We start from the raw sequence: 55,562 nt of genomic DNA on the forward strand, positions 1-55,562 counted from the left end.
GCGGACGGTCCACGGCCACGTTCACGAACGGGCTGGGGCAGACGGTCCGCAGCGTGGTCAAGAACACCGGTGGCACGGTGATGGTGCGCAACGGGGACGTCATCCCCTCGGGCACCTCGCTCGCCTCCAACACCGTGCGCCTGACGATGCAGGCGGACGGCAACCTGGTCCTGACCGCGCTGGCCACCGGGAAGACCATCTGGTCGAGCGGCACCGCGGGCAACCCCGGGGCCTACGCCAAGTACGGCAGTGACGGCAACCTGGGCGTCTACACGACCTCCAACGTCCAGAAGTGGACGACGGGCCTGTCGGCCTCGATCGGCTCGACCTTCCGGGTGCGGGCCGACTCCACCGTGGTCGTCGTCGCGAGCGACGACAGCACGATCCTGTGGAAGCAGGGCACCGCGGGAGCAGTCCCGGCGGCCCACGCCACGACGAACTACACGTACACGCCGGGCGGTCAGCTCGCCACGGTCAAGGACAACGCGGGCAACACCTGGTCCAACACGTACAACTTCCTGGGCCAGCAGGTCTCCCAGACCGACCCCAACACCGGCACCGCGACGTTCGACAAGTACGACCTCGCCGGCAACCCGCTCCAGACCACCGACGCGCGCGGGCAGGTGCAGTCGTACACCTACGACTGGAACAACCGGCGCACGGCCGAGTACTCCGGACCCTGGCAGGCCACGCCCGACCCGGCCAAGCTGCAGGCGTCCTGGGCGTTCGACACCCTGGCCAAGGGCTACCCGACCTCCTCGACCCGGTACGTCGGCGGTGCGTCCGGCAAGGCGTACACCAAGGCGGTCACCGGCTACAACACTGCCTACCAGGTGCTGGGCAACACCCTGACCATCCCGGCGACGGAGGGCTTCGCGGCCGCGGGGCAGTCCACCGCGCCCGCCAGCGGCACCGTCACCTACACGACCACCACCGACTACACGCCCACCACGGGCAAGGTGTCCACCGCGCACTTCCAGGCCGACGGCAACCTGCCGGCCGAGGACGTGGACTACGGCTACAGCCAGCAGGGCAACCTGTCCGCCTTCGGCGGTTACATCAGCGCGGCGAACACCCCGGCCTACCTGTCCGCGACCGTCCACGACGCCTTCGGACGCGTGCAGCAGAGCAACTACGGCGCCAGCGGCAAGCAGGCGGCCCTGTTCTCCCAGTACGACGCCACGACCGGCCGGGTACTGCAGACCAGCAGCATGCTGCAGACCTCCGCGACCGCGCTGGACGTCGTCAACTACCGCTACAACCAGGTCGGCGAGGTCACCGCGATCGACGACCTGCAGGACAACACCACGCACGACACGCAGTGCTTCACCTACGACTCCTTCCAGCGTCTGACGGCGGCCTGGACGGACACCGCGGGCATCACCTCGCCGACCGCGGCCCCGGTGGGCGGGGTCGGCGGCTGTACCACCGCCAAGGTCAAGACCACCAGCTCCGGCCAGGTCAAGACCACCACGGTCGGCGGTCCGGCGGCGTACTGGCAGACGTACACCTTCGACCAGCTCGGTGACCGCACGGGCATGGTCAACCACGACGCGGGCGGCAACGCGCTCGCCGACACCACCCAGTCGATCGCCTACACGGGCGCCGACGGGACCGTCGCGGCCAGCCTGCCCAACCAGGCGGGCGCCACGGTCAACGACAACCCGGGCACCGGCACCGCCAGCTGGACGAACGGCTACACCGACCCGGCGTACGGCAACAAGAACAGCGGCAACACCATCACCCGCAAGGTGAGCACCACCGGCCCGCTCACCACCGGCTTCACCCTCTCCGGAGGTGGGAAGCTCTGCATCGAGGACGCCGGCGGCGCCGTCACCCCCGGCACCAAGGTCCAGGTCAACACCTGCTCGGGCACCAGCACCGCGCAGAAGTGGACCATCGGCACGGACGGCACCGTCAAGGTGCTCGGCATGTGCCTGGACACGGTCGCCAACGCGACCACCGCGGGCACGCTCGTGGTGATCGACACCTGCAGTGCGGACGCCACCCAGAAGTGGAAGGTGACCACCACCGGCGCCCTGGTCAGCAACGCCAACAGCGCGGTCTGCCTGACCGACCCGGCCGCCAGCGCCACCACGGGAACCCAGCTCACGCTGGCCACCTGCGGCAGCGCCGGCCAGGTGTGGACCGCCGCCACGACCGGCGCGGTCCCGGCCGGCCAGACCCAGACACTCACCTACGACACCGAGGGCCACACGGCCACGGTCACCACCGGGACCGGCACCACCAGCACCACCAGCAAGTACCTGTACGACGCCGACGGCGGGCTGCTCATCCAGACCGGCGCGACCGGCGGCACCGACAAGACGCGCGTCCTGTACCTGTTCGGCGGCACCGAGCAGATCACCCTGAACGTGGCGGCCAAGACCTGGACCGGTCTGCGCCACTACACGGGGCCGGACGGCACGGACATCACGCGCAGCAGCTCCGGCAGCGTGACCTATCAGGTTCCCAACGCCCAGGGGACGTCCACGACCGCCATCGACGCGGGCAGCCTGCTCGCGACCCGGCGGTACTACGACCCGTACGGCAACGCGCGGGGCCCCAAGCCCACGTCGTGGGCGGCTCCGGACGAGAACCGCGGGTTCCTGAACCAACCGCTGGACACCTCCAGCGGTCTGAACCTGCTCGGCGCCCGCAACTACGACGGCATGAGCGGCCGTTTCCTCAGCCCGGACCCGGTCTTCCAGGCCGGCGACCCCAACCAGATGGGCGGCTACACCTACGCGGCGGACAACCCGGCCAGCGGCAGTGACGCCTCCGGCCTGGACAACTGGTACAACGACCCGACCATGAACAAGTGCGTGATCGACTGTGGTCCGACGACCACGACGACCACGACCGTCACGACGACGACCACCACCTCCTCGGGCGGTGGCGACGACGACGATGACGACTGCGACGGGTTCTGGGGCTGCGCGGGCCACTACCTGAAGAAGGCCGCACCGATCATCGAAAAGGTCGTGCTGGTCGTCGTCGTGGTCGTCGTCGTGGTCGTCCTCTGGACCGGCTGCACGGGAGCCCCGATCCTCGCGCCGGGCTGTGTGCTGGCAACGGCCGAGGCAGCGGGCATCGTCGGCGGAATGTTCGGCGCCGACTGCGCGGCCATGGGCTGTGCGGGGGCAGGCGGTTTCCATCCGGAGATGGAGGGCGAACGACCGCCCGCCGCCAAGTCCTCGGGTGAGGCGACCACCTCCACGCCCAAGGGCGCGGCGGAGACCGGCGGCGCCACGAAGAACGCCGTCGAGGACGTCGCCGGCGCCAACGCCGCGGCCCCGAAGGAGAGCAGCACTCCTCAGGAGGCGGCCGAAGCCACCTCGTCCGCGGCGACCGCCCCGGACGCGCCGAGCACGGGCACGCCGAGCACCAAGGACAGCGGCGGCTCCCCGGCCGCGGCGAAGGGCCCGTCGAACGGCCCGTCGAAGGGCGGCCTCGCCCAGAAGCGGGGCGACGCCTACGAGGAGTTCCTCTGGGATCACCTGGACGGCGAGAAGCTCGGAATGCAAAAGCTGGACAGCGGCAACCCCCGCGACTTCGACGGTCGGTTCACCGCGCCGGGCGCGGACCGCGAGACCTGGTACGAGGCGAAGTCCGGCGGCTACTTCAACCCGGAAGGGAAGCACTACGCGAGCAACGTCACCAAGTTCCAGGGCAAGGGCGGTGAGCAGAAGAAGATTGCCGAGGGCCACGGCCGCAACTTCCTGGTGATCGTGGAGTCGGAGCCCCCCGCGGCGGTCATCAAGTGGATGGTCAAGAGGGGCATCGACTGGGTCGTCATCCCGTGGCCGGCAGGGGAGAACTGGACCCCTGGCGGCTCCTGACCCGCACTGACAGCCCGCAGGGGCGGTGACCGGAACCCCGGTCACCGCCCCTGCGGCGTACCGGGGGACGGACGCGTCCGGCCCGGCGGGAAGCCGGTTGGCGCGGATCCCCCGCGCAGGCGAGAATCCGTCCTCATGGGAGCAGACATACACGGGTTCATCGAGTGCCGCTGCACGTACGGCCGCCTCGATGAGGAGGACACGCACTGGCAGCCCGCCATCGATCTGGCCCTGCTGTACGGCGGATGGAGCTACGACGCCTTCGGCTGCCTGTTCGGCGTCCGCAACCGCGCCGGCTTCCGGCCCCTCGCCCAGGAGCGGGGGCTCCCGTCCGACGTGAGCGCCGAGGTCCGGAGCTACTACGAGGACGATCCGGACCTCTACCACAGCGCGTCCTGGATCGGGTGGGAGGAGTTGGCCGCCGTCGACTGGGACGAGCCGGCAACCGTCGAGCGCATGACCCGCCGGCAGGCGGTACGGGACGACGCCGAGTGGGACCCGGTCTGGGCGACGATGAAGGCCCTCGCCGACGCGCACGGCCCCCAGCACGTCCGACTCGTCGTCTGGTTCGACAACTAGGTCGGTCGGGGCCGTACGCCGAAGGGGCGGTGACCGGGTTACCGGTCACCGCCCCTCCGGTGCGTTCAGGAGACGGTCAGCACTCGATGACGTTGACCGCGAGGCCGCCGCGGGCGGTCTCCTTGTACTTGATCTTCATGTCGGCGCCGGTCTCCTTCATGGTCTTGATGACCTTGTCGAGGGAGACCTTGTGGCTGCCGTCGCCGCGCATGGCCATCCGGGCCGCCGTGACGGCCTTGACGGCCGCCATGCCGTTGCGCTCGATGCACGGGATCTGGACCAGGCCGCCGACCGGGTCGCAGGTCAGGCCGAGGTTGTGCTCCATGCCGATCTCGGCCGCGTTCTCCACCTGCTCCGGGGTGCCGCCCAGGACCTCGGCCAGCGCGCCGGCCGCCATCGAGCAGGCCGAGCCGACCTCGCCCTGGCAGCCGACCTCGGCGCCGGAGATGGAGGCGTTCTCCTTGAACAGCATGCCGATCGCGCCGGCCGCGAGGAGGAAGCGGACCACGCCGTCCTCGTCCGCGCCCGGGACGAAGTTCACGTAGTAGTGCAGGACCGCGGGCAGGACGCCGGCGGCGCCGTTCGTGGGGGCGGTCACGACCCGGCCGCCCGCCGCGTTCTCCTCGTTGACCGCCATCGCGTAGATCGTGGTCCACTCGCTGCGGTGCAGCAGCGGGTCGCCCTCGGTGCGCAGCTGGCGCGCGGTGGACGCGGCCCGGCGCTTGACGCGCAGGCCGCCCGGCAGGATGCCCTCGCGGGACATGCCGCGGGCCACGCAGGCCTGCATGACGCGCCAGATCTCCAGCAGGCCCTCGCGGATCTCCTCCTCGGTCCGCCAGGCCTTCTCGTTCTCCAGCATCAGGGAGGAGATCGACAGGCCGGTCTCGCGGGTCAGGCGGAGCATCTCGTCACCGCTGCGGAAGGGGTACTTCAGCACGGTGTCGTCGAGCTTGATCCGGTCCTCGCCGACCGCGTCCTCGTCCACGACGAAGCCGCCGCCGACGGAGTAGTAGGTCTTCTCCAGGAGCGGTGCGCCGGCCTCGTCGTACGCGAAGAGGGTCATGCCGTTGGCGTGGTACGGCAGCGACCGGCGGCGGTGCAGGATCAGCTGGTTCGGCTCGTCGAAGGCGATCTCGTGCACGTTCCCTATCTCCGCGCCCAGCAGGCGCAGCCGGCCGGTCTGGCGGATCCGCTCGACCTCGTCGTCGGCCTTCTCGACGTCGACCGTGCGCGGGGAGTAGCCCTCCAGGCCCAGGAGCACGGCCTTCGGCGTGCCGTGGCCGTGGCCGGTGGCGCCGAGGGAGCCGAAGAGCTCGGCGCGCACGGACGCGGTCTGCGCGAGGACGCCGTCCTTCTTCAGGCGGTTCACGAACATCCTGGCCGCCCGCATCGGGCCGACCGTGTGGGAGGAGGACGGACCGATGCCGATGGAGAAGAGGTCGAACACGGAGATGGCCACGGGTCGGACTCCTTTGTCTGCTCGTGGAGGGCAGGAGATGGGGATGTGTGCGGATTTTGTCCGACAGACGAGCCTAACCCGCCGAGGTGAACGTCTCGGCCGCCGGAACGGTCGCGGACGGGGCCGTCAGGCGTCGGGTGTGGTGCAGGTCACGCGGCCGGCGGGGCCGGTGGACCGGAGGCGGGTCCCGATGGTCACGGGAGGTGCCGCGGTGTTCACGGGAGGTGTCGTGGTGTTGGGGGGAGGTTTCACATGTTCGCGGGTTCACGGGCTCAGGGGAGGGGGCTCGGCGCCACGGGGCGCGTGACCCCGGCGGTCACCCGAGAGGATCCCGAGGGTCACCGGAGAGGACCTCGGCGATCACCGGAGAGCGTCCCGGCGAGCACCGGGAGGCCCCGGCCGGTCACCGCCCGTAGGGCCCCCGCGGTCATGGGAAGGGCCCGGCCGTGTGGGTCACGGCCGGGCCCGACTCGTCCACCGATCTGCTTACAGCGAGGGGTACAGCGGGTGCTTCGCGGCCAGGGCCGAGACCCGGGCCTTGAGGGCGTCCCCGTCGAACTCCGGCTTCAGCGCCTCGGCGATGATGTCGGCGACCTCGGAGAAGTCCTCGGCCTGGAAGCCGCGGGTGGCCAGCGCCGGCGTACCGATGCGCAGGCCCGAGGTGACCATCGGCGGGCGCGGGTCGTTCGGGATCGCGTTCCGGTTGACCGTGATGCCGACCTCGTGGAGGCGGTCCTCGGCCTGCTGGCCGTCGAGCTCCGAGTTGCGCAGGTCGACGAGGACCAGGTGCACGTCGGTGCCGCCGGTGAGCACGTCCACGCCCACCTTCTTGACGTCGTCCTGGACCAGGCGCTCGGCGATGATCTTCGCGCCGGCCAGGGTGCGCTCCTGGCGCTCCTTGAACTCGGGCGAGGCGGCGACCTTGAAGGACACGGCCTTCGCCGCGATCACGTGCTCCAGCGGACCACCCTGCTGGCCCGGGAAGACCGCGGAGTTGATCTTCTTGGCCAGCTCCTGCGTCGACAGGATCACGCCACCGCGCGGACCGCCGAGGGTCTTGTGCGTGGTGGTGGTGACGACGTGGGCGTGCGGCACCGGGTTCGGGTGCAGACCCGCGGCGACCAGGCCCGCGAAGTGGGCCATGTCGACCATCAGGTACGCGCCGACCTCGTCCGCGATCCGGCGGAACGCGGCGAAGTCCAGCTGGCGCGGGTACGCCGACCAGCCGGCCACGATCAGCTGCGGCTTCGACTCCTTGGCCAGGCGCTCGACCTCGGCCATGTCGACCTGGCCGTCCTCGCCGACGTGGTACGGGACCACGTTGTAGAGCTTGCCGGAGAAGTTGATCTTCATGCCGTGGGTCAGGTGACCGCCGTGGGCCAGGTTCAGGCCCATGATCGTGTCACCCGGCTTGAGCAGCGCGAACATCGCGGCGGCGTTGGCCTGCGCGCCGGAGTGCGGCTGCACGTTCGCGGCCTCGGCACCGAACAGCGCCTTGATGCGGTCGATCGCGATCTGCTCGACCACGTCGACGTGCTCGCAGCCGCCGTAGTAGCGGCGGCCCGGGTAGCCCTCGGCGTACTTGTTGGTGAGGACGGAGCCCTGGGCCTCCATGACCGCGACCGGAGCGAAGTTCTCCGAGGCGATCATCTCGAGGGTGGACTGCTGGCGGTGGAGCTCGGCGTCGACGGCGGCGGCGACGTCCGGGTCCAGCTCGTGGAGCGGGGTGTTCAGAAGCGACATCGTGGATCCCTCGCGTGTGGGGTCAGCCGGCGTTGAAGGCGGTGTACTCGTCGGCGGAGAGCAGGTCGGCGGGCTCCTCGGCGACGCGGACCTTGAACAGCCAGCCACCCTCGAACGGGGCGGTGTTGACCAGGGCCGGGTCGTCGACGACGTCCTGGTTGGCCTCGACGACCTCACCGGTGACGGGGGAGTACAGGTCGCTGACGGACTTCGTGGACTCGAGCTCGCCGCAGGTCTCGCCCGCGGTCACCGTGTCGCCGACCTCGGGGAGCTGGGCGTAGACGACGTCACCGAGCGCGTTGGCCGCGAACTCCGTGATGCCGACCGTCGCGACGCCGTCCACGGCGGCCGACAGCCACTCGTGCTCCTTGCTGTAACGCAGCTGCTGGGGGTTGCTCATGACCTGATTCTCCTGGATGCGGGGTACTGCTGATGAACGGATGTCTTGGAGTCTGAGACGAGCGGTGACGAGGATCCCGGGGCGGGAACCGTCACTTCTGCCGCTTGTAGAACGGCAGCGCCACGACCTCGTACGCCTCATGCGTACCGCGAATGTCCACGCCGACGCCGGAGGTGCCGGGCTCCGCGTGCGCCGCGTCGACGTACGCCATCGCGATCGGCTTGCCCAGCGTCGGGGACGGGGCGCCCGAGGTGACCTCGCCGATGACCTCGCCGGCGGCGACGACCGGGAAGCCGGCGCGCGGGACGCGGCGGCCCTCGGCGATCAGGCCGACCAGCTTGCGCGGCGGGTTGGTGGCGGCGCGCTCGGCGGCGGCCTCGAGGGCGGCGCGGCCCACGAAGTCGCCCTCCTTCTCGAACTTCACGACCCGGCCGAGGCCCGCGTCGAACGGGGTCAGCGACGTCGTCAGCTCGTGCCCGTACAGCGGCATGCCCGCCTCCAGGCGCAGCGTGTCGCGGCAGGACAGGCCGGCCGGCACCAGGCCCGCGGCCTCGCCGGCCTTGGTCAGGGCCTCCCACAGCTCGACGGCGTGCTCGGGCTTCACGAAGAGCTCGAAGCCGTCCTCGCCGGTGTAGCCGGTGCGGGCGATCAGGGCCGGGACACCGGCGACGGTGCCGGGCAGGCCCGCGTAGTACTTCAGGTTGTCCAGATCGGCGTCCGTCAGGGACTTCACGATGCCGGGGGAGGTCGGGCCCTGCACGGCGATCAGCGCGTACGCGTCGCGGTCGTCGCGGACCTCGGCGTCGAAGCCGGCGGCGCGCTCGGTGAGGGCGTCGAGGACGACCTGGGCGTTGGAGGCGTTGGCGACGACCATGTACTCCGTCTCGCCGAGGCGGTAGACGATCAGGTCGTCGAGGATGCCGCCGTCCTCCTGGCAGATCATCGTGTAGCGGGCGCGGCCGACGCCGACGGTGGAGATGTTGCCGACCAGGGCGTAGTCGAGGACCTTCACGGCCTCGGGGCCGAGGACGGTGATCTCACCCATGTGGGAGAGGTCGAACAGGCCGGCCTTGGTGCGCACCGCGTTGTGCTCGTCGCGCTCGCTGGCGTACCGCAGCGGCATGTCCCAGCCCGCGAAGTCGGTCATCGTGGCACCGAGGGAGCGGTGCACGGCGTCGAGGGCGGTCAGACGGGGGGTGTTCGTCATAGGGGTGGCTCCCAGGGCAGGCCCGCGTGAGTGACTGAAGGACGATCCTCCAGCAGCTGAAGGACATTCCTCCCCATCTGTCATCGGAACCTGAGAGGTTCGTCACGACCGCACGCGCGTACGAACGGCTACGCGCCGGGTTGCGGAGGTGACTTGCACCTTGGGTGGAGCCGGCGGTGGTGGACCGTCGTGCCCGCTTTTCAGATGTGCCTCGCCCGCGCGGTAACTGGGCCTGAGAGATTCAAGGGAGGGTCTTGCTCCTTCGGCGTCCGGTACGCCGCCCTCGACCGAGGGCGTGCCCGGAACTCTCCCGCGCGGATTCAAGCGGCCGGTATGCAGTTTGCGCGCACATCATTGCACGCGTTTGCGACGAACGGGGGGTCGGGCCCGAAAGCGGTCGGAGGGCGGGACGAAACGACCGGGGATACCGGAACCACGGAGGGGGGCATTACCGTCTCTTTACACTCGACGGGCATGTGACCTGCGTGACCCGACTGGGGGAGGCGAGCACTGTGCGGATCTTCGGAGCGGTGACTGGAACCGCGGGGCCGGCACCGACCGGGCCCGGCGGCCTGCCCGTCCCCGTGCCCCTCGGGGGTGCCCAGGACCTCGTGCCCGGCGGGGGCGCGGTCCCGACCCAGCCGCGCCGCCGGCGCCGCGGGGCTCCGGACGGGCCGGGGGCCCCGGACGCCCGGCCGGCCCGCCTGCGGCTCGCCACCACCGTCCGGGCGGTGGACCCCGCCCTACGGCAGGGCGCCCCGTGGGTGACCGACCTGCGGGGGCGGGAGGACGAGTCGCCCGGCCCGGAGCGGCTGGAGTTCGCGGCCGGCGACCTGGTGGTGGTCTCCGGGCTCCCCGGCGGCGGCAAGTCCACCCTGATCAAGAGGACCGCCCCCGGCCGGGTCGTCGACTCGCAGGACGCCCGGGAGCGCTGGCAGCGCCGGATGCCCGCCCGGCTGCCGTACGCGGGCTACCGCCCGCTGGTCCGCATCGCGCACTACGCGGGGCTGTGGCGGGTGCTGCGCTCCGGCGAGAGCGTGGTCGTCCACGACTGCGGATCGCAGCCGTGGGTGCGCCGGAGCCTGGCACGGGCCGCCCGGCGCCGCGGCCGCTCCCTGCACCTGGTCCTGCTCGACGCGAGCCCCGAGGAGGCGCTGTCCGGGCAGCTGGCACGCGGCCGCGGCGTCACGGGCTACGCCTTCACCCGGCACCGCCGCACGGTCGCCCGCCTCCTGTCCGCCGCGGAGCAGGGCACCCCGCCGCCCGGCTGCGCCTCCGTCACCCTCCTGGACCGCCGGGCCGCCACCCGCCTCACCTCCCTGTCCTTCACGGCGCCCGCCCCCCGACCCGGGCCCGCCGGATAGTCCGGAGACCCACCCCCACGGCCCACCGGTCAGCCGAAGCCCCGGGCCCACGAAGTCGAGAGAGCGCCGTCCCGTGGTGTGTGGGGGAGGCGCTTGAGCCGGTCGGGCAGGCTGGTCCGGAGGCAGGCCCGGGCCAGGGGTGGCCGAAGGCCAGGGCGAAGCCCCGAAGCCCCAGGGGTGGGCCTGCCGCAGGGCCTGCAGGCCGTACCGGGTCAAGCACCGAGGGGACCCACACACCACGGGACGGCCCCGAAGCCACGCCACCCCCACCTCCACCCCCTTCCCAACGCCCTCACCCCCCACCCCCCACCCGGGGTGTGGCGTAGGCGCTGTCCGCCCCCGGCGGTAGGGTCGGCGGCAGCGCACGCGCGGGGGAGAGGAACCGGCAGGGTGGACATGTACGGCACGCAGGGCTACGAGACCGCCGGTGACGGCTGGCCCGCGAACGAGCTCGAGGAGACCCTCGCCGCCTCCCTCGGCAACCCCGCGGCCGGCGGCCGCATCCTCGAGGTGCTCGGCCGCAGCCAGGTCTGGATCCCGCTCCCCGAGGGCGGCGGACCCGACAGCCCGGGCCTCGACCTGCCCACGCTGGAGCTCGACGGCGCCCCGTACGTGCCGGTGTACACCTCGCAGGCGCAGTTCGCCCGCGGCGCCGGCGACCGGATGGCGTGCGCCGTCGCCCCGGCCGTGGAGTTCGCCCGCGGCCTCCCCCCGCAGCTCGGCATCGCCGTCAACCCCGACGCCGCGATCGGCGTGCCCCTGCCGCCCACCGCGGTGGCCGAACTGTGCCGGACCGGCCGCACCGCCCTCGACGGCCCCGCCACGGGCGGCCGGGTCCGGCTCTTCGAGCCGGACTGGCAGGAGGACCCGGTCGACTTCCTGACCGTCGCGGCGGACGAGTTCCGGGCCACCGGCGTGGTCGCCTCGGCCCGCCGCTGCCTGGCCAGCATCGAGGGCGGCGAGCCGGTGATGTTCGTCGGCGTGCAGTTCCTGAACTGGGAACTCGCCGACAGCAACGCGCCCATGGAGGCCCTCGGACGGGCCCTGGCCCGGGTCAGTCCGCCCTGGCCGGTGAACCTGCTGCTGCTCGACGTGGCGCAGGACCCGGTCGGCGACTTCATGCTGCAGCGCGTGCGGCCGTTCTACGTGCCCTAGTCGGCCGTAAGCTGGTTTCATTTCCCGGCCGCACGCGCGCGGCCGGATTCGCGTGACGAACGGGCGGACGAAGAGGGGTATCCGGGTGAGTGCGTCAGGCACGGCCGCGGCGGGTCAGGTCGAGCACATGCTGCGCCAGGTGACGCCCGGGCGCTACGACAGCTACGAGACGCTGCTGCTGGCCCTCGCCGAGGGCCGGCTCTGGATGCTGCTCTGGCACGGGCAGCCCGGTTCTCCGGACGCCCAGTACGGCGCCATGGAGGTGGACGGCGTCCACTACGTGCCCTGCGTGACCTCCCCGGAGGAGCTCGCGGCGAGCGGGTGGAACCGGGCCTACGAGGTCGTGTCCGGCTGGGAGGTGGCCCGCACCCTCTATCCGGACCGATGGGGCATCTGGCTCAATCCGCACGCTCCGGGCGGCGGCCTCGGCATCCCGTGGGCCGACCTGCGCCGGATCGCGACGGGGCTGGACCGGATGCCGGCCGGACCGCTGCGGATCTCCGAACCCGCCATCGAGCTGCCGCAGTTCTACGCGCTGCTCACCCAGCACGCGCACCGCACCACCGCGGTCCGCTCGCTGCGCCGGGCCTGGGTGCAGCCCGCGCTCGGGACGCCGTACCTGGCCATCGGGCTGGAGCTGTACGACTCGTCGGCCCCGGCCGTCGAGTCGGTGCGCGCGATGATGCGGCACGCGGTCCCGGCCGTACCGGACGGACTGCCCGTCTCGACGGTCGCGCTCGCCGACGAGCACGACCCGGTCGCGATGTGGCTGCGCGCCCAGGCGCGACCTTTCTACGACCGCGAGGCGCACGCCCCGGCGTACTGACCCGCGTACTGACCCGCGCGCCGGCCCGAGTTCCGCGTACAGGCGCTCACGAGCGCCCCCACCCCGCGCCCGCGCCCCACCCAGTCCCCGAGCGCCCCCGCCCCGCGCTCCCGCGCCCCCACCCCTCGTCCGAAATCCGAGACGACCGTCCCATCGGCCGCACCGACCCGCTTCGGTGCGGCCTTTGTCGTATGTCCGACCTGCCCCGATGCATCCGCCCAAGAACTGCTCATCAAGAGGTAGTTGGGCCCGATGTCCGATCCGCGTGGTACGGGTGGTGTTGAACCGCTGAGCCGCGCGCCCGGTCCGGATAACGGAAGACATCAAGCCACATCACGGTTGCGCATCACATCCCTGCCGGGTCTGGCGGGTGATCGCGGCGCCGTTGAAGACTCCCCCCCACGAAGAGCTGACCGGCCCCCCGGCCACCGACTCTTCACGTGCACGTCAGCCACTTGTTTCCGGCCAACCACGCGCACCCGCACCGCATCGCACAGCACTGCCGAGCACCACCGCCCCGGCCGCCACGTCGGCCACAGGGCAAAGCACCGCACGCACAGCAACGCAAATCCGAGCACTCGCTCCACCAGCGACACCGCGACACCGATGTGAACCAAGCCGCTACAGCGGCGGGCATGGGCCGGCCACCCGTCGGCCGAGAGGGGTCCCCTAAAACGATGACGGCACCACTGCACGACACAGCCGCGGACGAGATAGCCGCCGTCGCCGCCGAAGTCCCTGCCAAGGCCATCGAGGGTCGTTCGCCCGGCAAGATCGCGTGGATGCGCCTCAAGCGCGACAAGATCGCGCTCACCGGCGGGTTCATCGTGATCGCCCTGATCCTGGTCGCCATCTTCGCCCCGCAGATCGTGAGTCTGCTGGGCCACCCGCCGAACGAGTTCCACGAGGACCTCATCGATCCCGACCTGAGCATCCCCAAGGGGGACTGGGGCGGCATCAGTTCGGACTACCTGCTCGGCGTCGAGCCCATCAACGGCCGGGACGTCTTCAGCCGGATCGTGTACGGCTCCCGCATCTCGCTCCTGGTGGCCTTCCTCGCGGCCTTCGTCTCCGTGGTCATCGGCTCGATCCTGGGCGCCCTGGCCGGCTTCCTCGGCGGTTGGGTGGACGCGGTCATCAGCCGCGTGATGGACCTGCTGCTGGCCTTCCCGCAGCTGCTGTTCACCATCGCCCTGGTCTCCGTGGTCCCCAACGAGCTGTGGGGCCTGAGCGGCACCGGCGTGCGCATGGGCGTCCTGATCGTGGTCATCGGCTTCTTCGGCTGGCCGTACATCGGCCGCATCGTGCGCGGCCAGACCATCTCGCTGCGCGAGCGCGAGTACGTCGAGGCCGCCCGCTCCCTGGGTGCGGGCCGCGGCTACATCCTCTTCAAGGAGATGCTGCCGAACCTGGTGGCCCCGATCCTCGTCTACACGACGCTGATCATCCCCACGAACATCCTCACCGAGGCCGCCCTCAGCTTCCTGGGCGCCGGCGTCAAGCCCCCCACCGCTTCCTGGGGAAAGATGCTCTCCGACGCCATCAGCACGTACCAGGCGGACCCCATGTACATGGTGGTCCCCGGTCTCGCGATCTTCCTTACCGTCCTTGCGTTCAACCTCTTCGGGGACGGGCTGCGTGACGCACTCGACCCCAAGGGCAGCTGAACCGTTTCACCTGATTCACCTGAATCCATTCCTGGAGGTTGGAACACCGTGATCCGCAGAAAGCAGGCAGTCGCGATCGCCGCCGTGGCGGCCGCCCTGTCCCTCACCGCCACCGCGTGCGGCGGCGGCAAGGACGGCGACAACGGCAAGGACAACGCGGGTGCCGCGTTCAACGCCGCGACCAAGGGCATGGTCAACGTGTCCGACAAGAAGGGCGGCGAGCTCAAGCTCTGGTCGCCCCAGGACGTCGACTACCTCGACCCGGCGCGCGCCTACTACGGCTTCGTCTGGAACATGCAGCGCATGTACATCCGCCAGCTGCTCGCGTACGACAGCAAGCCGGGCGCCGCGGGCACCAAGCTCGTCCCGGACCTCGCCGAGGCCCTGCCGGTCCTGAGCAACGGCGGCAAGACCTACACGCTGAAGCTCAAGGACGGCGTGAAGTTCGAGGACGGCACGCCGATCACCTCGAAGGACATCAAGTACGGCATCGAGCGCGTCTTCGCCCAGGACGTCCTGTCCGGCGGCCCGACGTACCTGATCGACATCCTCGACCAGGGCCAGAAGTACACGGGTCCCTACAAGGACAAGGACCCCAACAAGATGGGTCTGAAGTCCGTCCAGACCCCGGACGACAAGACCATCGTCTTCAACCTGGCGAAGCCCAACTCGGACTTCTCCTACCTGCTGGCGATGCCGTCCTCCTCCCCGGTCCCGGCCGCCAAGGACACCGGCGCCAAGTACACCAACCAGCCGGTCGCCACCGGCCCGTACAAGGTGACCTCCTTCACCGCGGGCAAGGGCGCCACCTTCGAGCGCAACCCGAACTGGGACCCGAAGACCGACACGATCCGCAAGGGTCTGCCGGACAAGGTCTCCTTCACGGTGACCACCAACCCGGAGGACATGGACCAGCGCCTGCTCAACGGTGACATCGACCTCGCGGTCGACGGCACCGGCGTGCAGACCGCGGCCCGCATCAAGATCCTCCAGGACCCGAAGCTGAAGAAGAACGCGGACAACCCGTTCACGGGCTACATCCGCTACTTCGCCTTCCCGCAGACGGTCAAGCCGTTCGACAACATCGAGTGCCGCAAGGCCGTCATCTACGCGGCCGACCCGACCTCGCTGCAGACCGGCCGCGGCGGCCCGACCTCGGGCGACCTCGGCGCGAACATGCTGCCGCCCGGCATCCCCGGCGCCGACAAGTCGTACGACCCGTACGGCCTGACCGGCGGCAAGCCGCAGGAGGCGAAGGCCAAGGAGGCCCTGGCCAAGTGCGGCCAGCCGAACGGCTTCAAGACCACGATCGCGGTCCGCAACAACCGCGCCGCCGAGGTCAAGACCGCCGAGTCCCTGCAGGCCGCGCTGAAGAAGGTCGGCATCGACGCCGCCATCGACCAGTACGACGGCAAGCTCTCCTCCTCCACGATCGGCTCGCCCGAGAACGTGAAGAAGAAGGGCTACGGCATCATCGTCATGGGCTGGGGCGCCGACTACAACTCCGGCTCGGGCTTCCTGCAGCCGCTGGTCGACGGCTCGTTCATCCTGCCGAACGGCAACAACAACTACACGATGATCAACGACACGGAGATCAACGGCCTGTTCGACAAGGCCGCTGACGCCGCGACCCCCGAGGCCGCCGCTCCGTTCTACACGGACATCAACAAGAAGGTCATGGAGAAGGCGCTCTACCTGCCGATCAACTTCGACAAGGCCTTCGTGTACCACAACCCCCGCCTGACGAACGTCTACTTCAACGACTCGATGGGCAAGATCGACCTCGCCACCGTGGGCGTCGAAAAGTAACAGCAGCAGGACATGTGCCTTCACCCCACATGCGCTAGTTCGAAGGGCAGGTGAAGGCCGCAGGCGGCGGCTGCCGTCCCCACAAGGGGCGGCAGCCGCCCGCCCAGGCGGCCGACTGCAGTGCTCGTCTACCTCATCCGGCGGCTGTTCAACGTCGTCGCAACGCTGCTGGTGGTCTCCGCGGTCACCTTCGGCATCTTCTTCGCGGTGCCGAAACTCACCGGCAGCGACCCGGCGCTCATGTACGCCGGTCGGGAGACCAACGAAACCGCTCTTCAGGGCATCCGCGTGAAGATGGGCTTCGACAAGTCCATCCCCGAGCAGTACGGACTGTTCCTCAAGGGCATCGTCGCCGGCCGTGACTACAACCAGGGCACGGACGTCACGCACTGCCCGGCCCCCTGCTTCGGCTACTCCTTCAAGGCGGAGCAGCCGGTCTGGGAGATGATGCTCGACCGCATCCCGGTCACGCTCTCCCTCGCCAGCGGCGCCGTGGTCCTCTGGGTCTTCGGCGGCGTCTTCACCGGCGTCGTCTCGGCGCTACGAAGAGGCACCATCTGGGATCGGGCGACGATGATCACGGCCCTGGCCGGCGTCTCGCTCCCGATCTACTTCACCGGCCTGCTGGCCACCTCGGTGTTCGTCTACTCCCTGGAGTGGCTGGACGCCAGCAACTACGCACCACTGGCGGAGGATCCGGCGGCCTGGTTCAACAGCATGATCCTCCCGTGGGTGACGCTGGCGTTCCTCTTCGCCGCGACCTACGCCCGGATCACCCGCGCGACCATGCTGGAGGTCCTCGGCGAGGACTACATCCGCACGGCCCGCGCGAAGGGCCTCAAGGAGAACGTGGTCATCGGCAAGCACGCCCTGCGTTCCACCCTGACGCCCGTCATCACCCTCGTCGGCCTCGACCTCGGCGGCCTCCTCGGCGGCGCCGTGCTCACCGAGACGACGTTCAACTTCCAGGGCCTCGGCACCGCCGCGGTCGGCGCCATCGGCGCCGGTGACCTGCCCGTCATCATGGGCGTCACCCTCATCGCGGCCTTCTTCGTCGTCATGGCGAACCTGATCGTGGACATCCTGTACTCCGTCGTCGACCCGCGCGTGAGGCTGACGTGACCGAGACCAACCAGCACGACGAAGGCGCCCCCGCCGTGGGGACCGCCACCGGTCCGGTCGGGATCCCCGAGCAGTCCGGCCCGCGGCCCGAGGCCTTCCTCTCGGTGCGCAACCTCAAGGTGCACTTCCCGACCGACGACGGCCTGGTCAAGTCCGTCGACGGCGTCAGCTTCGACCTGGAGCGCGGCAAGACCCTCGGCATCGTGGGCGAGTCCGGCTCCGGCAAGTCGGTCAGCTCGCTGGCGATCATGGGCCTGCACCGCACCGGCCACAGCCGCAACCGCCCGAAGATCGAGGGCGAGATCTGGCTGGACGGCCAGGAGCTGATCCGCGCCGACGCCGACGACGTCCGCCGGCTGCGCGGCCAGAAGATGGCCATGGTCTTCCAGGACCCGCTGTCGGCGATGCACCCGTACTACTCGGTCGGCCACCAGATCGTCGAGGCGTATCGCACCCACAACTCCGTCGACAAGAAGACCGCGCGCAAGCGCGCGATCGAGATGCTCGACCGGGTCGGCATCCCCGAGCCGGGCAAGCGCGTGGACGCGTACCCGCACGAGTTCTCCGGCGGCATGCGCCAGCGCGCCATGATCGCCATGGGTCTGGTCAACAACCCCGAGCTGCTCATCGCGGACGAGCCGACCACCGCCCTCGACGTGACCGTCCAGGCGCAGATCCTCGACCTGATCCGGGACCTGCAGAAGGAGTTCGGCTCCGCGGTCATCATGATCACGCACGACCTCGGCGTGGTCGCCGAGATGGCCGACGACATCCTCGTGATGTACGGCGGCCGGTGCGTCGAGCGCGGCTCGGCCGAGAAGGTCTTCTACGAGCCCAGGCACCCGTACACCTGGGGCCTGCTCGGCTCCATGCCGCGCGTGGACCGGGAGCAGACCGAGCGCCTCATCCCGGTCAAGGGCTCGCCGCCGAGCCTGATCAACCTCCCGAGCGGCTGCGCCTTCAACCCGCGCTGCCCGTACGCCGACATCCCCAAGGACGGGATCACCCGCACCGTGCGGCCCGAACTGACGGATGGCGGGGGCAAGCACTGGTCCGCCTGCCACATGTCGCAGGAGGAGCGGACCCGGATCTGGACCGAAGAGATTGCGCCGAAGCTGTGACCGACATGAAGAAGACGGACGCGGCCGACGTCGAGAAGAAGGACGCCGCGGCCAAGAAGGGGCCCCTCGTCCCCGCGCAGGCCACCGGCTCCCCCGAGCCGCTCCTGCGGGTCTCCGGCCTGACCAAGCACTTCCCCATCAACAAGGGGCTGCTGCGCCGCCAGGTCGGTGCGGTCAAGGCCGTCGACGGCATCGACTTCGAGGTCTACCCCGGTGAGACCCTCGGCGTGGTCGGCGAGTCCGGCTGCGGCAAGTCGACCATGGGCCGGCTGATCACCCGGCTGCTGGAGCCCACCGGCGGCAAGGTCGAGTTCGAGGGCAAGGACATCACGCACCTCGGCGTCTCGGCCATGCGCCCGATGCGCCGCGACGTGCAGATGATCTTCCAGGACCCGTACGGCTCGCTGAACCCGCGCCACACGGTCGGCACCATCATCAGCGCCCCCTTCAAGCTGCAGGGCGTCGAGCCCGAGGGCGGCCTGAAGGCCGAGGTCCAGCGGCTGCTGTCGCTGGTGGGCCTCAACCCCGAGCACTACAACCGCTACCCGCACGAGTTCTCCGGCGGCCAGCGCCAGCGCATCGGCATCGCCCGCGCGCTCGCGCTCAAGCCGAAGCTCGTGGTGGCGGACGAGCCGGTCTCGGCGCTCGACGTGTCGATCCAGGCCCAGGTGGTCAACCTGCTGGACGACCTCCAGGACGAGCTCGGGCTCACGTACGTGATCATCGCGCACGACCTGTCGGTCATCCGGCACGTCTCGGACCGCATCGCCGTGATGTACCTCGGCAAGATCGTCGAGCTGGCGGACCGCACGTCGCTCTACGACTCCCCGATGCACCCGTACACCAAGGCCCTGCTGTCGGCCGTACCGGTGCCGGACCCGAAGCGGCGCGGTCAGAACTCCGGGCGCATCCTGCTCAAGGGCGACGTGCCCTCGCCGATCTCGCCGCCGAGCGGCTGCCGCTTCCACACGCGGTGCTGGAAGGCGACGCAGATCTGCAAGACCGCGGAGCCGCCGCTGCTGGCGCTCAAGACCGGTCACCAGGTCGCGTGCCACCACCCCGAGAACGCGCCGGACCAGGCGCCGGGGGACGCGGCCCTGCCCGAGGGCGGTCCGGCGGACGCGTCGGGGTCGCCGGTCGAGAAGACCGACGGCTGAGGTCGTAGCGGCCGAGAAGGCCGACGACCGAGGTCGAGAAGTACCCGTCGCGGGCGGGTCGGGGTTCTCCCCGGCCCGCCCGTGACCGTTTGCGACCGATTCTGACTGCACAATGTTTCGGTGCTGCACAACCTGTTCACCCCGACCGCCCTCCACTCCCTCGACCTGGTCGGCATCTTCGTCTTCGCCCTCGCGGGCGCGCTCCTCGCGGTGCGCAAGAACTTCGACGTCTTCGGCATCGCGATGCTGGCCGAGGTCACCGCCCTGGGCGGCGGGCTGTTCCGCGACCTGATCATCGGAGCGGTGCCCCCGGCCGCGTTCACGGACTTCGGCTACTTCGTCACGCCGCTCGTCGCCGCCGCGATCGTGTTCTTCCTGCACCCCGAGGTGGCCCGGATCAACCGGTCGATCAACGTGCTCGACGCGGCGGGCCTCGGCCTGTTCTGCGTCACCGGGACGACCAAGGCGTACGAGTACGGACTCGGCCTCACCCAGTCCGCCGCGCTCGGCCTCGCGACGGCCGTCGGCGGCGGTGTGCTGCGCGACGTGCTCGCCAACGAGGTGCCCTCACTGCTGCGCGACCGCGAGATGTACGCCGTACCGGCCATCGTGGGTGCCGCGCTGACCGCGGTGTTCCTGTCCTTCGACGTGCTCAACGGCGTGACCAGCTCGATCGCCGTGATCACCGCCTTCGGCTTCCGGCTGGTCGCCATGCGCTACCACTGGCTCGCGCCGCGCGCCTGGAACCGCCGCTCGGCGGTGGCGGAGGACTCGGAGCCGTAAGGCCTCCCGGAGCCGTCCGTAAGGCCCCCCGGGGCGGGACCGGGGCATCCGTCGCGGGCGGACGTAGGGCGGCCGCCCGATGCCCGGGATCCACCTCACCTCCCACGCTGGCCCCGTGACCAAAGGCATCGGAACGACGAGGACGGTCCTGCGGGACCGCAACGCCCGGCTCTACCTCTCCGGCACGCTGGTGTCCGACTTCGGCACCGCCGCCCTGTGGCTGGCGGCGGGCATCTGGGTGAAGACGCTGACCGGCTCGGACGCCCTCGCGGCGCTCACGTCCTTCGCCCTCTGGGCGCCGGTCCTGGCCGGCCCGGCGCTGGGCGCCCTGGCCGACCGGCTGCCCCGGCGGCCCCTGCTGGTCGCGGTCGGCCTCGTGATGGCGGCGCTGCTGCCGCTCCTGCTGCTGGTCGATTCGGAGCGGGAGGTGTGGCTCGTCTTCGCCGTCCTCCTGGTCTACGGGGCCGCGGGCACGGTCCACGACGCGGCGGAGGCGGCCCTGGTCGCCCGGACCGTGGACCCCGGGCTGCGCGGGCACTTCAACGGGCTGCGCATGACGGCCGCGGAGGCCATGAAGCTCGTCGCCCCGCTGGCCGGCGCCGGGCTGTGCGCCCGCTTCGGCGGCGGGGCCGTGGCCCTGCTCGACGCGGCGACGTTCGCCGTCGCGGCCCTGATGTTCGCACTCCTGAGGCTGCCCGCCGCCGCGGAGGGGCCGCGCGTCCCCGGCCGGCGGGAGGCGGACGGCCGTCGCGGACCGGGCGGGTTCACCGCCGGCGCCCGCGTCCTGTGGGACTCGCCGGTCCTGAGGCCGTTGGTGCTCGCCGGTTCGGCCGTCATGCTGCTCGCCGGGCTGAACGGCGCCGCGATCTACGCCGTCGCCGACCGGCTCCTGGGGCGGGCGCCCGCGTACGTGGGCGTGCTGTACGCCGTCCAGGGCGCCGGCTCGGTGGCCGCCGGGCTCGCCGCCGGACCGCTGCTGCGGCGACTGCCGGAGCGGGCCTGCGCCGCGTCGGGCGCCGCCCTGTTCGCGCTGGGCGCGGGGGTCCGGGCCCTGCCGTACGACGCGGCGGCCCTGTGCGGCAGCGCCGCCGTCGGCCTCGGGCTGCCGCTGGTGCTGACCGCCGCCCTGACCGCGGTGCAGCGGGAGACGCCGGACGCCGTACTCGGGCGTACCGCGGCGACCGCGAACACGCTGCTCTTCGCTCCCAACGCGGTGGCACTCGCCCTCGGGGCCGGGCTGGCCGCGGTGGCCGACGTGCGGCTGGTGCTCGTCGGGGTGGCCGGGGCGGGGCTGGTGGTGGCGGGGGCCCTGGCGCGGGGGTCGTCGCGGGGCGGGGCCGAGCGCCCGGGGCGGCCGGAACCGGCGACGGAAGAAAAAGCTACCGCTTAGTAGCTACCGGAGGTAAACTTCCGGCCATGGCACAGGCAGCGCAGGCAACCATCGGCGACAGCGAGTTCGACCGGGACACCAGGGTCACCCCGCGCGCGGACGAGCCGGGCGTCTTCGACGCCGAGCTCTCCGCCGGGTGGACGATCATCAGCGCCGTGAACGGCGGCTACCTGCTGGCCCTGGTCGGCCGGGCCCTCTCCGAGGCGCTCCCGCACCGGGACCCCCTCACCGTCTCGGCCCACTACCTCACCTCCTCGGTGCCGGGCCCCGCGGTGATCCGCACCCAGCTGGTCCGCTCCGGCAACACGCTCTCCACGGGGCAGGCGTCCCTCTTCCAGTACGACGCCGACGGCGCCGAGGTCGAGCGCATCCGTGTCCTGGCCTCGTACGGCGACCTCGACGCGCTCCCCGACGACGTCCGCACCACGGCGGTGCCGCCCGCCATGCCCGACTACTACGACTGCTTCGCCGCGGACGCCGGCCCGGCCCCCATCCCCGGCAGCTCGGCGATCGTCGACCGGCTCGCGCTGCGCCTCGACCCGGCCACCGCCGGCTGGGCGCTCGGCGCGCCGTCCGGCAAGGGCGAGATGCGGGCCTGGTTCGGCCTGGCCGACGGCCGCGACGCCGACCCGCTCTCGCTGCTGCTGGCGGTGGACGCGCTGCCGCCGACCGCGTTCGACCTCGGGCTGATCGGCTGGGCGCCGACGGTCGAGCTCACCACCCACGTCCGCTGCCGGCCGGCCCCCGGCCCGGTCCGGGTCGCCATCACCACGCGGAACCTGGCGGGCGGCTTCCTCGAGGAGGACGCCGAGGTCTGGGACTCCGCCGGCCGCCTGGTCGCCCAGTCCCGCCAGCTCGCCCGCGCCCCCCGCACGTCCTGACCCCGGTTTGCCGACGGATGCCACTCCCGGCACCGGCCGCCATGTGCACGTTCTGACTTTGGCGTGCCGGCGGGCGTCCCGGCCCGCCGAAGGCCGCCCGCCGCGCACGAAGGCACCCGCCCCGTGGTGTGTGGGGGAGGTGCTTGAGGCGGTAGGGCAGGCTGGTCCGGAGGCGGGCCCGGGCCTGGGGTGGCCGGAGGCCAGGGGCGGAGCCCCCTTGCCCCAGGGGTGGGCCTGCCGCAGGGCCTGCAGGCCCTGCCGGGTCAAGCACCGAGGGGACCCACACACCACGGGGCGCCCCCACGAAGCGCAGTCCTGGGAAGCGGTCAACAGCGCGGGTAGGGGACGGGCCCCGCAGGGCAACGGTCCGCACCCACCCGGCGGCGACGGCGGACCCCACAGGAAGCCCCGGGTGGACCCGTGCCGGAGCCCCCAACGCCCCCGCCTCCAACGGGCGCCGGCGCGATCCCGTCGGCCCTCCCCCTAGAATCGGGGAACCATGGCCTACCTCGACCACGCCGCGACCACACCGATGCTCCCCGAGGCCGCCGCGGCGATGGCCGCGCAGTTCGGGGTCACCGGCAACGCCTCCTCCCTGCACGCGGCCGGCCGCCGGGCCCGCCGTACCGTCGAGGAGGCCCGCGAAGCGCTCGCCGAGGCCCTCGGTGCCCGCCCCAGCGAGGTGGTCTTCACCTCCGGCGGCACCGAGTCCGACAACCTCGCCGTCAAGGGCCTGTACTGGGCCCGCCGCGACGCCGACCCGGCCCGCACCCGGGTCCTGACCAGCCCGGTCGAGCACCACGCCGTCCTCGACGCCGTCCACTGGCTCGGCGAGCACGAGGGTGCCCGCGTCGAGTACCTCCCGGTCGACCGGTACGGCCGCGTGCACCCCGACGTGCTGCGCGAGGCCGTCGAGCGCAACCCCGACGACGTGGCGCTGGCCACCGTCATGTGGGCGAACAACGAGATCGGCACGGTCATGCCGGTCGCGGAACTGGCGGCCGTGGCACGGGAGTTCGGCATCCCGATGCACTCCGACGCGGTGCAGGCGGTGGGCCAGCTCGACGTCTCGTTCGCCGACTCCGGCCTGGCCGCCATGACCGTCAGCGGCCACAAGATCGGCGGTCCGTACGGAATCGGCGCGCTGCTGCTGGGCCGCGACCAGAGCCCCGTACCCGTCCTGCACGGCGGCGGCCAGGAGCGGCACGTCCGCTCCGGCACCCTCGACGTGCCCGCCGTCGCCGCCTTCGCGGTGGCCGGCCGGCTCGCCGCCGAGCGCCGCGAGCGGTTCGCGGCCGAGATCGGCGCGCTGCGCGACGAGTTGATCGGCGCCGTGCTGGCCGCGGTCCCGGACGCCGTCCTCGGCGGCGACCCGGTCGAGCGGCTGCCGGCCAACGCCCACTTCAGCTTCCCCGGCTGCGAGGGCGACTCCCTGCTGCTCCTGCTCGACGCCCAGGGCATCGAGTGTTCCACCGGCTCCGCCTGCACCGCGGGCGTGGCCCAGCCCAGCCACGTCCTGCTGGCCACCGGCACCCCGCCGGACCTGGCCCGCGGCACCCTGCGGTTCTCCCTGGGCCACACCTCCACCAAGGACGACGTGGCCGCCCTCGCCGCCGCCCTGGGCCCGGCCGTCGACCGCGCCCGCACCGCCGGCCTGATGTAGTACCCGGCCGTCCCCCGGATCCCGATCGGACCCACCGGCCCCCGGGACCCACCGGCCCCCGGGACCCACCGCCCCCCGGACGCCCTGAACCGGGGGGCGGGCAGCCCGTCAGACGGGCTGGGTGGCGAACACGAAGAGGGCCCCGTCCTTGCGGACGACGGCGTACCCGTCCGTCGTGAACTGCGGCATCTCCTGGATTCCGGAGGTCAGCAGCTTCTTGTCGCGGGCGTCCAGCGCGGCTCCGGTGCCGTCCAGGTACGCGTAGAGGACGCCGTTGCCCGGCAGGGCGTTCGGCATGATGCTCACCTCGTCCGCGGCCTGGCGCCACAGCTCCTTGCCGGTCTCGGTGTCCCAGGCGACCGCGCCCTTGCCGTACTGCACCACAGCGGTCTTGCCGTCCGGGGAGACGGCGAGGCCGTCGTCGTCGACGGTGCCGTTGGTGTCGATGCCCGGCCCCTCGGCGAGCCGGCGGCCGCTCTTGAGGTCGATCAGCGTCATGACCGCGTTGGAATCGCCGTACGAGGACCATTCGAGGAGGGCCTTGTCGCCCCGGTACGGCATCAGCCGCGCGCTGGTCGCCTTGTCCGGCGTGACCAGCTTGGCGATGGCGGCCGGCGGGGTCATGCCCTTGGTGGTCCACGCCTTGTTGCCGGTGCGGATGTCCTTGGCGGTCAGCCAGTCGGCGTAGGGCTGGAAGGAGATGTCCTTCTCCGAGGAGTAGCCGAGCCCGGGGCCGACCGCGTCCTTGAGGTCGACGGTGGAGGCGTCGGTCTTCACGGGCTCCCCGCCGCCGATCGGGATGAAGGTGGCGCCGGAGCCGCTGGTGTCCACGAGGTGGCCGTTCCGCAGCGGGGTGGACATGTGGGCGTCCCCGTCGAAGGTCGAGCTCCCCAGCTTCTCGCCGGACGGCGCGTACATGGTCAACACGGTTTGGGTGGAGGCCTTCTTCAGGCCTCCCGCCGGGGTGTCGACGCGGTTGCGGACCAGCAGGGCCGGCGAACCGTCCCGCCACTCACCCACCTGTACGAGGGCCGTCGCCGTGGAGGACGTGGACCCGCTGCTCTCCGCGGGGAGCGGGAACTCGAACTTCTTGCGCAACTGCCCGCTCTTCGCGTCGAGGAGCCGGGCGGTGAAGGTGCTCGTGCCCGCCTGCCCGTTGCGGTAGCCGGTGACGACGACGGCGTCCCCGACCGTGCAGACGCCGCGGTCCGACGTGTCCTCCTCGGACGCCTTGCTCGCGCAGGCGGCCGACTCCTCGCCCGCCAGGCTCCAGGCCGGCCGCGCGGCCAGCCCGGGCACCGGCTTGCCCTGGTAGGCCGGGCCCTTCGGCGCGGCCTCCGCGGCCTTCCCCTTCTGCCCGCCGCCGGCCTTGGCATCGGTGTCCGCCCCTGCGGAGCACCCGGTCACGAGACCCGCGGAGAGCACCAGACCGAGTGCCACCGTCGTCCGTATGTAGTTCAACTTCCTTGCCCGTCTACTTTCTTGAGTGGTCGCGCCGGACGGACCACCCTACTTCGATCATGAACTGCCCCCGCCCGGCACGCCGGCACATCGGCACATCGGCACGCCGGCGCGACGGGCGCTCGGCCCGTCCGCGGCTTCAGGAGGGGGGTGGGGACTCAGCCCGCGTGCGGCTTCAGCGCGGCCCGGACCAGCTCGATGTAACGGTCCCAGTCCCAGTGCGGGCCCGGGTCGGTGTGATCGGCGCCGGGGACCTCGCTGTGGCCGATGATGTGGCTGCGGTCGGCCGGGAAGCCGTACCGGCGGCAGACGTCCGCGGCCAGTCGCGCCGAGGACGCGTACATGGCGTCGGTGAAGTCCCGGGGGCGGTCCACGAAGCCGACGTGCTCTATGCCGACGCTGCGCTCGTTCATCGAGCGGTTGTCGGCGTGGAAGGCCACGTCCAGCTCGCGCACCATCTGCTCGATGTGCCCGTCCTTGTCGACGATGTAGTGCGCCGAGGCCTTGTGGAAGGGGTTGCGGAAGGCGTCCACCGAGCCCTTGAAGCCGCCCTGCGTGACGTGCACGACGATCCGGTCGATCCGGTAGTCGGCCGGCCGGTCGGCCATCCGCCAGTTCGCCGGGGAGGCCGCGGTCCACCGCGCGCCCTTGTGGTCGAGCTCACCCTCCTTGCGGGGCTTGGAGACGCCGGGCAGCAGCCAGTAGCCGCGCTCTATGTTGTCCCGCTCGGCCACGCCCACGCCCACGAGCACGCCCAGCCCCGTGATCAGCAGCGCCCGTCGCGCCGGTCCCTTTTTCTTGCCCGCCACACGCATCACCCCCGCCGGGTAAGAACGCCTGTGCCCCGTGCACGGTTCCCCCCGTACTCTGGTGGGTGCTATGACTCAGAATCCGCAGCCGCGCCGTCCCCTCCGCGTACTCGCCGCCATGTCCGGCGGCGTGGACTCCGCCGTCGCCGCCGCCCGCGCCGTCGAAGCGGGCCACGACGTCACCGGCGTCCACCTCGCGCTCTCCGCGAACCCGCAGTCCTTCCGCACCGGTGCCCGCGGCTGCTGCACGATCGAGGACTCCCGCGACGCCCGCCGGGCCGCGGACGTGATCGGCATCCCGTTCTACTGCTGGGACCTGGCAGAGCGGTTCCGCGAGGACGTGGTCGAGGACTTCGTCGCCGAGTACGAGGCCGGCCGGACCCCGAACCCGTGCCTGCGCTGCAACGAGAAGATCAAGTTCGCCGCGCTGCTCGACAAGGCCCTCGCCCTCGGCTTCGACGCCGTCTGCACCGGCCACTACGCCACGGTCGTGGAGAACCCGGACGGCACGCGCGAGCTGCACCGCGCCTCCGACATGGCCAAGGACCAGTCGTACGTCCTCGGCGTCCTCGACGAGCGGCAGCTGGCCCACGCCCTGTTCCCCCTCGGTGACACGATCACCACCAAGGAGGAGATCCGGGCCGAGGCGGAGGCCCGCGGCCTGGCGGTCGCGAAGAAGCCCGACAGCCACGACATCTGCTTCATCGCCGACGGCGACACCCAGGGCTTCCTCGCGAAGCGGCTCGGCACGGCCGAGGGCGACATCGTCGACGAGGCGGGCACGAAGCTCGGCTCCCACGACGGCGCGTACGGCTTCACGATCGGCCAGCGCAAGGGCCTGCGCATCGGCCACCCGGCGCCCGACGGCAAGCCGCGCTACGTCCTCGACATCTCGCCCGTGACCAACACCGTCACGGTCGGCCCCGCCGAGGCCCTCGACGTCGGCGCCCTGACCGCGATCAAGCCCCGCTGGTGCGGTGCGACCCCGGCGGCCCCGGGCACGTACACCGCCCAGCTGCGCGCCCACGGCGGCGAGACCGAGGTGTACGCCGAGGTCGTCGACGGCGAGCTGCGCGTCCGCTTCACCGAGCCGGTCCGCGGCGTCGCCCCCGGCCAGGCCATCGTCCTGTACGACGGCACCCGCGTCGTCGGCTCCGCCACCATCGCCGCGACGACCCGCGCGACGGCCGCGGCGGTCTGAGACCGGCCGTGGACGCCTCCGCCGAACACCGCGAGGCACTCGCCAAGGCGCGCGAGATCGTCGACGACCACGAGCGCCGGTTCGGGCCGCTGCCCGAGGACGCCCTGGAAGAGGCGCGGCGCGTGTGGAGAGGCACGGGGGCCGCTCCGTCGGACTGAACCGGACCCGATGGGTCCGGCCTCCCGGTGATCGCCTACAGTCCCTCCGCACCGCCCGTGCGGGCGGGTGTGGAGCACTTGGGGAGGGAACATGCGCATGCGCCGGGAATGGGCTGCGCTCGCCGTCGCGGTGGCGACGGCGGCGGGTTCGGTGCTGGTCGGGGCGGGCTCCGCGGTGGCGGTGGTGCCGACCGCCGCGAAGGCCGCGACCGCGGCCGCCGCGCCGGTCACGCACAAGAGCGACTTCAACGGCGACGGGTACGAGGACTTCGTCACCAGCGCCCCGGCCGCGACCATCGGCGGCAAGGCGGGCGCGGGCTACGTGGCCGTCGTACCGGGCGGCCCGAACGGCCTGGTCACGGCCCAGCGCAAGGTGATCAGCCAGGCGACGGCCGGCGTCCCCGGCGACCCGGGCACGGCCGACAACTTCGGGTACGCGCTGGCGACGGGGGACTTCAACGGCGACGGGTACGACGACCTCGCGGTCGGCACCCCGTACGACCGCGTCGGCGCCACGCCGTCGTCCGGCGACCCGGGCTCGGTGACGGTGCTCTACGGCAGCGCCGCCGGGCTGGTGAAGGCGGCCCGGACCATGGGGACCTCGAAGCACCTCGGCATCGGTCTCACGGCGGCGGACATGGACGGCAACGGCCGGCCGGAGGTCGTCGCCAGTGAGCACCGGGTCCCCGGCTATGGCGGCCTGAACCGGTACACGGTGCCCAAGGGCGGCACCGCGCTGACCAAGACCGCCGACTCCACGTCGTGGGGGGAGTACGGCCTGGCGGCCGGCGACGTCGACGGTGACGGCAAGGACGACGTGGCGGCCCAGTTCGTGGCCCTGGGCGACGTGCCGGTGCTGAGCGTGTTCCACGGCGGCAAGCTCGACGACGACGTGGCCTGGGAGCCGCAGGAGTGGGGTGGCGCCGACACCGCCATGGGCGACCTCGACCGGGACGGCAAGGCCGAGGTGGTGGTGGGCCGCCCGTACAGCACGCGCCGCGCGGAGGGCGGTGACGTGGCCGTCTGGAAGGGCCGGTCGACCGGCCTGACCGATCTCGCCACGCGGATCATCACCCAGGCCACCGCCGGGGTCCCGGACATCGCGGAGGAGGGCGACAGGTTCGGTGACTCGGTCGCCCTCGGCGACGTGAACGGCGACGGCCACCTCGACCTGGCCGTCGGCGTCCCGGGCGAGAACTCCGGGGACGTCCTGGACACGGGCTCCGTGACCGTGCTGCGTGGCAGCGCGACGGGCATCGTCACGGCCACCGACGGGGTCGTGCTGACGCAGAACTCCGCGGGTGTTCCGGGCAGCTCCGAGCTCCAGGACAAGTTCGGCTGGACCGTGGGCCTGCGGGACTACACCAAGGACGGCAAGGCAGAGCTGGCCGTCTCCGCGACGGGTGAGAACAACACGGACACGCAACAATGGCCGTACTTCGGCGACGGTGCCGTGACCGTGCTGCGGGGCTCCGTCACCGGCACCACCGCCACCGGCGCCCAGTCCCTCACGGCCGCGACCTTCGGCGTCAGCCCCGCCGGGCAGCCCTTCGGCTGGGCCTTCGCCCGCTGAGGCCGGCCCCGTAGGAGCCGGGAACGCCGACGGCCCGCCGGAGCGCAGATCGCTCCGGCGGGCCGCCGGCGTCACATCAGAGGTCGATCACCCCGCGTAGTACGCCCGCAGGATCGTCACCTCGTGCCGGTTGCCCTGCTTGTCCACGGCCGTGGCGCGGAAGGACACCGCCCCGCCCTTGCCGGGGTTCGCCACGCTCACCGCGCCGTTCCTCACGGGCAGCTTCTGCCAGCTGCGGCCGTCGTCGTACGAGTACCAGACGGTCAGCGAGCCCAGGTTCCGGCCCGCGGCCGAGCCCTGCACGGTGACCGGGACCGTGACCGTCCGCCCGGCCGGCGAGGTGCCGTCCAGGGCCACCCGCGGCGTGAAGCGGACCACCGAGGCCGGCAGCTGCGTCGCGTCGGCGGTCTTCGCCGAGCGGAAGGTCCAGCTGGCCACGACCTTGGTGGAGGTCCGCGACACCGCCGGGTCACGCTCGACGGTGCTGGTCAGCTTGTACGCGGCGTCGCCCGCGGGCACCTTGAACGGGTCGCCCAGCGGCTCGTCCTTGCGCCCGATCTCGGCGCCGTCGCGGTAGAGCACCGTCCGGGCCCTGGTGAGGAGGGACCCGCCCGCGTGGCCGGCGCCGTCGGCGAGGATCGGCAGGTACCCGCTCAGGGTGTTGCCCTTGCGGGAGATGCCCAGGTCGGGGCCGAGCGCGGGGCCGAAGACGCCGGTGTTGAACGTCTCGCGGTAGGAGTGCCCGGCCTTGTACTCGACGGTCTGACCGGAGTAGGTCGCCTCCATGATCGGGAAGCCCTGCTCGTCGCGGCCGCCGTACTGCTCGGCGTTGATCTGCCAGGCCGCCTCCCGGGCCGCCAGGTGCAGGGTGACCGTGGTGGGCAGCTTGCGGGTGAACGTCGTCCCGCTGCTGCCGCCGCCCCCGGGGATCATGCCGAAGGCGGTCAGGCCGCTCTCCTTGCCCGGGTTGTCCACGCCGACCGTGACCTTGACCGTGGCCAGGTCCTTGTCCTTGAAGCGCCGGACGTAGCCGGTGGCCAGGCGCTCCGTCTTGCCCCCGAGCGCGGCGTGGTACTCCTCCTGGGAGCCGTACGACCAGTGCGTGTCGAACTGCTGTACCAGGGAGCCGTCGGTGATCGCGGGCCCGGCGTGGGCGGTGTAGAACCCGTCGTACGAGTTCAGCCACCAGCCGAAGCCGGTGCCGCCGTCCCGGTCGGTGACCGTGTACGACGGGGCGGCGAACTCGGTGGTCGCGGTGCGCGCCGGGACGGTGATCACCACCGGCTTCGCGGTGCGGGCGTCGAGGGTGACCGCGGTGTCCTTGGTGACGTCCAGCCGCGGCCGGGCGACGGCGCTGACGCCCTTGGTGGCGTCCTTAGGGTCGTTCGCGATGCCGGAGTCGAGGACGTACCGGCCCTTGGGCACGCGCAGCGAGGCCGTGCCGGAGGCGTCGAACGGGCTGAGCCAGGTGCCGCTGCCGAGCCCGCTGATGCCGGCCAGGCTGCTGAAGTAGTCGGTGGCCGGCTTGCCGTCGCGGCCGACGAACTTCAGCGTCAGGTCGTACGACTCGACCTCGCGCTCCACCGCGGCCGCGGTACGTACGCTCTGGCCGCCGCCGGTGGCGGTCACGTACGCCGAGTAGGCCCCGTCCCGCGTGCCCCCGAGCCGGGTGTCGGCGGTCAGGCCCACGGCCGCCGTGCCGTGCGCCGGGACGGTGACCCGCTTCGCGCCGAGGGTGAAGAAGCCGGCCGGGGCGGGCTTGCCGTCGGGGCGGGCGGTGGCCACGGACAGCGCGAGGGTGACGGGCGCGCCGGTGAGGTTGCGGTACGTGACCTTCTTCGTGACCGGCTTGTCGTCGGTGTGCGGCCACTCCTGCTTGGCGAAGCCGACGGACACCGGCTCGGCGACGACCTTCTGGTGCAGCGCCTTGTCGACGGCGATGCGGCCGCTGCCCTGCTCGAAGGCGGTGTAGGCGCCCGGCTTGGTGGAGGCGGTCAGCACGCCCTTGAGGTCGGCGCCCTTCCACGTCGGGTGCTGCTGCTTGAGCAGCGCCGCGGCGCCCGCGACGTGCGGGGTGGCCATCGAAGTGCCGGAGATCGTCAGGTAGCCCTTCGGCTCCTGGCCGACCTCCTTCTCGATGACGCTGCCGGGCGCGGCGGCCGCGGTGATGTCCACGCCGGGGGCGGTGACGTCCGGCTTGATGGCGCCGTCGCCCACGCGCGGGCCGCGGCTGGAGAAGTCCGCCAGCTTGTCGTGGTCGTCCACCGCGCCGACGGTGAGGGCGGCCTCGGCGCTGCCGGGCGAGCCGACGGAGCCGGGGGCGCCGGCGTTGCCGGCCGCGATCGCGAAGAGGACGCCCTTCTCCTTGCTCAGCCGGTTGACGGTGGCTTCCATCGGGTCGATGCCCGGCTGGTCGGCGCCGCCGAGGCTGAGGTTGATGACGTCGGCGCCCTGGGCGACGGCCCACTCCATGCCGGCGATGATGCCGGAGTCGTCGCCGGAGCCGCCGTCGTCGAGGACCTTGCCGTTCAGCAGGGTCGCGCCGGGGGCCACGCCCCTGAACTTCCCGCCCGAGGCGGCGCCGGTGCCGGCCGCGATGGAGGCGACGTGGGTGCCGTGGCCGAAGTGGTCGGTGACGTCCGCGGCGAGGCTGAAGTTCCGCTGCGCGACGACCTTGCCCTTGAGGTCGGGGTGGGTGGCGTCGACGCCGGTGTCGAGGACGGCGATCTTGACGCCCTTGCCGTCGTACCCGGCCGCCCAGGCCTTGTCCGCGCCGATCTGCCGGGTCGACCTGTCGAGGCTCGCGGTGCGGATGCCGTCGAGCCACACGCGGGCGATGCCGGCGGCGGTGGTGCGGGAGGCGCTGCCCGACTGCGCGCGGGTGAGGGCGTTCCACACGGCGGTGGAGCCGCGCTGCGCGGTGGTGACGGCCTCGGCGTTGAGGGCGCCGAGGGTGCGGCGGACCGTGCTGCCCTTGGTCCGGTGCAGCTCGGTCTTCGCGTCGCCGCCGGCGCCCTCGTACTGGACGATCAGCTGCAGCCCGCCGTGCCGGGCGCGCCGGTACTCGGGGCGGGCGAGCTCGGTGATGTCGAAGAGCCGGGCGTCCAGCTTGCCGGCGTCGATCAGGCGCTGGGCGTCGTACGGGACCACGCGGACGTGTCCGTCCACGCGCTGCACGGACACCGGGACGCCCTCGCGGCCCTTGGCACGCTCGATGCCGTACGGGCGGCCCTTGGCGTCCACGAGGACGCGGTCGCCGGTGATCAGCGCGATGCGGGTGGTGCCCTTGGTGGTGCCGGCCTTCGCGGCCGCGGCGCCGGCCGAGGTGGCCGGTGCGGCGGGTGCGGCGACGGCGGGGCTGGTCAGGCCCGCGGCCAGCGCCACGGTGGCGGCTGCGGCGACGGTCGCCGCACCCGCCCTCTTGAGTCGACTCTGCACGTGTCATCCCCCCTGGATGAAGGGTCGTCGGCACGGGGGGACAGGTCGGCCCCCGGCAGAGGCAGTATCTGCACGGGAGTTCGACCAGCTCAACAGAGTGGCTCAATATGGCAGTTGTGGCGGTTGCGACACGGCCGGATCGGAACGGTCCGTCACGCGGCGGTCGCGGGACGGTCATGGGGCGGTCATACGGGGCGCGGCGGTACGGGGCGCGGTCGTACGGCGCGCGGTTCGTACGGCGCGGTCACAGGGCGGCGGGCTCGCGGGCCTGGAACGTGCGGCGGTAGGCGATCGGCGAGATGCCGAAGGCGGCGCGCATGTGCTGGCGCAGCGAGTTGCCCGACCCGAACCCGGCCCGGTGCGCGACCAGATCGACCGGAAGATCGCTGGTCTCCAGGAGTCCGCGGGCCAGTTCGAGCCGCTGCGCGGTCAGCCACTGCACCGGCGTCATCCCGACCTCGTCCCGGAACCGCCGGGTGAACGTCCGTACGCTCATCCCCGCGTGGTCCGCCAACTCCGCCAGCGTCAGCGGCTGTTCCAGCCGGTCCAGCGCCCAGGCCCGGGCCTCCGAGGTGGTCGCGAGGGTCGGCTCGGGCACGGGCCGCTCGATGTACTGCGCCTGGCCGCCGTCGCGCCACGGCGGCACCACGCACAGCCGGGCCGTCAGGTTGGCCACCGCGCTGCCGTGGTCGCGGCGCACGAGGTGCAGGCAGAGGTCCACGCCGGCGGCCACCCCGGCGGAGGTGAGCAGGTCCCCGTCGTCGACGAAGAGCACGTCCTCGTCGAGCTTCACGCGCGGGAAGGCCCGCCGGAAGTCCAGGGCGTCCACCCAGTGGGTGGTCGCGGGCCGGCCGTCCAGCAGCCCGGCGGCGGCCAGCACGTGCGAGCCGGTGCAGATGGACACCAGGCGGGTGCCGGGCCGGATCCGGGCCAGGGCCTCGTGGAGGTGCGCGGGCAGCGGGGCGCCCTGGAGCAGCTCGTCCATGCCGTGGGTGGGCGGGACGATCACGGTGTCGGCCCACTCCAGCGCCTCGGGGCCGGCCGCGCCCGAGATCAGGAACCCGGAGTCGCTGGCCACCGGCTGCCCGTCCGCAGTGCAGACCACGACCTCGTACAGCCGCCGCCGGTCCTCCCCGAAGGCCATGCCGAAGACGCGGGCCGGCATGCCGAGCTCGAAGGCGGGAACGCCGGGCAGGGCCAGCACGGCGACCTTGTGCGCGGCGGGCGGCGTGGGCGGGAGGTCGTCGGCGTGGACGAGCTCCGCGGGCAGGACCGGGTCCCCGGGCTCCCAGTGCGGGCCGCGGGCGGCGCCTGTGGCGGGGGACGCGGGGGTGGCTGGCGTGGCGGAGGTGGTGGGGGTGCCCGGGCGTGCCGCCCCGGCGGCCTTGGCCGCGTCGGCCGCCGCGGCCGCGGCGCCGGGGGCGGAGGGGTGCGGATGCGGGTCAGTGGCCATGGCCAGATTCTGTCACATCATGGCCATCCGGCCAGGACCACGCGAGGCCCCCCGACCCCACAGTGGACACGTCGCACCAGTTCAGCGGCCCGGACGGGCCACGAAGGAGAGAATCGACATGCGTGCTGTGGTCATCAGCGAGTTCGGCGGTCCCGAGGTCCTGAAGGTGTCCGAGGTCGCCAAGCCGGAGCCCGGACTCAACGAGATCCTGGTCCGCGTCCACGCCGCCGGCGTCAACCCGGTCGACTGGAAGACCCGCGCCGCGGACGCCCTGATCGCCTGGGGCGAGACCCGGATCAGCGGCTGGGACGTCTCCGGCACCGTCGAGGCGGTCGGCCCCGGCGTGACCCTGTTCGCCCCGGGCGACGAGGTCTTCGGCATGCCGCGCTTCCCGCTGCCGGCCGGCGGGTACGCCGAGTACGTCGCCGCCCCCGCCCGCCACTTCGCCCGCAAGCCGGCCGAGCTGTCCCACGCGGAGGCCGCGGCCGTGCCGCTGGCCGCCCTGACCGCCTGGCAGGCCCTGACGGACACCGCGGGCGTCGAGCCCGGCCAGCGCGTGCTCGTCCACGCGGCCGCCGGCGGCGTCGGCCACTTCGCCGTCCAGATCGCCAAGGCCCTGGGCGCCCACGTCATCGGCACCGCGAGCGCCGCCAAGCACGACTTCGTGCGCTCCCTGGGCGCCGACGAGGTCATCGACTACCGCACGACCGCCTTCGAGGAGGTCGTCTCCGACGTCGACGTCGCCATCGACACCGTCGGCAACGGCTACGGCGCCCGCTCCCTGAAGGTCCTCAAGCCCGGCGGCACCCTGATCACCCTCAACGGCCCGGACGAGATCCCGGCCGACGCCGAGGCCTTCCGTACGGGCTGGACCCTGGTCGAGCCGGACTTCCACGGCATGAACGCGATCGCCGCCCTGGCCGCCGAGGGCAAGCTCAAGCCCGCCCTCGACACGGTCCTGCCCCTGGAGGAGGCGGCCAAGGCCCACGAGATCGTCGAGCAGGGCCGCACGACCGGCAAGGTCGTCCTGTCCGTCGCCTGACCTCCCGCTTCACGCGGCGAGCGCCGTGACGGGCGCGGGCGGCGGCCACTCCGGCCCGCCGCCCGCCCGCAGCTCGAACCACACGGTCTTCCCGCCGACCCCGAACAGCCGCTCGTCGAGGGCGCAGCCGCCCCAGTGGTCGGCGACCAGCTCCAGCAGGGCCGTCCCGCGCCCGTGCTCCGTCTCCCCGTCCGGCGGCTCCGCCGCCGGCATCGGGAACACCGGGCTGGTGTCGGACACGCTCACCCGCAGCACGGGATGCGCCCACCGCAGCCGCATCGACGCGGGCCCGGCGGTGTGCCGCACGGAGTTCGTGGCCAACTCGGAGGCCAACAGCTCGGCCCGGTCGGCCAGTTCGTCCAGTCCGTGCGCGGCGAGCACGGCGAGCAGGGCCGTCCGCGCCACCCAGGGTGCGCGCGGGTCCTGGGGGAAGTGCAGCTCGTACTCCCACGGTTCGGTGTAGGGGATGGGGAGCGGGTGGGGGGTGTTTCGGTCTTCCGGATTCACGCAGGCACCTCCATGTGCGGCGTGAGGGGCCCCTGTTCGCGGTGGCATGCCGACGGTCGCCGGTGCACTTCCGCTGTGGGGCGGTGGCTTCGTTTCGAAGGTAGCGCCAGATCTCACACGTGTGCCATCGCTTCACTCTAACTAGTTAGATGTTTGGGTCCAGTGGACGGGCCTGCCCCGGGATGGGCAGACTGTGCGCGAGGGGAGAGCCCATGGCACCGAAGCAATCACCGACGGTCCGTCAGCGTCGGTTGGGCACACAGCTGCGCCGCCTCCGCGAGGCCGTGGGCATGAACGCGGTGGAGGCCGGAGGCCTGCTGGGAGCTGACCGGACCCAGATCTCGAACATCGAAGCGGGTCGCTTCGGAATCAGCGCGGAACGCGTGCGACGCTTTGCGGCCATCTACGAGTGCGAGGACACGGCACTCGTCGATGCCTTGGTCGCCATGACGGGCGGGCGAAAGGGCAGGTGGTGGGAGGAGTACCGGGGCAAGATTCCGCCCGGCTTCCTGGACGTGTCCGAGCTCGAACACGACGCGCTGCGCCTGCACACGGTGCAGACGGCACATCTGCCCGGCCTGTTCCAGATCGAGGAGCACGCGCGGGCCATCTTCGACCTCATCGTGCCGGCGCTCCCGCGTCTGGAGGTCGAATTGCGCGTTGCTCACCGGATGGCCCGGCAGTCGGTCGTCATGGGGCCGAACCCGCGGCCGTACTTCGGCGTCATCCACGAGGCGGCGCTGCGGATGGAGATCGGCGGTCGCGACGTGGCGCGTCGCCAGTTGCAGGCACTGCTGGCCGCCACAGAGCGGGACAACGTCACGCTGCGGGTCATCCCGTTCTCGGCGGGAGGATTTCCGATGGCGGGCGACACCATCCTCTACGCGGAAGCGGCCCACCTTCAGCTGGACACGGTTCATTTGGACTCTCCTGCTGGCGCCGTGTTCGTCGATTCCCCGACCCAACTGGCCAACTTCCGCAGGCGCATGGCTATGGTCGAGAAGGTCGCCCTGCCCGAGGCCGCGTCGACCGATTTCATCCGATCGATCGTCCGAGAGCCCTGAGCCATGCCCGAGCCCGTCTGGATCAAGTCCTCCTACTCCGAGGAGGGCGGCAACAACTGCGTCGAGGTCGCTCCCCTCGGCCCCCGAATAGGCGTCCGGGACAGCAAGCGCCCGGAGCCCGTCGTCAGCCTCGCCCCCGCCGCCTTCACCGCGTTCCTCGGCCACCTGCGGGCCCGCCCCTGACCTGCGGGCCTCCCGGTGATGCGAGCATTGCCGGTATGGCTACTCACCTCATCACCGGTGCCGGTTCCGGGATCGGCGCGGCCGTGGCGCGCCGGCTGCACGAGCGCGGCGACGACCTCGTGCTGCTCGCCCGCGACGCCGCCCGCGGCAAGGAGCTCACCGCCCGCTACCCCGGCTCCCGCGCCCTCGTCGGCGACCTCGCCGACCCCGACCGGCTCTCCTGGGCCTTCTCGCACCAGGCCCTGCCCGACCGGCTCGACTCCCTGCTGCACGTCGCCGGGATCGTCGACCTCGGCCCGGTCGGCGAGCTGCGCCCCAAGACCTGGCACCAGCAGCTCAACGTGAACCTGATCGCCCCGGCCGAGATCACCCGGCTGCTCCTGCCGGTCCTGCGGGCCTCCCGGGGCCAGGTGGTCTTCGTGAACTCCGGCGCCGGTCTCAACGCGCACGCGGACTGGAGCGCGTACGCCGCCTCCAAGCACGGCCTGAAGGCCCTCGCCGACTCGCTGCGCGCCGAGGAGAAGCCCAACGGCATCCGCGTCACCACCGTCTACCCGGGCCGCACCGCCACCCCCATGCAGGCCAAGGTCCGCTCCCAGGAGGGCAAGGACTACGACCCGGCGGACTGGATCGACCCCGAGTCGGTGGCGACCACGATCCTGATGGCCGTCGACCTGCCGCGCGACGCCGAGGTCAACGACCTCTCCGTGCGGCCCGGCCGATGAGCGGGTACGGCGGCGGGGCCACCGGGGTCGGCTCGCTGCCCGGCGGGGACGCCCGGGAGGCCGCCAAGACGGTCACCGGCAGCTTCGAGGAGCTGCCGTACCTGGCCGAGCTGCCCGGCCGCGGGCCCGGCGCGGACATGATCGGCCGCTCGCTCGGGATGCTGGTCGACATGTACGCGCACGTCGAGCCCAGCGGCTGGCGGATCAGCGACCGGCCCGGCCGGGACACCAAGCGGGCCCGGTCCTGGCTCGGCGAGGACCTCGACGCGCTGGAGGAGTTCACCCAGGGCTACCAGGGGAAGCTGAAGGTCCAGGCCGTCGGCCCCTGGACCCTGGCCGCCGCGCTGGAGCTGCGCACCGGCGAGGCCATGGTGCAGGACGCCGGCGCCTGCCGCGACCTGGCCGGCTCCCTGGCCGAGGGGCTGCGCGAGCACCTGGCGGACGTGCGCAAACGCATCCCGGGCGCGGAGGTCGTGCTCCAGCTCGACGAGCCCTCGCTGACCGCCGTCCTGCAGGGCCGGGTGCGCAGCGCGAGCGGCTACCGCACGTACCGGGCCGTGGACCGGCAGGTGGTCGAGGGCGCGCTGCGCGACCTCGTCGCGGTCCACGACGGGGACGTGATCGTGCACTCCTGCGCGCCCGACGTGCCCTTCGCGCTGCTGCGGCGGGCCGGGGTCGCGGGAGTGTCGTTCGATTTCTCGCTGCTCACCGAGCGCGAGGACGACGCGATCGGCGAGACCGTCGAGGACGGCGTGAAACTGTTCGCCGGAGTGGTGCCCACCACCGACGTCCCGTTGTCAGACCCTGCCGGTAGCGTCATGGGTGTCAGGAAGCTTTGGCGCAGGCTGGGGCTGTCCCCGGGCATCCTCGCGGAGTCCGTGGTGGTCACTCCCGCGTGCGGGCTGGCGGGCGCTTCGCCCGCTTATGCCAGGGCGGCCATGGCGCATTGCGTCAGGGCGGCGAGGTCCCTCGCCGACAACCCTGAGTGATCGATACGGGAGGACCAGGGGCATGGCAGCCGAACAGCAGGAGAGCACGGTACCGGCGCAGGTGCGCGAGCAGCACCAGCTGCTGGCCGAGCAGGTCGAGGAGCACCGCTTCCGGTACTACGTGAAGGACCAGCCGGTCGTCAGCGACGCCGAGTTCGACAAGCTGCTGCGGTCCCTGGAGGCGCTCGAGGAGCAGTACCCGGAGCTGCGCACCCCCGACTCGCCCACCCAGAAGGTGGCGGGGGCGTACGAGACGGAGTTCACCGCCGTCGAGCACCGCGAGCGGATGCTGTCCCTGGACAACGCCTTCGACGACGAGGAGCTGGCGGCCTGGGCCGAGCGGGTGGCCCGGGACGTGGGCGCCTCCGCGTACCACTACCTCTGCGAGCTCAAGGTCGACGGCCTCGCCGTGAACCTGACGTACGAGCACGGGCGGCTGACGCGCGCGGCCACCCGTGGCGACGGCCGCACCGGCGAGGACATCACGCCGAACGTGCGCACGATCGCGGAGATCCCCGACCGCCTCACGGGCGACCGGATCCCGGAGCTCGTGGAGATCCGCGGCGAGGTCTACTTCCCGATGGAGGCCTTCGAGGGTCTCAACGCCCGCCTGGTCGAGGCCGGCGACAAGCCCTTCGCCAACCCGCGCAACGCGGCGGCCGGATCGCTGCGCCAGAAGGACCCCAAGGTCACCGCGAGCCGGCCGCTGCACATGGTGGTGCACGGCATCGGCGCCCGCGGGGGCTTCGACATCGACTGCCTGTCGCACGCGTACGAGCTGCTGCGCGAGTGGGGCCTGCCCACCGCCCGGCACAACCGGGTGGTCTCCTCGCTGGCGGAGGTGCGGGAGTTCATCGCCCACTTCGGCGAGAACAGGCATTCGGTGGAACACGAGATCGACGGCGTGGTCGTCAAGCTCGACGAGATCCCGCTCCAGGGGCGGCTCGGCTCCACCTCCCGGGCCCCGCGCTGGGCGATCGCCTGGAAGTACCCGCCGGAGGAGGTCAATACGAAGCTGGTGGACATCCGCGTCGGCGTCGGCCGCACCGGCCGCGTCACGCCGTACGCGGTGGTCGAGCCGGTGACGGTGGCGGGCTCGGAGGTGGAGTTCGCCACGCTCCACAACCAGGACGTGGTCAAGGCCAAGGGCGTGCTGATCGGCGACACGGTCGTGCTGCGCAAGGCGGGTGACGTGATCCCCGAGATCCTCGGGCCGGTCACCGACCTGCGCGACGGCACCGAGCGGGAGTTCGTGATGCCCGCCCGCTGCCCCGAGTGCGACACCGACCTGCGGCCGATGAAGGAGGGGGACATCGACCTGCGCTGCCCCAACTCCCGCTCCTGCCCGGCGCAGCTGCGCGAACGGCTGTTCTACCTGGCCGGCCGCAAGTGCCTGGACATCGAGAACTTCGGGTACGTGGCCGCGGTCGCACTCACCCAGCCGCTGGAGCCCGCCGAGCCGCCGCTGCGCGACGAGGGCGACCTGTTCGACCTGACCGTCGAGCAGCTGCTGCCCATCAAGTCGTACGTGCTCGACCCCGACACCGGGCTGCCCAAGCGGGACCCGAAGACCGGTGAGGAGAAGGTCGTCACCTTCTTCGCCAACCAGAAGGGCGAGCCCAAGACCAACACCCTCGCCATGCTGGCCAACATCCAGGCCGCCAAGGAGCGACCGCTGGCCCGCATCCTCACGGGCCTGTCCATCCGCCACGTGGGTCCGGTGGCCGCCGAGGCGCTGGCCCGCGAGTTCCGTTCCATCGACCGCATCGAGCAGGCCACCGAGGAGGAGCTGGCGGCCGTCGAGGGCGTCGGTCCCACCATCGCCGCCTCGCTCACGCAGTGGTTCGAGGAGGAGTGGCACCGCGAGATCCTGCGCAAGTGGCGGGCCGCGGGCGTCCGGATGGAGGACGAGGGTGCCGGCGAGGACCAGGGCCCGCGCCCGCTGGAGGGCCTCACCGTCGTGGTCACCGGCACCCTGGCCGGGCACACCAGGGACGGGGCCAAGGAGGCGCTGGTCAGCCGCGGGGCGAAGGTGACCGGCTCGGTCTCGAAGAAGACCTCGTTCGTGGTCGTGGGCGAGAACCCCGGCTCCAAGTACGACAAGGCCGTGGCGGCCAAGGTGCCGATCCTCGACGAAGCCGGATTCGCCGTCCTGTTGGAGCAGGGACCGGACGCCGCGCGCGAGGCCGCACTTCCGGTTGCGGGGGAATAGGGAGAAGCACGGAGGGGCGGGGTAGAGAAGGAGGAGAAGAAGCGGACGACAAGGGGTAGCCAGCCCCCGGTGGCCTGTCGGATCATCAGATGGGTGACAGGGGGGTCCTGGTCCAATCTCACCCGTTCGGCGAATACCGTACTGATGAGGATGGCTGGGTCGCATTCGGGCAACCGTTGCCGACCGCTGCCCCTGGGAGCCTCCTGCAGCCTACTGTTGAGGGGTGCGCCTGTCGTGCACGGCTGCGTGGTGCAATTCCAGCCGTGATGGCATGACATCGGGGCCATCGCGTGGCATCGGCATCGCCGGCTGTGAGAGGGACGGGCATGAAACCCACCGAAAGCGCCGACCCGTCACCAGAATTCGGCGGGGAGCTGCTACCGCCCGGACGGGTGGGCAGGCTGGGCGTCCTGGGTGCCAGGACGCACGCGATGCTGCCGCTCGACATCGGAGCGGGGCGGCGCCGCGTGCTGCCCGCCGCCATCGTCGCGGCGGGCGTCCTCGTCCTGGCCGCCGGCATCGTGCTCGGACTCGGCGACGGCAACGCGCTCTTCCCCGGCGACACGGTCGGCTGGTGCTTCGCACTCCTCACCGGGATCATCGTCGGCCACCTGGTCGCCCTCGGCCGGGACCGGTGGTGGGGCGGCACCGGCTCCGGCGCCGCCCTCACGCTCGGCGTCCTGCTGCTCTACGGGTGGGTGCCCGCCGGGCTGGTGAGCCTCGCGGTGGTCTCGCTGGTCGGGGCCGCCCGCCGGCACCGCTGGAAGCAGGGCCTGCTGCACGGCTCCGTGGACGTCCTCGGCATCGGCGCCGGCGCCCTGGTGATGGCCGCCTTCGGGGAGTCCCCGACCGTCGAGTACCCGTGGCTGCCCGCCCAGTGGGGCGTCGACGCCATCCCCGAGGTGGCCCTGGTGGCCGTCGCGTACCTGGCGGTGACCCGGGTGCTGCTGTGGTTCGCCACCGCCCCGCGCGGCGGGGGGCTGCCCACCGTGGCCCGCACCGCGATGGTCCGTCAGGGCCTCGTCGCGATCGCTCTGTTGGGCATCGCACCGCTCATCTGCGTGGTCGCGATCAGCCTGCCCGTGCTGCTCCCGCTGTTCGCCGTACCGCTCATCGCCCTCGACTCCACCCTCTGGATCGCCCGGGCCCGGGCCGAGGAGCAGCTGCGCGACCCGCTCACCGGCCTGCCCAACCGGCAGTGGCTGCTGGAGCGCGCCTGGACCGCGCTGGACGAGGCTGAACGTATCGGCACCCGGTCCGCCCTCGTCCTCATCGACCTGGACCGGTTCCGCGCGGTCAACGACACGCTGGGCCACCTCGCGGGCGACCGGCTGCTGCTCCAGATCGCCGAGCGCCTCCAGAAGGCCCTGCCCGGCCAGGCCGAGGCCGCCCGGCTGGGCGGCGACGAGTTCGCCGTCCTCCTGCCGCTCGCCGACTCCACCACCAGCGCCCAGCGGGTGGCCCGCCACCTGGTCGCCGAGCTGTCCTCCCCGCTCGACCTGGACGGGCTCACCCTCGTCCTGGAGGCCAGCGCCGGCCTCGCGGTCTTCCCCGACCACGCCCTCGACGCCGAGGGCCTGCTGCGCCGCGCCGACGTCGCGATGTACCAGGCCAAGCGCGACCGCACCGGCGTGGAGGTCTACGAGTCCAAGCGGGACTCCAACACCCCCGACCGGCTCGGCCTCCTCGGCGACCTGCGCCGCGCGCTCGACGCCGGCGAGGTGGAGCTCCACTACCAGCCCAAGGTCCGCTTCGACGGCCAGGTCGCCGGCCTCGAGGCGCTGGTCCGCTGGGTGCACCCCGAGCGCGGCCGCGTCCCCCCGGACGAGTTCATCGCCATCGCCGAGACCTCCGGCCTCATGCCCCACCTGACCGAGTACGTGCTGGAGACCGCCCTCGCCCAGGTCGCCCGGTGGCGCGCCCAGGGCCTGAAGGTCCCGGTCGCCGTGAACGTCTCCCCGCGCGACGTCCACACCCCCGGCTTCGCCGGGGCCGTCGCCGCCCGGCTGGCCCGCCACGGCGTCCCGGCCGGCGCCCTCCAGCTCGAGATAACCGAGCACGTGCTGCTGGAGGACCCCCAGCGGGCCGCCGACACCATGGCCGGCCTCACCGGCCACGGCGTGAAGATGTCGCTGGACGACTTCGGCACCGGCTACTCCTCGCTGGTCCACCTGCGCCGGCTGCCGGTCAGCGAGCTGAAGATCGACCGGTCCTTCGTCGCCCGGCTCGCGGTGGACGCCCAGGACGCCGAGATCGTCCGCTGCACCGTCGACCTCGCCCACTCGCTCGGCCTCCTCGTGGTCGCCGAGGGCGTCGAGGACGACGAGACCTGGGAGCGGCTGCGCGACCTGGGCTGCGACGCGGTCCAGGGCTGGCTGGTGGCGGCCGCGATGCCGCCCGCCGAGGCCACCGCCTGGCTGCTGGCCCGCGGCGAGCGCGGCTGGCGCCGTCCCGCCGACATCACCGCGGAGCTCTCCGCCGCCTCGTCCTCGGAGACCCCCGCCCAGTGATCCCGCCCAGTGATCCCCGCCCAGTGGCCCCCTCGCCGTGCCCCGCAGGCCGGTGACGACCCCTCGGATTCCGGACACGTGGCTGTTGTAGGCTCCCCCCACTTCGCTTGAAGTTCGAACTGGGGGGCCCTACTTGAACAAGCGTTCTCTCCGTCGTGCCTGCGTGGTCGCGCTCGGCCCGGCACTCGTCCTCGGCGCCACCGCACCGTCCGCGCTCGCCGGGCCGACCGCCCCGGCCCCGGCCGCGGCGGCCGTGACCACCGACCCCGTCCAGCCCGGTGCCTGGGGCGCCGCGACCCAGGCCGTGCCGGCCGGCGAGAACACGTCCTTCGCGATGGCCTCGGCCGCCGACGGCACCGTGGCCGCCCTGCGCGACCGCGCGACGAACCCGTCGACCACCGCCGAGATCCGCACCCTCACCGTCATGGTCCGGCCCGCCGGCGGCACCACCTGGGGCGCCTCCGTCGTCCTGACCACCAAGGCCGACTGGTGGCACAACCGCCTCACCGCCCAGGGCGACGGCTCCTTCGTCGCCTCCTGGCTGGAGCGCGGCGAGGGCAGCGAGGCCGTCCTCAAGGCCGCCACCCTGGCACCGGGCGCCACCACCTGGAGCGCCCCCACGACCGTCACCACGCTGGGCTGGTGGCCCGACGCCGTCCAGGTCTTCGGCAGCGCCACGGGCCGCCTCACGGCCGCCTGGGCCGAGAAGGCGACCGGGGGCATGCAGGTGCGCCTCACCGAGCGCGCCGCGCCCGGCGAGGCCTGGTCCCAGCCAGCCCTCGTCGACACCGTGAAGGGCACCGGCGAGGAGGGCGACGGCGGGGAGTGGTACCTGACCGGCCTGTCCGGCGCCGTGGACAAGAACGGCAACGCCGTCCTCGTCTGGAACATGGACGACGCCCAGCGCGACGTCGCCCCCGCCAAGGACGGCTCGCCCGCCCCCGCCGCGGCCGCCGCGGCCATCGACTACCACTCGCGGATCATGGAGCGCCCGGCGGGCGCGGCCGCCTGGGGCGAGGCGAAGGACCTGGCGGTCGTCGACGGCACCGGCCCCGCCGGGATGCGCGTCGACGCCCACCCGGCCGGCGGCTTCACCCTCGTGTGGGGCCACTTCAGCTACGCGCAGGACGACCGCGCGGTCCGCTTCGCCCGCCAGAGCGTCGCCGGCGGTGCCTGGAGCGCGGCCGAGCTCACCCCGTTCACGGGGAACGACGCGCCCCGCAGCGACCTGCCCCGCCCGCTCGTCGGCCCGAAGGGCGAGGTCACCCTCGTCACCGCCCCGTACGGCGCCCGGAAGGTGCTCTCCGCCACCCGCGACGCCGCCACCGGCGCGTGGTCCGCACCCGCCCAGCTCGACGACCGCTACCCGGAGTTCCAGGGCAAGGTCAGCACCGGCATCGGCACGGACGGCACCGCGTACGCGGGCTGGACCGTCCGGCTCGGCGAGGGCTCGTACGCCTACGTCACCTCCTTCCGCACCCCCACCGGCTGGTCCGCGCCCAAGGCGCTGGCGACCACGCCCCGCACGGGCGTCGCGGACCCGGTCTTCGGCGTCCTCGCCGTCTCCGGCACCCGCCCGACCGTCCTGTGGAGCACGTACCACAAGCCGCTGTACGCCGTCTCGGGCGTCGCCCGCCCGGTGCCCCGCTACCGGGACCTCAGCGACGACGCCAGGGCCGACGTCCTCTCCCTGACCGGCACCACCCTCACCCGCTACCTCGGCGACGGTGCGGGCCACCTCGCCCGGGGCACCACCCACACCGCCTCGGTCACCACCGGCTGGACGGCCGGCACCCGGTTCGCCGCCTTCGGCGACCTCAACGGCGACCGCGTCAACGACGTCCTCGCCGTCCTCCCCACGGGCGAGGCCCGGATGTACCAGACCCCCGCGGGCCGGCTGCCCGCGCCGGCCTCCCCGTACAAGAAGGTCAGCGCCGACTGGCGCGGGTACGACGTCCTCACCAGCCCCGGCGACCTGACCGGTGACGGCCGGGCCGACCTCCTGGTCCGGGAGAAGGCCGGCGGCACCCTGTGGCTGTACCCGGGCAGCGGCACCTTCGGTTTCGCCTCCCGCGTCAAGATCGGTCCGGGCTGGAACGCGTACACCCGGGTGATCGGCGCCGGGGACCTCGACGGCGACGGCCGCGGCGACGTGCTGGCCCTGGACGGCTCCGGCGAGCTGTGGCGCTACAACGGCACCGGCAAGGGCACGCTGACCGCCCGCGCGCTGGTCTTCCGCGACTGGGGCAAGACCTACAAGCAGCTGCTCGGGGCCGGTGACCTCAACGGCGACGGCAGGGCCGACCTGCTGTCCGTCGACTCCTCCGGGGTGGCCCGCTTCAACCCCGGAAACGGCCGCGGCGGCTTCGGCGACCGCGTCCGGATCTCCTCCGGCTGGACCGGCCGCACCGTGTCCTGACGCCCGGCCGACCCCGCGCCCGGGCCCTTCCGAGGGCCCGGGCGCGCCAAACCGTTTCGTGGCATGCGGCCGGTGCCCCATAGGATTGGGCCCGAAACCTACACACTCACCACCCTCAGAGGATCGCTGCATGCCTGGCATCACGCGCGAGGAGGTCGCCCACCTCGCTCGGCTGGCGCGTCTGGAGCTGTCCGGCGACGAGCTGGACCACTTCGCCGGTCAGCTGGACGACATCATCGGCGCGGTCGCCCGCGTCGCCGAGGTCGCCGACCAAGACGTACCGCCGACCTCCCACCCGCTGCCGCTGACGAACGTCATGCGCGCGGACGAGGTCCGTCCTTCGCTCACCCCCGAGCAGGCGCTTTCCGGTGCTCCCGCCCAGGAGCAGCAGCGTTTCAAGGTGCCGCAGATCCTGGGGGAGGACTAAGACCATGGCCGACAACATCATCAAGCTCACGGCCGCCGAGATCGCCGCGAAGATCGCCTCGGGCGAGCTCACGGCCGTCGAGGTGACCGAGGCCCACCTGGCCCGCATCGACGCCGTCGACGAGAAGGTGCACGCCTTCCTGCACGTCGACCGCGAGGGCGCGCTGGCCCAGGCCCGCGCCGTCGACGAGAAGCGCGCCCGCGGCGAGGAGCTCGGCCCGCTGGCCGGCGTCCCGCTCGCCCTGAAGGACATCTTCACCACCAAGGGCGTGCCCACCACGGTCGGTTCCAAGATCCTCGAGGGCTGGATCCCGCCGTACGACGCCACCCTGACGCGCAAGCTGAAGGAAGCCGACGTCGTCATCCTCGGCAAGACCAACATGGACGAGTTCGCCATGGGGTCCTCCACCGAGAACAGCGCCTACGGCCCCACCGGCAACCCGTGGGACCTCACCCGCATCCCCGGCGGCTCCGGCGGCGGCTCCTCGGCGGCCCTGGCCGCGTACGAGGCCCCGCTGGCCATCGGCACCGACACCGGCGGCTCCATCCGCCAGCCCGCGGCCGTGACCGCGACCGTCGGCGTGAAGCCCACCTACGGCGGCGTCTCCCGCTACGGCATGGTGGCCTTCTCCTCGTCCCTGGACCAGGGCGGCCCGTGCGCCCGCACCGTCCTCGACGCGGCCCTGCTGCACGAGGTCATCGCCGGCCACGACCCGCTGGACTCCACCTCCATCGACGCCCCGGTCCCGCCGGTCGTCGAGGCGGCCCGCAACGGCTCGGTGGCCGGCATGCGCGTCGGCGTCGTCAAGCAGTTCCGCGGCGAGGGCTACCAGGCCGGCGTCGTGCAGCGCTTCGACGAGTCGGTCGAGCTCCTCAAGGAGCTCGGCGCCGAGATCGTCGAGCTGGACTGCCCGTCCTTCGACCTGGCGCTGGCCGCGTACTACCTGATCGCGCCGTCCGAGTGCTCCTCGAACCTCGCCCGGTTCGACGCCATGCGCTACGGCCTGCGGGTCGGCGACGACGGCACCAAGTCCGCCGAGGACGTCACCGCCCTGACCCGCGAAGCCGGCTTCGGCGACGAGGTCAAGCGCCGCATCATCCTCGGCACGTACGCGCTCAGCTCCGGCTACTACGACGCGTACTACGGCTCGGCCCAGAAGGTCCGCACGCTCATCACGAAGGACTTCGAGAAGGCCTTCGAGCAGGTCGACGTGATCGTCTCCCCGACGACCCCGACCACCGCCTTCGCGATCGGCGAGCGCGCCGACGACCCGATGGCGATGTACCTCGCGGACCTGTGCACCATCCCGACCAACCTGGCCGGCAACTCCGCCATGTCGCTGCCCTGCGGCCTGGCGCCGGAGGACGGCCTCCCGGTCGGTCTGCAGATCATCGCCCCCGCCATGAAGGACGACCGCCTGTACAAGGTCGGTGCCGCCGTCGAGGCCGCCTTCGTCGAGCGCTGGGGTCACCCGCTGCTGGAGGAGGCACCGTCGCTGTGAGCAACGCACTCGCCAAGGCCAAGGGCTTCAAGAAGTCCAAGTCCGGCACGTACCTGTCCATCGGCACCACCGCCTTCGGGGCCTTCAGCGTGATCAAGCAGGCCAAGAAGGCCCGCAAGGAGCACGACGCGCTGGTGCTCGTCGACGCCGTGGTGTCCGCCGCCGCCATCGTCACCGGCCTCGCGATCCTGTACCGGGAGCTCAAGCGCCTGGGCGACGACGACGTCCTGCTGGGCTGAGAGGGAAAGTTTCACCGTGACCGTCACCGAACTCCTGTCGTACGAGGCCGCGCTGGGCGCGTACGACCCCGTCATGGGCCTCGAGGTCCATGTCGAGCTCGGCACCAGGACCAAGATGTTCTGCGGCTGCTCCACCGAGCTGGGCGCCGAGCCCAACTCGCAGACCTGCCCGACCTGTCTCGGCCTGCCCGGCTCGCTCCCGGTCGTCAACGCGATCGGCGTGGAGTCCGCCATCAAGATCGGCCTCGCGCTCAACTGCGAGATCGCCGACTGGTGCCGCTTCGCCCGGAAGAACTACTTCTATCCGGACATGCCGAAGAACTTCCAGACCTCCCAGTACGACGAACCGATCGCCTTCAACGGCTACCTGGACGTCCAGCTGGAGGACGGCGAGGTCTTCCGCGTGGAGATCGAGCGCGCCCACATGGAGGAGGACACCGGCAAGTCGACCCACGTCGGCGGCGCCACCGGCCGTATCCACGGCGCGTCCCACTCCCTGCTGGACTACAACCGCGCCGGCATCCCGCTCATCGAGATCGTCACCAAGCCGATCGTCGGTGCCGGCGAGCGCGCCCCCGAGGTCGCCAAGGCGTACGTGGCCGAGCTGCGCGAGGTCATCAAGGCGCTCGGCGTCTCCGAGGCCCGCATGGACAAGGGCCAGATGCGCTGCGACGTGAACCTGTCGCTGATGCCGAAGGGCACCTCGACGTTCGGTACCCGCTCGGAGACCAAGAACGTCAACTCGCTCCGGTCGGTCGAGCGCGCGGCGCGCTTCGAGATCCAGCGCCACGCGGCCGTCCTGCAGTCCGGCGGCTCGATCGTGCAGGAGACCCGTCACTTCCACGAGGACGACGGCTCCACCACCTCCGGCCGCATCAAGGACAACGCCGAGGACTACCGGTACTTCCCGGAGCCCGACCTGGTCCCCGTCGCGCCCGCGCGCGAGTGGGTCGAGGAGCTGCGCGCCGGCCTTCCGGAGATGCCGCGCGTGCGCCGCAACCGGCTCCGCGAGGAGTGGGGCGTCGGCGAGTTCGACATGCAGTCGATCCTCAACGCCGGCGCCGTCGACCTGATCGTCGCCACCGTCGAGGCCGGCGCCGACTCGGCCGCCGCCCGCAAGTGGTGGATGGGCGAGCTGGCCCGCAACGCCAACGAGTCGGGCAAGGGCCTGGACGAGCTGGGCATCACCCCGGCCGACGTGGCCCGGGTGTCCGCGCTGGTCGCGGACGGCTCGCTCAACGACAAGCTGGCCCGCCAGGTCCTCGAGGGCGTCCTCGCCGGCGAGGGCAGCCCGGACGAGGTCGTCGAGAAGCGCGGCCTGAAGGTCGTCTCGGACGAGGGCGCGCTGGGCGCGGCCGTGGACGAGGCCATCGCCGGGAACGCGGCCATCGCGGACAAGATCCGCGGCGGCAAGGTCGCGGCCGTCGGCGCCCTGGTCGGCGCGGTCATGAAGACCACCCGCGGTCAGGCCGACGCGGCCCGCGTCAAGGAGCTCATCCTGGAGAAGCTCGGCGTCGAGGGCTGACGCCCGGTCTCTCCGGTGTGCCGTACGGGCGCCCCGGTCCGGTCCCTGGTGGACCGGACCGGGGCGCCCGCTTTTCTCCTGCCGGCTACCTCTTGAGTCCTGCCGGTTACCTCTTGAGGATCGGGGAGCCGAGGGCGAGGACGCCGTCCTCGCACTGTTCGGTGCTGATGCGCAGGCGCAGCCGGTTCTCGACGTTCAGGTCGAGCTCCTTCGGCTTGCCGAGTTCCAGCTCCTCCGCGAAGAGGGACTCGCCGTCCGCGGTGATGGTCAGCCGGCCGCTGCTCTTCTTGGAGTCGTCCTCGATGCCCGCGGTCAGCTGGAGCTTCTTCCACGACCTGTCGAGGTCGAACTCGATGGCGTAGCCGTTGCAGTCCGGTGCGACGAACGCGTCCGCGTGCCGCTGCGTGTTGATCTTCACGGCTCTGACCTCGTACCCCTCCATTCCGCTGACCAGAGGGAACGTGGTCAGGGAGGTCTGGGTGGCGTCGTCCGGGATGCCCGGCGTGGCGGAGGCGCCCGCGGTCGGGTCGCCGGACGGGTCCTGGGTCTCCTCCTCGGTGGCGTCCGGGGTGGGGGTGGGCGTGGACTCCTGCGTGGCCGGCGCGCTGCTGGCGACCGGGCCGCCCTCGGCGTCCGCGTGGTTGCCGCCGTCCCCGGTGCGGTCACCCAGGTACTTCGCGCCGAACACCGCGCCCGCCGCGATGAGGACCACGGCCACCGCGGCGGCCACCAGCACCGGTCCGCGGCGCTTCCTCTTGCGGGGCGGCGCCGGGGGCGCGCCCTCGGGGGTGGTGACGACCGCGGTGGGCGGGTACACCGGGCCGCCCGGCGCGGTCGGCGGGCCCTGCGACGGGGGCGGGCCCTGCGACGGGGGCGGGCCCTGCGACGGGGGCGGGCCCTGCGATGGAGGCGGTTCCTGCGATGGAGGCGGGCCGAAGACGCCTAGGGGTGCGGGTGTGGGCGCGGGTGTGGGTGCGGCCGCGGGCGGGGCGTCGGCGGTGGTCGGTGGGGCGTCCGCGGGGGTCGGGCCGTGCGGGGCGTTCGTGGGGGTCGGGCCGTGGGGGACGTCCGCGGCGGTCGGCGGGGGCGCCGCCGGTCGGGGCGGCACGGTGGGCGCGGACGCCGGCCTCGGCGGGGTGTCCTGGACGCGCTGCGAGGTGGTGGCCGTCGTGGAGACCACCCCGTGGCGGACGTCCTTCACCCACGCGGACAGGTTCAGCGGCCGCGCCCCGGGGTCGGCGGCGGCGATCGAGGTGACCCGCTCCCGCTGCTCCGGGGCGAGCCCGGCCAGGGCCGGCAGCGCTGCGAGGGCGGACGCCAGCTGCTCCGGAGCGGGGGGCGGGGACTGCCCGCTGAGCAGGAAGTACGCGATCGCTCCGAAGGCGTACCGGTCCGTGCCCGGGGTCCGCTTCCCGTCGAAGACCTCGGGCGCCGCGTAGCCCGGGGTGAACCAGACCTCCGCCGTCTGGTGGTCGGCGGTCAGCTTGCTGAGCCCGAAGTCCACCAGGGTGGCCTGCCCGTGCCCGTCCACCATCACGTTGCCGGGGGACAGGTCCCCGTGGATGACCTGCCGGCCGGACGGGGTGGCCTTGCCCGAGTGCAGCCAGTCCAGTACGTCGGCCAGCTGCTCCAGCGTCCGCATCACCTCGCGCCGCTCGGCGGCGGCGGCCAGGGTCCGCTCCGCGCGCCAGTCGCGCAGGTCGAGGCCGTCGACGTGGTTCATGACCAGGACCAGCGCGCGGCCGGTCAGGGTGCCGGACTCGCCGGGGCGGTGGATGGGCGGGCCCTCGAAGTGCTCGCGCACCCCGACCACCCCGGGCCGGTGCACGAAGCGGAGCAGCTCCGCCTGCTCGTTCCACTTCCGGCTGACGCGTTCGAAGACCTCGGGCGTGATCGTGGTCTTCGAGTCGAGGACCTTGACCACCACCGGCTCGCTGCCACCGGCCAGTTCGATCTCGGCCAGGTAGAGCACGGCCTCCCCGCCGCGCCCGATGGAGCGTAAGAGCCGGTACCGGTCCGGCACGGAGTCCGGTCCGATGTGCAGGTTCGTGCTGGTCACTGTCCCCCCAGCGCTGTCGTGTCGAGTGCGGATCAGCTTCCCGTGGGGCTCCTGATCCGGTCAAGTCGCGCTGGGGGAACGGGCATTGAGGATCTTGCGGGTTACTCCTTACGGGTGATGCGGGGAGTCCGGCGTCAGGATGCACAGCCGGGCACGCTTGGCCGGCAGGTACACCTCGGGGAGGTCGATCTCCGGCAGCTCGACCTCCGGCCCGGCCTCGAAGCCGAGGCGCGTCAGCAGCGCGACGGCCTTGTGGTTCGCCGCGTCCGGTTCGCCGACCACCCGGGTGCCGCCGCCGGACAGGGCGAACTCCAGCAGGACCCGCATCAGCCGCACGCTGAATCCGGGCACCGCCGGCCCCTCGGCCGGAGCGAGCAGGATGTGCATGCCGACGTCCCCGGGCACCACCTCGTAGCACTCGCTGATCCGGTCCTCGGCGGGGTCGTACGTCTGGAACAGCGCGACCGGCCGCCCGTCCAGGCGGACCAGGAAGGCGTGGTGGGTGGTGCGCCGGTCGACGTCCTCGTAGATCTCCCGGACCAGGTCGAGGTCCGCCCCATCCATGCCCCAGAAGCGGGCCCGCTCCTGGGTGACCCAGCCGTGCACCAGCGGGCTGTCCACGGCCGGGTCGAGCGGGGTGACCGTCAGGGCGCCGAGGCCTTCGGCGTCCTCGGCGTCCTTGGTGAACACGGGTGGGCGGGGGGAGACGGGGGTCGCTTGCGGGGTGTTGGACGCTGCGTCGGTCGGTGCGTCGGTCGGTGCGTCGGTTGGGGTGTCGGGCGTGGCGTCGGACGTGGAGGGCGAGGTCACGGGCTCTCCTTCTCGAGTCGGGACCAGTCGGTCACCACGGGTACGAGTTCACCGCGGGCCCACGGGGCGAGCTGGTCGCGGTGGTGGGGCCGGCCCGGGACGCCGTCCGCGCCGAGCGGGACGGCCCAGCGGCTGTCCTCGCGGCGGGCCAGGTCCCAGACGTAGCGGGCGGCCGGGCCGCGGAAGACGAGGTCGGTGGCACCGGGGACGGAGGACGTGGCCAGCACGCAGTCGTGGTCGCCGCCCAGGCCCGGCCACTGCGCGTCCGGGGCGGGCAGGGCCTGCCACGGCACCAGGCGGTGCGTGTCGGCCCAGACCCCGGACGGCGGCTGCGCAGCGACCGCCTCCAGCGCGCTCCGTACGTGCCCGGCCCGGTCCACGCCGGTCGGCAGGTCGCTGGCCAGCAGGCCCTCCAGGGCGTAGCCGATCCGCGGGACGAGGTGCAGCCACGGGTGGAACACCTCGGGCCCGCCGGGGACGCCGGCCAGCCCCGCGAACGCCGGGTCGGCGGCGAGGGCGCGTACGACGGCGGTGCGCAGGGCGGCGAAGAGCAGGGCCTCGGCGCTGTCGGCCGCCATGTGGCGGTCCCAGTCCAGCAGGCGCTCGCGCATCGCCTCGGCCGCGGGGGACAGTCCGTCGAGGTCCTTGGTCAGGGCCAACAGGGCTTCGGCGGAGGCGAGTCGGGTGTCCATGTGGATGTCGGCCATGGCGTCCGGGGTCCAGTCGTCGGAGCCGCTGAGCAGGTCGCGGATCCGGTTCGCCCGGTGCGGCGGGGCGAACTCGACGCCCAACGGGCTCGCGATCCCACGGGCGTTGGCCATGACGGCGAAGCCCTGGACCGACTCGGCCGGCATCGCCGCCCAACCCCGCCACTCGTGGCCCGGCTCCCAAGCGGGCGCCAGGCGCAGCTGGTTGGCCCGGTCGCGCACCGGTACGGCGCCGGCGACACGGTGCAGGAGGCCGCCCGCGGTGTCGGCCGCGTGGATGACGTTGACCGGCTCGGCCCACAGGTCGGCGGCGCGGTCGACGTCCGCGACGGTACGGGCGCGCAGCAGCGCGGGCAGGGCCGCGAAGCCGAGTTCGGCGCTGACCCGGGGCGGGTAGCGCAGGCTCACGGCGGGCTCGAAGGGGGGAGTGGTGGTGCTGGTGGTGGGTGTGATGGGGGTGGTGCTGGTGGTCGTGGGGGTGGTCGGCGCGGCCTGTTCCCACGGGGCGGCCTCCGGGCCTTGGAGCACCACGGGCCCGCGCGCCGTCTCCACGACCTCGACCGTGACGGGCTCGCCGCCCGCCACCTCGATGGTCTCGGTGTGGTGCTGCACGCCCTCCCAGCGCCCGTCCGGCCCGAGAGCCTCCACCAGCGAGCCCGATCGGCGCAGCCGCTCCCGGTAGAGGTCCTGGTAGTCGGCCATGGCGTTGGTGATGGCCCAGGCGGCGGCGCCGGTGTGGCCGAAGTGGGCGAGGCCGGGGACGCCCGGGACGGCCAGGCCCACGACGTCGTACTCGGGGCAGGCGAGCCGGATCTGCTGGTAGACGCCCGGGTCCTCGATGAAACGGTGCGGGTCGCCCGCGATGATCGCCGACCCGGTGGCGGTGCGGTCGCCGGGCACCAGCCAGCCGTTGCTGCCGGAGGTGCCGGGCCCGTCGGTGGCGAAGAGGGTGGCCGACTCCTCGCCGAGGGCGAGGGCGACCCGCTCGCGCCAGAGCTTCGTCGGGAAGCCGGCGAAGAGGATGTGGGTGGACAGCCAGATGCCCAGCGGCACCCAGGGCTCCCACGGGCGGTGCGTCAGCCCGGTGCGGGCGAAGCGGGGGTCCCGGGCCGCGCCGCGGGCCATGCCCGCGTTGACGCCGTCGACGTAGGCCCGTACCCAGGCGGCGGTCTCCCCGTCGAGGGCCTCGAAGCAGCGGCGGGCGGTGTCGTCGAGCCGGGTGCGGCGGGCGAAGCGGTCCCAGTCGACGGCCTCCGCCCCCAGGAAGGCGGCCGTGGTGCCCTGCGAGCGGCGGCGCTCCACCTCCAGCTGCCAGCCGCGGTCGGAGGCGGTCACGCGCCCTTGGAGGAAGGCCAGTTCGTTGGGGCCGGACGCGCGCAGATGCGGGATGCCCCAGGCGTCCCGGTAGACCTCGGTACTCACACTGCTCCCCGGGGTGGTTAGGTTAGGCTGACCTAACTATAGACCTATGTGGGGGTGGGTGGTCGGGGGGCGGCTTGGGGTTGGCTTGGGATTGGTGGCCGGGTGGTGGGTGGTGGGTGGTGGGTGGTGGGGGTGGCGGGTGTGGGTGGTGGGTGACGGGTGGTGACGGCTTACTGGGCGGTGCCCGCCAGTAGCCAGCGTCGTACGGGGACTTCGAGGAGGACCCGGCGATCGTCGGGGCGTGCCGCGCCCACGTCCCATCCGTACTTCTCCCGGAACGCCGTTACGACCGAGGCTGGGAACCCGTCGTCGTCGCGGTGCAGGACGACCCCGCCCTCCGCCACGACCGGGAACCGGCCGTCCTCCAGGGCGAGGGAGACGCGCGGCTCGGCCCGGACGTTGCGGACCTTGACCGACCTCGCGTCCGCGCCGATCCACCAGGTGCCGTCGGCGTACACGAACCAGACGGGGGTCACGTGCGCGGAGCCGTCGGGGCGCACGGTGCAGAGCCAGACGTTCCGCTCCTCGGCCAGGCGGGTGAGGACGTCGGGGCCGGGGACGTCGGGGCCGGGGGTGACGGGGCCGGGGGTGACGGGGTTGGGGGTGGCGGGGTTGGGGGTGGCGGGGTCCGGGTCTTTTGCAAGATCGTTCATTCCGCCATCCGACCATCGCCGTGCGGGCCTGCGCATCGGGCCTGCGGCTTAGGTCCGGGGGCGTAGTTGGGGGTGGGTGGGTGCGTGCGTCGTGGCGGGCGTGTGCGTGGTGGGTGTGTGCGTGCGTGGGTGCGTGCGTGGTGGGTGGGTGGCAGGCGCGGGCGCGTCGGTGCGGCCGGGGGCTTCGGCGGGCTCGCTCCGGGGGCGGCCGTCCCGTGGTGTGTGGGTCCCCTCGGCGCTTGACGGGGGCGGCCTGCAGGCCCTGCGGCAGGCCCACCCCAGGGGCTTTGGGGCTTCGCCCTGGCCT

At 72.5% G+C, this 55,562-nt stretch carries 42 protein-coding genes and 1 riboswitch (1 of these 43 only partly in view); of the genes, 29 read left to right on the top strand and 13 right to left on the bottom strand.

The features are described 5' to 3' along the window. A protein-coding gene (locus ACIQCH_RS23170) for a ricin-type beta-trefoil lectin domain protein (RefSeq protein ID WP_402583682.1) crosses the window boundary here: on the top strand, positions 1-3,842 show its 3' end. The gene continues 4,258 nt to the left of window position 1, outside the view; 3,842 of the gene's 8,100 nt are visible here — the last part of the coding sequence; its start codon lies beyond the left edge, outside the window; it ends in the stop codon at positions 3,840-3,842. 135 nt (positions 3,843-3,977) lie between these two features. Further along, entirely contained in the window at positions 3,978-4,421 is a 444-nt protein-coding gene (locus ACIQCH_RS23175) for a hypothetical protein (protein ID WP_402583684.1), read from the top strand. A gap of 76 nt (positions 4,422-4,497) precedes the next feature. On the opposite strand, the gene ACIQCH_RS23180 is transcribed toward ACIQCH_RS23175, so the two are convergent. The 4 genes from ACIQCH_RS23180 to gcvT form a co-directional block, all read right to left on the bottom strand. Beyond that, entirely contained in the window at positions 4,498-5,880 is a 1,383-nt protein-coding gene (locus ACIQCH_RS23180; RefSeq protein ID WP_402583686.1) for an L-serine ammonia-lyase, read from the bottom strand. A gap of 486 nt (positions 5,881-6,366) precedes the next feature. After that, positions 6,367-7,623, bottom strand: coding sequence for a serine hydroxymethyltransferase (gene glyA, locus ACIQCH_RS23185; protein WP_402583688.1), 1,257 nt, complete (start codon positions 7,621-7,623; stop codon positions 6,367-6,369). A gap of 22 nt (positions 7,624-7,645) precedes the next feature. Further along, a complete protein-coding gene (gcvH, locus tag ACIQCH_RS23190; protein ID WP_030200410.1) occupies positions 7,646-8,023 on the bottom strand; it encodes a glycine cleavage system protein GcvH in 378 nt (125 codons plus the stop codon). Positions 8,024-8,114: 91 nt separating this feature from the next. Beyond that, positions 8,115-9,230 (bottom strand): glycine cleavage system aminomethyltransferase GcvT, encoded by a 1,116-nt coding sequence (gcvT, locus tag ACIQCH_RS23195; protein WP_402583690.1) that lies wholly within the window; start codon positions 9,228-9,230, stop codon positions 8,115-8,117. A gap of 210 nt (positions 9,231-9,440) precedes the next feature. Then, a riboswitch (glycine riboswitch) is annotated at positions 9,441-9,553 on the bottom strand. 288 nt (positions 9,554-9,841) lie between these two features. On the opposite strand from gcvT, the gene ACIQCH_RS23200 reads away from it, so the two are divergent. The 12 genes from ACIQCH_RS23200 to ACIQCH_RS23255 all read left to right on the top strand — a co-directional run bounded on the left by ACIQCH_RS23200 (position 9,842) and on the right by ACIQCH_RS23255 (position 24,168). Continuing rightward, positions 9,842-10,594, top strand: a complete 753-nt coding sequence (locus tag ACIQCH_RS23200) for an AAA family ATPase (RefSeq protein ID WP_402583753.1) — start codon at positions 9,842-9,844, stop codon at positions 10,592-10,594. Between the two features lie 396 nt (positions 10,595-10,990). Further along, entirely contained in the window at positions 10,991-11,749 is a 759-nt protein-coding gene (locus ACIQCH_RS23205) for an enhanced serine sensitivity protein SseB (protein WP_402583755.1), read from the top strand. 85 nt (positions 11,750-11,834) lie between these two features. Then, positions 11,835-12,575, top strand: coding sequence for an enhanced serine sensitivity protein SseB C-terminal domain-containing protein (locus tag ACIQCH_RS23210; protein ID WP_402583692.1), 741 nt, complete (start codon positions 11,835-11,837; stop codon positions 12,573-12,575). A gap of 677 nt (positions 12,576-13,252) precedes the next feature. Continuing rightward, positions 13,253-14,242, top strand: a complete 990-nt coding sequence (locus ACIQCH_RS23215) for an ABC transporter permease (RefSeq protein ID WP_402583694.1) — start codon at positions 13,253-13,255, stop codon at positions 14,240-14,242. A gap of 48 nt (positions 14,243-14,290) precedes the next feature. Then, positions 14,291-16,051, top strand: a complete 1,761-nt coding sequence (locus ACIQCH_RS23220; RefSeq protein WP_402583696.1) for an ABC transporter substrate-binding protein — start codon at positions 14,291-14,293, stop codon at positions 16,049-16,051. A gap of 120 nt (positions 16,052-16,171) precedes the next feature. After that, positions 16,172-17,173 carry an ABC transporter permease gene (locus tag ACIQCH_RS23225; RefSeq protein WP_030206677.1) on the top strand — a complete coding sequence of 334 codons (1,002 nt, stop codon included), beginning with the start codon at positions 16,172-16,174 and terminating at the stop codon, positions 17,171-17,173. Between the two features lie 35 nt (positions 17,174-17,208). Then, positions 17,209-18,294 carry an ABC transporter ATP-binding protein gene (locus ACIQCH_RS23230; protein ID WP_402583757.1) on the top strand — a complete coding sequence of 362 codons (1,086 nt, stop codon included), beginning with the start codon at positions 17,209-17,211 and terminating at the stop codon, positions 18,292-18,294. 5 nt (positions 18,295-18,299) lie between these two features. Continuing rightward, the gene (locus ACIQCH_RS23235) at positions 18,300-19,451 is read left to right on the top strand and encodes an ABC transporter ATP-binding protein (protein WP_402583698.1); all 1,152 of its coding nucleotides are present in this window, start codon (positions 18,300-18,302) and stop codon (positions 19,449-19,451) included. Positions 19,452-19,571: 120 nt separating this feature from the next. Further along, the gene (locus ACIQCH_RS23240) at positions 19,572-20,234 is read left to right on the top strand and encodes a trimeric intracellular cation channel family protein (protein ID WP_402583700.1); all 663 of its coding nucleotides are present in this window, start codon (positions 19,572-19,574) and stop codon (positions 20,232-20,234) included. A 115-nt stretch (positions 20,235-20,349) separates the two neighbouring features. After that, the gene (locus tag ACIQCH_RS23245) at positions 20,350-21,624 is read left to right on the top strand and encodes an MFS transporter (protein WP_402583702.1); all 1,275 of its coding nucleotides are present in this window, start codon (positions 20,350-20,352) and stop codon (positions 21,622-21,624) included. A gap of 26 nt (positions 21,625-21,650) precedes the next feature. Beyond that, positions 21,651-22,505 carry a thioesterase family protein gene (locus tag ACIQCH_RS23250; RefSeq protein WP_402583704.1) on the top strand — a complete coding sequence of 285 codons (855 nt, stop codon included), beginning with the start codon at positions 21,651-21,653 and terminating at the stop codon, positions 22,503-22,505. A 499-nt stretch (positions 22,506-23,004) separates the two neighbouring features. After that, positions 23,005-24,168, top strand: a complete 1,164-nt coding sequence (locus ACIQCH_RS23255; protein ID WP_402583706.1) for a cysteine desulfurase family protein — start codon at positions 23,005-23,007, stop codon at positions 24,166-24,168. A gap of 108 nt (positions 24,169-24,276) precedes the next feature. Here the strand turns inward: ACIQCH_RS23255 and ACIQCH_RS23260 are convergent, their stop codons facing one another. Further along, positions 24,277-25,629 (bottom strand): PQQ-binding-like beta-propeller repeat protein, encoded by a 1,353-nt coding sequence (locus tag ACIQCH_RS23260; RefSeq protein WP_402583708.1) that lies wholly within the window; start codon positions 25,627-25,629, stop codon positions 24,277-24,279. A 158-nt stretch (positions 25,630-25,787) separates the two neighbouring features. Beyond that, positions 25,788-26,444: an N-acetylmuramoyl-L-alanine amidase gene (locus ACIQCH_RS23265; protein ID WP_402583758.1), complete on the bottom strand. Its 657-nt coding sequence runs from the start codon at positions 26,442-26,444 to the stop codon at positions 25,788-25,790. Between the two features lie 64 nt (positions 26,445-26,508). Here ACIQCH_RS23265 and mnmA point away from each other — a divergent pair, with 64 nt between their 5' ends. From mnmA to ACIQCH_RS23280, 3 genes are all read left to right on the top strand, one after another. Then, entirely contained in the window at positions 26,509-27,639 is a 1,131-nt protein-coding gene (gene mnmA, locus ACIQCH_RS23270) for a tRNA 2-thiouridine(34) synthase MnmA (RefSeq protein WP_402583710.1), read from the top strand. A gap of 8 nt (positions 27,640-27,647) precedes the next feature. After that, a complete protein-coding gene (locus ACIQCH_RS23275; RefSeq protein ID WP_402583712.1) occupies positions 27,648-27,797 on the top strand; it encodes a hypothetical protein in 150 nt (49 codons plus the stop codon). Between the two features lie 91 nt (positions 27,798-27,888). Next, on the top strand, positions 27,889-29,370 hold the full coding sequence (locus ACIQCH_RS23280) for an FG-GAP and VCBS repeat-containing protein (protein ID WP_402583714.1): 1,482 nt from the start codon (positions 27,889-27,891) through the stop codon (positions 29,368-29,370). An 87-nt stretch (positions 29,371-29,457) separates the two neighbouring features. Here ACIQCH_RS23280 and ACIQCH_RS23285 read toward each other — a convergent pair whose 3' ends face one another. Further along, positions 29,458-32,808: a S8 family peptidase gene (locus ACIQCH_RS23285; RefSeq protein WP_402583716.1), complete on the bottom strand. Its 3,351-nt coding sequence runs from the start codon at positions 32,806-32,808 to the stop codon at positions 29,458-29,460. Between the two features lie 244 nt (positions 32,809-33,052). Next, positions 33,053-33,973 carry a GlxA family transcriptional regulator gene (locus ACIQCH_RS23290; protein WP_402583760.1) on the bottom strand — a complete coding sequence of 307 codons (921 nt, stop codon included), beginning with the start codon at positions 33,971-33,973 and terminating at the stop codon, positions 33,053-33,055. Between the two features lie 406 nt (positions 33,974-34,379). Between ACIQCH_RS23290 and ACIQCH_RS23295 the strand changes: the two genes are divergently transcribed. Further along, positions 34,380-35,303: an NADP-dependent oxidoreductase gene (locus ACIQCH_RS23295; RefSeq protein WP_402583717.1), complete on the top strand. Its 924-nt coding sequence runs from the start codon at positions 34,380-34,382 to the stop codon at positions 35,301-35,303. Positions 35,304-35,312: 9 nt separating this feature from the next. Here ACIQCH_RS23295 and ACIQCH_RS23300 read toward each other — a convergent pair whose 3' ends face one another. Further along, positions 35,313-35,810 (bottom strand): ATP-binding protein, encoded by a 498-nt coding sequence (locus ACIQCH_RS23300; RefSeq protein ID WP_402583719.1) that lies wholly within the window; start codon positions 35,808-35,810, stop codon positions 35,313-35,315. Between the two features lie 212 nt (positions 35,811-36,022). Here ACIQCH_RS23300 and ACIQCH_RS23305 point away from each other — a divergent pair, with 212 nt between their 5' ends. The 11 genes from ACIQCH_RS23305 (at position 36,023) to gatB (ending at position 49,604) form a co-directional block, all read left to right on the top strand. Next, complete coding sequence (locus tag ACIQCH_RS23305) at positions 36,023-36,874, top strand: helix-turn-helix domain-containing protein (protein WP_402583721.1); 852 nt, start codon at positions 36,023-36,025, stop codon at positions 36,872-36,874. Positions 36,875-36,877: 3 nt separating this feature from the next. Further along, complete coding sequence (locus ACIQCH_RS23310; protein WP_402583723.1) at positions 36,878-37,057, top strand: DUF397 domain-containing protein; 180 nt, start codon at positions 36,878-36,880, stop codon at positions 37,055-37,057. 35 nt (positions 37,058-37,092) lie between these two features. Continuing rightward, the gene (locus ACIQCH_RS23315) at positions 37,093-37,782 is read left to right on the top strand and encodes an SDR family oxidoreductase (RefSeq protein WP_402583725.1); all 690 of its coding nucleotides are present in this window, start codon (positions 37,093-37,095) and stop codon (positions 37,780-37,782) included. Further along, a complete protein-coding gene (locus ACIQCH_RS23320) occupies positions 37,779-38,771 on the top strand; it encodes a methionine synthase (protein ID WP_402583727.1) in 993 nt (330 codons plus the stop codon). Before ACIQCH_RS23315 ends, ACIQCH_RS23320 begins: the two co-directional genes overlap by 4 nt. Positions 38,772-38,793: 22 nt before the next feature. Beyond that, on the top strand, positions 38,794-40,983 hold the full coding sequence (ligA, locus tag ACIQCH_RS23325) for an NAD-dependent DNA ligase LigA (RefSeq protein ID WP_402583728.1): 2,190 nt from the start codon (positions 38,794-38,796) through the stop codon (positions 40,981-40,983). A gap of 326 nt (positions 40,984-41,309) precedes the next feature. Beyond that, positions 41,310-43,493 (top strand): putative bifunctional diguanylate cyclase/phosphodiesterase, encoded by a 2,184-nt coding sequence (locus tag ACIQCH_RS23330; protein ID WP_402583730.1) that lies wholly within the window; start codon positions 41,310-41,312, stop codon positions 43,491-43,493. 133 nt (positions 43,494-43,626) lie between these two features. Continuing rightward, positions 43,627-45,912: an FG-GAP repeat domain-containing protein gene (locus ACIQCH_RS23335; RefSeq protein WP_402583732.1), complete on the top strand. Its 2,286-nt coding sequence runs from the start codon at positions 43,627-43,629 to the stop codon at positions 45,910-45,912. A gap of 130 nt (positions 45,913-46,042) precedes the next feature. After that, positions 46,043-46,339: an Asp-tRNA(Asn)/Glu-tRNA(Gln) amidotransferase subunit GatC gene (gatC, locus tag ACIQCH_RS23340; RefSeq protein ID WP_003955854.1), complete on the top strand. Its 297-nt coding sequence runs from the start codon at positions 46,043-46,045 to the stop codon at positions 46,337-46,339. Between the two features lie 4 nt (positions 46,340-46,343). Then, positions 46,344-47,840 carry an Asp-tRNA(Asn)/Glu-tRNA(Gln) amidotransferase subunit GatA gene (gene gatA / locus ACIQCH_RS23345; protein ID WP_030206754.1) on the top strand — a complete coding sequence of 499 codons (1,497 nt, stop codon included), beginning with the start codon at positions 46,344-46,346 and terminating at the stop codon, positions 47,838-47,840. After that, on the top strand, positions 47,837-48,079 hold the full coding sequence (locus ACIQCH_RS23350) for a hypothetical protein (RefSeq protein ID WP_402583735.1): 243 nt from the start codon (positions 47,837-47,839) through the stop codon (positions 48,077-48,079). Before gatA ends, ACIQCH_RS23350 begins: the two co-directional genes overlap by 4 nt. A gap of 16 nt (positions 48,080-48,095) precedes the next feature. Next, positions 48,096-49,604, top strand: a complete 1,509-nt coding sequence (gatB, locus tag ACIQCH_RS23355) for an Asp-tRNA(Asn)/Glu-tRNA(Gln) amidotransferase subunit GatB (protein ID WP_402583737.1) — start codon at positions 48,096-48,098, stop codon at positions 49,602-49,604. A gap of 106 nt (positions 49,605-49,710) precedes the next feature. Here the strand turns inward: gatB and ACIQCH_RS23360 are convergent, their stop codons facing one another. The 4 genes from ACIQCH_RS23360 to ACIQCH_RS23375 all read right to left on the bottom strand — a co-directional run bounded on the left by ACIQCH_RS23360 (position 49,711) and on the right by ACIQCH_RS23375 (position 55,255). Continuing rightward, complete coding sequence (locus ACIQCH_RS23360; RefSeq protein WP_402583739.1) at positions 49,711-51,663, bottom strand: protein kinase; 1,953 nt, start codon at positions 51,661-51,663, stop codon at positions 49,711-49,713. Between the two features lie 108 nt (positions 51,664-51,771). Continuing rightward, positions 51,772-52,353: a GNAT family N-acetyltransferase gene (locus tag ACIQCH_RS23365; RefSeq protein ID WP_402583762.1), complete on the bottom strand. Its 582-nt coding sequence runs from the start codon at positions 52,351-52,353 to the stop codon at positions 51,772-51,774. 116 nt (positions 52,354-52,469) lie between these two features. Further along, on the bottom strand, positions 52,470-54,602 hold the full coding sequence (locus ACIQCH_RS23370; protein WP_402583741.1) for a penicillin acylase family protein: 2,133 nt from the start codon (positions 54,600-54,602) through the stop codon (positions 52,470-52,472). 170 nt (positions 54,603-54,772) lie between these two features. Next, positions 54,773-55,255 carry a TIGR03618 family F420-dependent PPOX class oxidoreductase gene (locus ACIQCH_RS23375; RefSeq protein WP_402583743.1) on the bottom strand — a complete coding sequence of 161 codons (483 nt, stop codon included), beginning with the start codon at positions 55,253-55,255 and terminating at the stop codon, positions 54,773-54,775. Between the last annotated feature and the right edge of the window lie 307 nt (positions 55,256-55,562).

It is taken from the genome of Streptomyces sp. NPDC093225 (assembly GCF_044753805.1).
Taxonomy (GTDB): domain Bacteria; phylum Actinomycetota; class Actinomycetes; order Streptomycetales; family Streptomycetaceae; genus Streptomyces.

Coding starts and splice junctions, on each gene's coding strand:
- ACIQCH_RS23175 (WP_402583684.1), top strand. CDS start 3,978: ATGGGAGCAGACATACACGGGTTCATCGAGTGCCGCTGCACGTACGGC.
- glyA (WP_402583688.1), bottom strand. CDS start 7,623: ATGTCGCTTCTGAACACCCCGCTCCACGAGCTGGACCCGGACGTCGCC.
- gcvH (WP_030200410.1), bottom strand. CDS start 8,023: ATGAGCAACCCCCAGCAGCTGCGTTACAGCAAGGAGCACGAGTGGCTG.
- gcvT (WP_402583690.1), bottom strand. CDS start 9,230: ATGACGAACACCCCCCGTCTGACCGCCCTCGACGCCGTGCACCGCTCC.
- ACIQCH_RS23205 (WP_402583755.1), top strand. CDS start 10,991: ATGTACGGCACGCAGGGCTACGAGACCGCCGGTGACGGCTGGCCCGCG.
- ACIQCH_RS23215 (WP_402583694.1), top strand. CDS start 13,253: ATGACGGCACCACTGCACGACACAGCCGCGGACGAGATAGCCGCCGTC.
- ACIQCH_RS23235 (WP_402583698.1), top strand. CDS start 18,300: ATGAAGAAGACGGACGCGGCCGACGTCGAGAAGAAGGACGCCGCGGCC.
- ACIQCH_RS23250 (WP_402583704.1), top strand. CDS start 21,651: ATGGCACAGGCAGCGCAGGCAACCATCGGCGACAGCGAGTTCGACCGG.
- ACIQCH_RS23255 (WP_402583706.1), top strand. CDS start 23,005: ATGGCCTACCTCGACCACGCCGCGACCACACCGATGCTCCCCGAGGCC.
- ACIQCH_RS23265 (WP_402583758.1), bottom strand. CDS start 26,444: ATGCGTGTGGCGGGCAAGAAAAAGGGACCGGCGCGACGGGCGCTGCTG.
- mnmA (WP_402583710.1), top strand. CDS start 26,509: ATGACTCAGAATCCGCAGCCGCGCCGTCCCCTCCGCGTACTCGCCGCC.
- ACIQCH_RS23280 (WP_402583714.1), top strand. CDS start 27,889: ATGCGCATGCGCCGGGAATGGGCTGCGCTCGCCGTCGCGGTGGCGACG.
- ACIQCH_RS23290 (WP_402583760.1), bottom strand. CDS start 33,973: ATGCCGGCCCGCGTCTTCGGCATGGCCTTCGGGGAGGACCGGCGGCGG.
- ACIQCH_RS23295 (WP_402583717.1), top strand. CDS start 34,380: ATGCGTGCTGTGGTCATCAGCGAGTTCGGCGGTCCCGAGGTCCTGAAG.
- ACIQCH_RS23305 (WP_402583721.1), top strand. CDS start 36,023: ATGGCACCGAAGCAATCACCGACGGTCCGTCAGCGTCGGTTGGGCACA.
- ACIQCH_RS23310 (WP_402583723.1), top strand. CDS start 36,878: ATGCCCGAGCCCGTCTGGATCAAGTCCTCCTACTCCGAGGAGGGCGGC.
- ACIQCH_RS23315 (WP_402583725.1), top strand. CDS start 37,093: ATGGCTACTCACCTCATCACCGGTGCCGGTTCCGGGATCGGCGCGGCC.
- ACIQCH_RS23320 (WP_402583727.1), top strand. CDS start 37,779: ATGAGCGGGTACGGCGGCGGGGCCACCGGGGTCGGCTCGCTGCCCGGC.
- ligA (WP_402583728.1), top strand. CDS start 38,794: ATGGCAGCCGAACAGCAGGAGAGCACGGTACCGGCGCAGGTGCGCGAG.
- ACIQCH_RS23330 (WP_402583730.1), top strand. CDS start 41,310: ATGAAACCCACCGAAAGCGCCGACCCGTCACCAGAATTCGGCGGGGAG.
- gatC (WP_003955854.1), top strand. CDS start 46,043: ATGCCTGGCATCACGCGCGAGGAGGTCGCCCACCTCGCTCGGCTGGCG.
- gatA (WP_030206754.1), top strand. CDS start 46,344: ATGGCCGACAACATCATCAAGCTCACGGCCGCCGAGATCGCCGCGAAG.
- ACIQCH_RS23375 (WP_402583743.1), bottom strand. CDS start 55,255: ATGAACGATCTTGCAAAAGACCCGGACCCCGCCACCCCCAACCCCGCC.